57 protein-coding genes (1 of these 57 only partly in view) are annotated in these 54,078 nt (G+C 74.0%); 18 read left to right on the top strand and 39 right to left on the bottom strand.

The genetic code is table 11. The features are described 5' to 3' along the window. Positions 1-2,507 carry the 3' portion of a vitamin B12-dependent ribonucleotide reductase gene (locus Q7T67_RS03120; RefSeq protein ID WP_304785891.1) on the top strand. It extends 400 nt beyond the left edge of the window, so the window shows 2,507 of its 2,907 coding nt (coding positions 401-2,907); its start codon lies off the left edge, out of view; the stop codon is at positions 2,505-2,507. A 288-nt stretch (positions 2,508-2,795) separates the two neighbouring features. Here Q7T67_RS03120 and Q7T67_RS03115 read toward each other — a convergent pair whose 3' ends face one another. Both Q7T67_RS03115 and Q7T67_RS03110 read right to left on the bottom strand, forming a co-directional pair. Then, on the bottom strand, positions 2,796-3,050 hold the full coding sequence (locus Q7T67_RS03115; protein WP_304785889.1) for a DUF2630 family protein: 255 nt from the start codon (positions 3,048-3,050) through the stop codon (positions 2,796-2,798). Positions 3,051-3,320: 270 nt separating this feature from the next. Next, the gene (locus Q7T67_RS03110; protein ID WP_304785888.1) at positions 3,321-3,776 is read right to left on the bottom strand and encodes an Lrp/AsnC family transcriptional regulator; all 456 of its coding nucleotides are present in this window, start codon (positions 3,774-3,776) and stop codon (positions 3,321-3,323) included. Positions 3,777-3,883: 107 nt separating this feature from the next. On the opposite strand from Q7T67_RS03110, the gene ald reads away from it, so the two are divergent. After that, the gene (gene ald, locus Q7T67_RS03105) at positions 3,884-5,020 is read left to right on the top strand and encodes an alanine dehydrogenase (protein ID WP_304785887.1); all 1,137 of its coding nucleotides are present in this window, start codon (positions 3,884-3,886) and stop codon (positions 5,018-5,020) included. Positions 5,021-5,261: 241 nt separating this feature from the next. On the opposite strand, the gene Q7T67_RS03100 is transcribed toward ald, so the two are convergent. Genes Q7T67_RS03100 through Q7T67_RS03050 form a run of 11 tightly spaced genes read right to left on the bottom strand, consistent with a single transcriptional unit; the run spans position 5,262 to position 15,297 of the window. Continuing rightward, positions 5,262-5,693 (bottom strand): (2Fe-2S)-binding protein, encoded by a 432-nt coding sequence (locus tag Q7T67_RS03100; RefSeq protein WP_304785885.1) that lies wholly within the window; start codon positions 5,691-5,693, stop codon positions 5,262-5,264. Positions 5,694-5,702: 9 nt separating this feature from the next. After that, on the bottom strand, positions 5,703-6,647 hold the full coding sequence (locus tag Q7T67_RS03095; protein ID WP_304785883.1) for a dihydrodipicolinate synthase family protein: 945 nt from the start codon (positions 6,645-6,647) through the stop codon (positions 5,703-5,705). A gap of 10 nt (positions 6,648-6,657) precedes the next feature. Continuing rightward, on the bottom strand, positions 6,658-8,043 hold the full coding sequence (locus Q7T67_RS03090) for an FAD-binding oxidoreductase (protein WP_304785881.1): 1,386 nt from the start codon (positions 8,041-8,043) through the stop codon (positions 6,658-6,660). Beyond that, positions 8,036-9,517 carry an NAD(P)/FAD-dependent oxidoreductase gene (locus Q7T67_RS03085; RefSeq protein ID WP_304785880.1) on the bottom strand — a complete coding sequence of 494 codons (1,482 nt, stop codon included), beginning with the start codon at positions 9,515-9,517 and terminating at the stop codon, positions 8,036-8,038. The genes Q7T67_RS03090 and Q7T67_RS03085 overlap by 8 nt, the downstream gene beginning before the upstream one ends. A gap of 13 nt (positions 9,518-9,530) precedes the next feature. Next, positions 9,531-10,406, bottom strand: coding sequence for an ABC transporter substrate-binding protein (locus Q7T67_RS03080; RefSeq protein ID WP_304785879.1), 876 nt, complete (start codon positions 10,404-10,406; stop codon positions 9,531-9,533). A gap of 41 nt (positions 10,407-10,447) precedes the next feature. Then, complete coding sequence (locus Q7T67_RS03075; RefSeq protein WP_304785878.1) at positions 10,448-11,233, bottom strand: amino acid ABC transporter permease; 786 nt, start codon at positions 11,231-11,233, stop codon at positions 10,448-10,450. After that, positions 11,233-12,063, bottom strand: a complete 831-nt coding sequence (locus Q7T67_RS03070) for an amino acid ABC transporter ATP-binding protein (protein ID WP_370695349.1) — start codon at positions 12,061-12,063, stop codon at positions 11,233-11,235. Before Q7T67_RS03070 ends, Q7T67_RS03075 begins: the two co-directional genes overlap by 1 nt. A gap of 52 nt (positions 12,064-12,115) precedes the next feature. Next, positions 12,116-12,865, bottom strand: coding sequence for an SDR family NAD(P)-dependent oxidoreductase (locus tag Q7T67_RS03065; protein WP_304785874.1), 750 nt, complete (start codon positions 12,863-12,865; stop codon positions 12,116-12,118). After that, positions 12,855-13,634: an SDR family NAD(P)-dependent oxidoreductase gene (locus Q7T67_RS03060; RefSeq protein WP_304785872.1), complete on the bottom strand. Its 780-nt coding sequence runs from the start codon at positions 13,632-13,634 to the stop codon at positions 12,855-12,857. The genes Q7T67_RS03065 and Q7T67_RS03060 overlap by 11 nt, the downstream gene beginning before the upstream one ends. Then, complete coding sequence (locus tag Q7T67_RS03055) at positions 13,631-14,407, bottom strand: SDR family NAD(P)-dependent oxidoreductase (protein WP_304785870.1); 777 nt, start codon at positions 14,405-14,407, stop codon at positions 13,631-13,633. Before Q7T67_RS03055 ends, Q7T67_RS03060 begins: the two co-directional genes overlap by 4 nt. After that, a complete protein-coding gene (locus Q7T67_RS03050; protein WP_304785868.1) occupies positions 14,404-15,297 on the bottom strand; it encodes a TIGR03619 family F420-dependent LLM class oxidoreductase in 894 nt (297 codons plus the stop codon). The genes Q7T67_RS03055 and Q7T67_RS03050 overlap by 4 nt, the downstream gene beginning before the upstream one ends. Before the next feature lie 168 nt (positions 15,298-15,465). Here Q7T67_RS03050 and Q7T67_RS03045 point away from each other — a divergent pair, with 168 nt between their 5' ends. Beyond that, complete coding sequence (locus Q7T67_RS03045) at positions 15,466-16,422, top strand: VOC family protein (RefSeq protein ID WP_304785866.1); 957 nt, start codon at positions 15,466-15,468, stop codon at positions 16,420-16,422. A gap of 76 nt (positions 16,423-16,498) precedes the next feature. Here Q7T67_RS03045 and Q7T67_RS03040 read toward each other — a convergent pair whose 3' ends face one another. The 7 genes from Q7T67_RS03040 to Q7T67_RS03010 form a co-directional block, all read right to left on the bottom strand. Then, positions 16,499-18,001: an APC family permease gene (locus tag Q7T67_RS03040; RefSeq protein WP_304785864.1), complete on the bottom strand. Its 1,503-nt coding sequence runs from the start codon at positions 17,999-18,001 to the stop codon at positions 16,499-16,501. A gap of 263 nt (positions 18,002-18,264) precedes the next feature. Beyond that, positions 18,265-19,101: an IclR family transcriptional regulator C-terminal domain-containing protein gene (locus Q7T67_RS03035; protein ID WP_304785862.1), complete on the bottom strand. Its 837-nt coding sequence runs from the start codon at positions 19,099-19,101 to the stop codon at positions 18,265-18,267. A gap of 37 nt (positions 19,102-19,138) precedes the next feature. Then, positions 19,139-20,068 carry a 3-hydroxyacyl-CoA dehydrogenase gene (locus Q7T67_RS03030; protein ID WP_370695350.1) on the bottom strand — a complete coding sequence of 310 codons (930 nt, stop codon included), beginning with the start codon at positions 20,066-20,068 and terminating at the stop codon, positions 19,139-19,141. Positions 20,069-20,148: 80 nt separating this feature from the next. Next, positions 20,149-21,687 carry an aminomethyl-transferring glycine dehydrogenase subunit GcvPB gene (gene gcvPB / locus Q7T67_RS03025; protein ID WP_304785860.1) on the bottom strand — a complete coding sequence of 513 codons (1,539 nt, stop codon included), beginning with the start codon at positions 21,685-21,687 and terminating at the stop codon, positions 20,149-20,151. Beyond that, entirely contained in the window at positions 21,684-23,177 is a 1,494-nt protein-coding gene (gene gcvPA / locus Q7T67_RS03020) for an aminomethyl-transferring glycine dehydrogenase subunit GcvPA (RefSeq protein WP_304785859.1), read from the bottom strand. Before gcvPA ends, gcvPB begins: the two co-directional genes overlap by 4 nt. A 29-nt stretch (positions 23,178-23,206) precedes the next feature. After that, on the bottom strand, positions 23,207-24,436 hold the full coding sequence (locus Q7T67_RS03015) for an ATP-NAD kinase family protein (protein WP_304785858.1): 1,230 nt from the start codon (positions 24,434-24,436) through the stop codon (positions 23,207-23,209). Positions 24,437-24,457: 21 nt separating this feature from the next. After that, positions 24,458-25,849 carry an aminotransferase gene (locus tag Q7T67_RS03010; RefSeq protein WP_370695348.1) on the bottom strand — a complete coding sequence of 464 codons (1,392 nt, stop codon included), beginning with the start codon at positions 25,847-25,849 and terminating at the stop codon, positions 24,458-24,460. Positions 25,850-25,999: 150 nt separating this feature from the next. Here Q7T67_RS03010 and Q7T67_RS03005 point away from each other — a divergent pair, with 150 nt between their 5' ends. Further along, on the top strand, positions 26,000-27,478 hold the full coding sequence (locus Q7T67_RS03005; RefSeq protein WP_304785856.1) for an NAD-dependent succinate-semialdehyde dehydrogenase: 1,479 nt from the start codon (positions 26,000-26,002) through the stop codon (positions 27,476-27,478). Positions 27,479-27,570: 92 nt separating this feature from the next. Here Q7T67_RS03005 and Q7T67_RS03000 read toward each other — a convergent pair whose 3' ends face one another. Next, on the bottom strand, positions 27,571-28,338 hold the full coding sequence (locus tag Q7T67_RS03000) for a sulfite exporter TauE/SafE family protein (RefSeq protein ID WP_304785855.1): 768 nt from the start codon (positions 28,336-28,338) through the stop codon (positions 27,571-27,573). Positions 28,339-28,479: 141 nt separating this feature from the next. Between Q7T67_RS03000 and Q7T67_RS02995 the strand changes: the two genes are divergently transcribed. Both Q7T67_RS02995 and Q7T67_RS02990 read left to right on the top strand, forming a co-directional pair. Beyond that, complete coding sequence (locus Q7T67_RS02995) at positions 28,480-28,884, top strand: TIGR03618 family F420-dependent PPOX class oxidoreductase (protein WP_304785854.1); 405 nt, start codon at positions 28,480-28,482, stop codon at positions 28,882-28,884. A 52-nt stretch (positions 28,885-28,936) separates the two neighbouring features. After that, positions 28,937-29,308, top strand: a complete 372-nt coding sequence (locus Q7T67_RS02990) for a PGPGW domain-containing protein (RefSeq protein ID WP_304785852.1) — start codon at positions 28,937-28,939, stop codon at positions 29,306-29,308. A gap of 85 nt (positions 29,309-29,393) precedes the next feature. On the opposite strand, the gene Q7T67_RS02985 is transcribed toward Q7T67_RS02990, so the two are convergent. Further along, entirely contained in the window at positions 29,394-29,789 is a 396-nt protein-coding gene (locus Q7T67_RS02985) for a DUF2237 family protein (RefSeq protein WP_304785850.1), read from the bottom strand. A 357-nt stretch (positions 29,790-30,146) separates the two neighbouring features. On the opposite strand from Q7T67_RS02985, the gene Q7T67_RS02980 reads away from it, so the two are divergent. The 3 genes from Q7T67_RS02980 (at position 30,147) to Q7T67_RS02970 (ending at position 32,251) form a co-directional block, all read left to right on the top strand. After that, a complete protein-coding gene (locus Q7T67_RS02980; RefSeq protein WP_304785848.1) occupies positions 30,147-30,914 on the top strand; it encodes a sigma-70 family RNA polymerase sigma factor in 768 nt (255 codons plus the stop codon). A gap of 175 nt (positions 30,915-31,089) precedes the next feature. Beyond that, positions 31,090-31,956, top strand: coding sequence for a sensor domain-containing diguanylate cyclase (locus Q7T67_RS02975; protein ID WP_304785846.1), 867 nt, complete (start codon positions 31,090-31,092; stop codon positions 31,954-31,956). A 91-nt stretch (positions 31,957-32,047) separates the two neighbouring features. After that, complete coding sequence (locus Q7T67_RS02970; protein WP_304785845.1) at positions 32,048-32,251, top strand: hypothetical protein; 204 nt, start codon at positions 32,048-32,050, stop codon at positions 32,249-32,251. Between the two features lie 30 nt (positions 32,252-32,281). Here the strand turns inward: Q7T67_RS02970 and Q7T67_RS02965 are convergent, their stop codons facing one another. From Q7T67_RS02965 to Q7T67_RS02955, 3 genes are all read right to left on the bottom strand, one after another. After that, positions 32,282-32,713 (bottom strand): SRPBCC family protein, encoded by a 432-nt coding sequence (locus Q7T67_RS02965; RefSeq protein WP_304785844.1) that lies wholly within the window; start codon positions 32,711-32,713, stop codon positions 32,282-32,284. A 44-nt stretch (positions 32,714-32,757) separates the two neighbouring features. Then, positions 32,758-34,407: an ATP-dependent DNA helicase RecQ gene (locus tag Q7T67_RS02960; RefSeq protein ID WP_304785843.1), complete on the bottom strand. Its 1,650-nt coding sequence runs from the start codon at positions 34,405-34,407 to the stop codon at positions 32,758-32,760. A 62-nt stretch (positions 34,408-34,469) separates the two neighbouring features. After that, positions 34,470-34,691 carry a hypothetical protein gene (locus tag Q7T67_RS02955; RefSeq protein WP_304785842.1) on the bottom strand — a complete coding sequence of 74 codons (222 nt, stop codon included), beginning with the start codon at positions 34,689-34,691 and terminating at the stop codon, positions 34,470-34,472. A gap of 152 nt (positions 34,692-34,843) precedes the next feature. Between Q7T67_RS02955 and Q7T67_RS02950 the strand changes: the two genes are divergently transcribed. Continuing rightward, positions 34,844-35,536 carry an SDR family oxidoreductase gene (locus tag Q7T67_RS02950; RefSeq protein WP_304785841.1) on the top strand — a complete coding sequence of 231 codons (693 nt, stop codon included), beginning with the start codon at positions 34,844-34,846 and terminating at the stop codon, positions 35,534-35,536. 49 nt (positions 35,537-35,585) lie between these two features. Here the strand turns inward: Q7T67_RS02950 and Q7T67_RS02945 are convergent, their stop codons facing one another. Beyond that, complete coding sequence (locus tag Q7T67_RS02945) at positions 35,586-35,948, bottom strand: plastocyanin/azurin family copper-binding protein (protein WP_304785840.1); 363 nt, start codon at positions 35,946-35,948, stop codon at positions 35,586-35,588. A gap of 228 nt (positions 35,949-36,176) precedes the next feature. After that, positions 36,177-36,488 (bottom strand): hypothetical protein, encoded by a 312-nt coding sequence (locus tag Q7T67_RS02940; RefSeq protein ID WP_304785839.1) that lies wholly within the window; start codon positions 36,486-36,488, stop codon positions 36,177-36,179. Between the two features lie 134 nt (positions 36,489-36,622). Here Q7T67_RS02940 and Q7T67_RS02935 point away from each other — a divergent pair, with 134 nt between their 5' ends. Next, positions 36,623-36,967: a hypothetical protein gene (locus tag Q7T67_RS02935; RefSeq protein WP_304785838.1), complete on the top strand. Its 345-nt coding sequence runs from the start codon at positions 36,623-36,625 to the stop codon at positions 36,965-36,967. 79 nt (positions 36,968-37,046) lie between these two features. Here Q7T67_RS02935 and Q7T67_RS02930 read toward each other — a convergent pair whose 3' ends face one another. From Q7T67_RS02930 to Q7T67_RS02910, 5 genes are all read right to left on the bottom strand, one after another. Continuing rightward, positions 37,047-37,427, bottom strand: coding sequence for a TraR/DksA C4-type zinc finger protein (locus Q7T67_RS02930; RefSeq protein ID WP_304785837.1), 381 nt, complete (start codon positions 37,425-37,427; stop codon positions 37,047-37,049). A gap of 157 nt (positions 37,428-37,584) precedes the next feature. Next, positions 37,585-38,838 carry an acyl-CoA desaturase gene (locus tag Q7T67_RS02925; RefSeq protein ID WP_304785836.1) on the bottom strand — a complete coding sequence of 418 codons (1,254 nt, stop codon included), beginning with the start codon at positions 38,836-38,838 and terminating at the stop codon, positions 37,585-37,587. A gap of 157 nt (positions 38,839-38,995) precedes the next feature. Then, a complete protein-coding gene (locus Q7T67_RS02920) occupies positions 38,996-40,096 on the bottom strand; it encodes a ferredoxin reductase (protein WP_304785835.1) in 1,101 nt (366 codons plus the stop codon). A 235-nt stretch (positions 40,097-40,331) separates the two neighbouring features. Then, positions 40,332-41,426, bottom strand: coding sequence for a DNA glycosylase AlkZ-like family protein (locus Q7T67_RS02915; RefSeq protein ID WP_304785834.1), 1,095 nt, complete (start codon positions 41,424-41,426; stop codon positions 40,332-40,334). Next, on the bottom strand, positions 41,423-42,427 hold the full coding sequence (locus Q7T67_RS02910) for a YafY family protein (protein WP_304785833.1): 1,005 nt from the start codon (positions 42,425-42,427) through the stop codon (positions 41,423-41,425). Before Q7T67_RS02910 ends, Q7T67_RS02915 begins: the two co-directional genes overlap by 4 nt. A gap of 116 nt (positions 42,428-42,543) precedes the next feature. On the opposite strand from Q7T67_RS02910, the gene Q7T67_RS02905 reads away from it, so the two are divergent. Then, the gene (locus Q7T67_RS02905) at positions 42,544-43,269 is read left to right on the top strand and encodes an acyl-ACP thioesterase domain-containing protein (protein ID WP_304785832.1); all 726 of its coding nucleotides are present in this window, start codon (positions 42,544-42,546) and stop codon (positions 43,267-43,269) included. Here the strand turns inward: Q7T67_RS02905 and Q7T67_RS02900 are convergent. Beyond that, positions 43,211-44,251, bottom strand: coding sequence for an arsenic resistance protein (locus Q7T67_RS02900; RefSeq protein WP_304785831.1), 1,041 nt, complete (start codon positions 44,249-44,251; stop codon positions 43,211-43,213). The two genes, Q7T67_RS02905 and Q7T67_RS02900, sit on opposite strands and share 59 nt — an antisense overlap. 60 nt (positions 44,252-44,311) lie before the next feature. On the opposite strand from Q7T67_RS02900, the gene Q7T67_RS02895 reads away from it, so the two are divergent. From Q7T67_RS02895 to Q7T67_RS02880, 4 genes are all read left to right on the top strand, one after another. Further along, complete coding sequence (locus Q7T67_RS02895; RefSeq protein ID WP_304785830.1) at positions 44,312-44,956, top strand: DsbA family oxidoreductase; 645 nt, start codon at positions 44,312-44,314, stop codon at positions 44,954-44,956. Positions 44,957-45,028: 72 nt separating this feature from the next. Next, entirely contained in the window at positions 45,029-45,298 is a 270-nt protein-coding gene (locus Q7T67_RS02890; RefSeq protein WP_304785829.1) for a glutathione S-transferase N-terminal domain-containing protein, read from the top strand. A gap of 75 nt (positions 45,299-45,373) precedes the next feature. After that, the gene (locus Q7T67_RS02885; protein WP_304785828.1) at positions 45,374-46,180 is read left to right on the top strand and encodes an alpha/beta fold hydrolase; all 807 of its coding nucleotides are present in this window, start codon (positions 45,374-45,376) and stop codon (positions 46,178-46,180) included. 82 nt (positions 46,181-46,262) lie between these two features. Continuing rightward, positions 46,263-46,892, top strand: a complete 630-nt coding sequence (locus tag Q7T67_RS02880; protein ID WP_304785827.1) for an NAD(P)-dependent oxidoreductase — start codon at positions 46,263-46,265, stop codon at positions 46,890-46,892. A gap of 74 nt (positions 46,893-46,966) precedes the next feature. On the opposite strand, the gene Q7T67_RS02875 is transcribed toward Q7T67_RS02880, so the two are convergent. Further along, positions 46,967-47,731: a 1-acyl-sn-glycerol-3-phosphate acyltransferase gene (locus tag Q7T67_RS02875; protein WP_304785826.1), complete on the bottom strand. Its 765-nt coding sequence runs from the start codon at positions 47,729-47,731 to the stop codon at positions 46,967-46,969. A 157-nt stretch (positions 47,732-47,888) separates the two neighbouring features. Continuing rightward, positions 47,889-49,388, bottom strand: a complete 1,500-nt coding sequence (locus tag Q7T67_RS02870; protein ID WP_304785825.1) for an MFS transporter — start codon at positions 49,386-49,388, stop codon at positions 47,889-47,891. A 148-nt stretch (positions 49,389-49,536) separates the two neighbouring features. On the opposite strand from Q7T67_RS02870, the gene Q7T67_RS02865 reads away from it, so the two are divergent. Beyond that, entirely contained in the window at positions 49,537-50,220 is a 684-nt protein-coding gene (locus tag Q7T67_RS02865; RefSeq protein WP_304785824.1) for a TetR/AcrR family transcriptional regulator, read from the top strand. A gap of 219 nt (positions 50,221-50,439) precedes the next feature. Here Q7T67_RS02865 and Q7T67_RS02860 read toward each other — a convergent pair whose 3' ends face one another. Further along, the gene (locus Q7T67_RS02860) at positions 50,440-50,976 is read right to left on the bottom strand and encodes a hypothetical protein (RefSeq protein ID WP_304785823.1); all 537 of its coding nucleotides are present in this window, start codon (positions 50,974-50,976) and stop codon (positions 50,440-50,442) included. 81 nt (positions 50,977-51,057) lie between these two features. Next, entirely contained in the window at positions 51,058-51,324 is a 267-nt protein-coding gene (locus Q7T67_RS02855) for a hypothetical protein (RefSeq protein ID WP_304785822.1), read from the bottom strand. 104 nt (positions 51,325-51,428) lie between these two features. Here Q7T67_RS02855 and Q7T67_RS02850 point away from each other — a divergent pair, with 104 nt between their 5' ends. Further along, entirely contained in the window at positions 51,429-52,178 is a 750-nt protein-coding gene (locus Q7T67_RS02850) for a hypothetical protein (RefSeq protein WP_304785821.1), read from the top strand. A gap of 317 nt (positions 52,179-52,495) precedes the next feature. Here Q7T67_RS02850 and Q7T67_RS02845 read toward each other — a convergent pair whose 3' ends face one another. Continuing rightward, complete coding sequence (locus Q7T67_RS02845; protein WP_304785820.1) at positions 52,496-53,485, bottom strand: aldo/keto reductase; 990 nt, start codon at positions 53,483-53,485, stop codon at positions 52,496-52,498. Beyond that, positions 53,482-53,922, bottom strand: a complete 441-nt coding sequence (locus Q7T67_RS02840; RefSeq protein ID WP_304785819.1) for a MerR family transcriptional regulator — start codon at positions 53,920-53,922, stop codon at positions 53,482-53,484. Before Q7T67_RS02840 ends, Q7T67_RS02845 begins: the two co-directional genes overlap by 4 nt. Positions 53,923-54,078 lie beyond the last annotated feature (156 nt).

Genomic DNA, 54,078 nt, shown 5'->3' with positions numbered 1-54,078 from the left:
TCAACTCGCCGGTCTGGTTCAACGTCGGGTTCGAGGAGTCGCCGCAGTGCTCGGCGTGCTTCATCCTCTCCGTCGACGACTCGATGGACTCGATCCTGGAGTGGAACACCAAGGAGGGCCGCATCTTCCGCGGTGGCTCCGGCTCCGGCATCAACCTGTCGAACATCCGCGGCTCGATGGAGCCGCTGTCCAAGGGCGGCACCGCCTCGGGCCCCGTCTCGTTCATGCGCGGCGCGGACTCCTGGGCCGGCACGATCAAGTCCGGCGGCAAGACCCGTCGCGCGGCCAAGATGGTCGTCCTCGACGTCGACCACCCGGACATCCTCGAGTTCGTGCAGTGCAAGGCGAAGGAGGAGGACAAGGCCGAGGCCCTGGCGAAGGCCGGCTTCGACATGTCCATCGACGGTGACGGTTTCACCTCGATCCAGTACCAGAACGCGAACAACTCGGTCCGCGTCTCCGACGACTTCATGCAGGCCGTCGTCGACGACCAGGAGTGGCAGACGACGCCCCGCAACAAGGAGGCCGCCGACGTCGAGACGCCGAGCTTCCGCGCGCGCACGCTCATGAACGAGATCGCGCAGGCCGCCTGGCGCTGCGCCGATCCGGGCATGCAGTACGACACGACGATCAACCGCTGGCACACGTCGCCGAACTCCGGCCGCATCAACGCGTCGAACCCGTGCTCGGAGTACATGCACGTCGACGACTCGGCCTGCAACCTCGCGTCGATCAACCTCATGAAGTTCCGCCGGACGGACGGCACGTTCGACGTCCCGACGTTCGAGCACACCGTCGACGTCCTCCTGCTCGCGCAGGAGATCATCGTCGGGCCGTCGAGCTACCCGACCGAGAAGATCGGCGAGAACGCCCGCCGCTTCCGCCAGCTCGGCCTGGGCTACGCCAACCTCGGCGCCCTCCTGATGTCCAAGGGCATGCCGTACGACTCCGACCACGGCCGCGCCACCGCCGCCGCGATCACCGCCCTGATGACCGGCCGCGCGTACCGCCGCTCCGCGGAGATCTCCGCGGCCATCGGCCCGTTCGAGGCCTACGCCGAGAACCGCGAGCCGCACAACGCGGTCATGCGGATGCACCGCGACGCGTCCTACGAGATCGACGACGTCGACGCCGGCGACGTGCCGCTGCTCAAGGCCGCCCAGCGCTCCTGGGAGGAGGCCGTCGAGCTCGGCGAGCAGCACGGCTACCGCAACGCGCAGGCCACCGTCCTGGCGCCGACCGGCACGATCTCCTTCCTCATGGACTGCGACACGACCGGCATCGAGCCGGACTTCTCGCTCGTCAAGTACAAGGAGCTCGTCGGCGGCGGCAACATGGTCATCGTCAACCGCACGGTGCCGCTGGCGCTGAAGGAGCTCGGCTACTCGCCCGAGCAGGTCGACCAGATCATCGCCTTCACCAACGAGCACGGCACGATCGTCGGCGCCCCGGGCCTCAAGGACGAGCACCTCTCGGTGTTCGACGTGGCCGTCGGCGCCCGCGCGATCACGCACATGGGCCACATCAAGATGATGGGCGCCACGCAGCCGTTCCTCTCGGGCGCGATCTCGAAGACGGTCAACATGCCCAAGACCGCCACGGTCGAGGACATCGCCGAGGCCTACACCGAGGCCTGGCGCCTGGGCGTCAAGGCGCTGGCCATCTACCGCGACGGCTCCAAGACCGCGCAGGCCCTGCGCACGGACGCGCAGGACGACGACGTCGTCGCCCAGGAGCAGGTCGACGAGATCGTCGCCAAGGCCGTCGGCGTCGCCGTCGCCGAGGCCGAGACCCGCCTGCGCGCCGAGCTCGGCCCGCAGCGCCGTCGCATGCCGCGCGAGCGCCAGTCGATCACGCACAAGTTCTCGATCGGCGGCCACGAGGGCTACATCACCGCCGGCAAGTACGAGGACGGGTCCGTCGGCGAGATCTTCCTCACCGACATCGGCAAGGAGGGCTCCGCCGTCCGCGGCATGATGAACTCCTTCGCCACCTCGGTGTCGATCGCGCTGCAGTACGGCGTGCCGCTCGAGACGCTCGTGCGCAAGTTCGCGTACATGCGCTTCGAGCCGGAGGGGATCACGACCAACCCCGAGATCCCGTTCGCCAAGTCCATGCCGGACTACTTCATGCGCTGGCTCGCCAGCCGCTTCCTGGACGCCGACATCCAGGAGGAGCTCGGCATCCGGACCGACGCCGTGCGCCACCGCCAGAACGCGCAGGACGTCATCTCCGGCGGCGGCGACACCGCCCGCCCGGCGAGCATCGTGCCGACGGCCACCGGCACGCCGGTGACCGGCTCGGCCGGCACGGCGACGCCGCCCGCCGGCAAGCAGGCGCCGCTGAACGCCGCGACGGACACCCCGCCGGTCGTCCCCGCGCGCGTCCAGGCCAAGGGTCCGGACATCGAGCTGGGCCCGGTCTGCGGCGACTGCGGCGGCATGATGCAGCGCACCGGCGCGTGCTACACGTGCTCCAGCTGCGGCAACAACACGGGTTGCGGCTGAGCCGACGCCCCCGGTGACGCGACGTCGCGTCACCACGGTCCGGCGCCCGAGCGGCGACGGACCCGAGCAGGACCACGACGGGCGCCGAGAGGCGCCCGTCGCGCGTCCGGGCCGACGCGCCCCTCGGTTCCGGCGCGCCCGCTCGTCGCGGTTGCGGGCCCGGGCCCGGGCCGCGACGGCCACGCGTCCTGGGTCGCGGCTTCCGCGCGCGGGCCGAGCCCGGCCCGCGACGGCTACGCGTCCTGGGTTGCGGCGTCCGCGCGCGGCCCAGGCCCTGACCGCGACGGGCTACTGCCAGTAGCGCTCGATGGTCTCCGGCGAGCGTGGCGCGGCGCCCTCGGGGTCCTCGCCGGCCTCGGCGAGCGCCCGACGCTGGCGCAGGTAGTCCCAGAGGACCTCGAGGTCGACGCGGATCTCCTCGATCCGCGCGGCGTCCTGCGCGAGCGTCGGATCGGGCTCCGGCTCCCCCTCGCGCTCGCGCAGGCGGTGCTGCTCCTGCTCGAGCGTCTCGATCTGGTTCTGGATCTCTGCGTCGGTGGGCATGGACCGAGGGTCGCAGACCCGCACCACGGGGCGGTCGCGACTGGGTCCGCAACGCCGCGAGTCCCTCGTCGGGGCTCGTCGGGGACCTGCACCACCCGTCGAGCCTGCCGTTCCCCGGTCGACTTCGGCACCGGAGGCACGGCAGACGTGCGCGTACCGCCAACCTGCCCGGAGCGGTAGACGACCTCGGCGTCCCGAGCATGTTCCGACGATCTCGCCGAGGGCCGGGGCAGTGCCCACGAGCGCCGCCACGAGCGCCGGCGCTCGTGGTCAGCCCACCGCCTGCCGCCCCGGCGGCGGGTCCAGGCGGTCGGTCCGGAGCGCGCGCATCACGACGCGCGTCTCGGTCTGCGCCACGCCCGCACCGGTGCGGATCGCGCGGACCGTGCGGTCGAGGTCCTCCGCGTCGCGGCAGGCCAGGCGCAGGACGTAGTCGAAGCGGCCGGTGACGAAGACGACCTCGCGGACGCCCGGCAGACGGGCGGCGCGGCGCTCGAACTCCTCGGGCTCGGCGGCGGGGAGCAGGCGGACGTCGAGGATCGCGTCGAAGCCGCGGCCCAGGCTCTCCAGGTCGACCTGGGCGCGGTAGCCACGGATGACGCCGGCGCGCTCGAGGCGCCGGACGCGGTCGGCCGCACCGTTGGCGCTGAGGCCGACGGCGGCGCCGAGGCTGGCGTACGACGCCCTGCCGTTCTCGACGAGGAGACCGAGGATTCGGAGGTCCACGTCGTCCGGGGCTGCGGGTTTCACGGAGTTCGTCCCATTCGCTGGCGTTCTGTGGAGGGTCCCCGAGGATGGGGGCAATCGCAACCCGCATCACCCCAGGAGCACCCATGAGGATCGGCGTCCCCACCGAGATCAAGACCGAGGAGCACCGCGTGGCGCTCACGCCCGCGGGCGTCCGCGAGCTCGTCGAGCACGGCCACGAGGTCGTCGTGCAGCGGGGCGCGGGCGTCGGCTCCGCGATCCCCGACCCCGCCTACGTCGAGCAGGGCGCGACGATCGTCGACGACGCCGCGGCCGTCTTCGCGGGCGCGGACATGATCGTCAAGGTCAAGGAGCCACAGGCCTCCGAGGTCGCGCTCCTGGAGCCCCGCCACACGCTCTTCACGTACCTGCACCTGGCCCCCGCGCCCGAGCTGACGCAGGGCCTGATGGACTCCGGCGCCACCTGCATCGCCTACGAGACGGTCACCGACGACCGCGGCGGCCTGCCACTGCTGGCGCCGATGAGCGAGGTCGCGGGCAAGATCGCCACGCAGGCCGGCGCCTTCGCGCTGCAGAAGGCCGCCGGCGGCCGCGGCATCCTCCTGGGCGGCGTCCCGGGCGTCCGTTCGGGACTGGTCGTCGTCATCGGCGGCGGCGTCGTCGGCGTCAACGCGGCGCTGGTCGCCAAGGGCATGGGCGCCGACGTGCTGGTGCTGGACCGCAACATCGACCGCCTGCGCGAGCTCGACCTGCTGCTCGGCGACGGCGCCTCGAGCGTCCACTCCTCCACGCTCGCGATCGAGGAGCTCCTCCCCCAGGCCGACCTCGTCGTCGGCGCGGTCCTCGTGCACGGCGCGAAGGCCCCGCACGTCATCACCCGCCAGCAGCTCGGTCTGATGAAGCCCGGCGCGGTGCTCGTCGACGTCTCCATCGACCAGGGCGGCTGCTTCGAGACTTCCCGCCCGACGACCCACACCGAGCCGACCTACGAGGTCGACGGCGTGACGCACTACTGCGTCGCCAACATGCCCGGAGCGGTCCCCGTCACGTCGACTCGCGCGCTGACCAACGCGACGATGCCCCACGTCGTCCGGCTGGCCGACCTCGGCGCCGTCGAGGCGCTGCGCGCCGACCGCCACCTGCTTGCCGGCCTGAACGTCGCCGGCGGCAAGGTCACCTACGCCCCGGTCGCGCTGGACCAGGGCCGCGAGGCCGTCGACCCGCTCGTCGCTCTCGACGCGCTGTCGACCGCCGCGGCCTAGCGGCTCCGCCCCGCGGGGGCCGGTCGCGATCACGACGCTCCGAGCGTCGGGCCCGCGACCAGGCCCCGCGGCTGGGGTGCCCCGGGCCGACGTGGTCGTGCTTCCGCCGCCCACGGCGATGGAATCGCGACCAGGTCCCGCGGATGGGGCGCGCCCGACCGACGTGGTCTCGATCACGACGCCCACGGCGAAGGACCCGCGACCAGGCCCGCCGGCGCGGGTGCACCGCACCGCGCGGGCCTCAGACCGCGGCCGGCCCGAAGCCGGCCTGGTGCTCGACGGTCATGCCGTCGGTCACCCAGGCCATGCAGGTGCGCGTGTTGGGCACGCCGTCGACCACGGCCAGGCAGTCGAAGCAGACGCCCATGCCGCAGAAGACGCCACGGGGGTCGCCGCCGCGGGTGCGGCGCAGGGCCGCGGGGCCCTCGGCGATCAGGACCGCGGCGACGCTCTCACCCAGGTGGGCGCGGACCGACCGGCCGTCGATCGTGATCGAGACCTCGGGCCCGCGGTCCAGCGCGGCACCCAGGGCCGGGCGGGCCGCGAAGCCCGCGACCCCGCCCGAGCGCGCGCGACGGTCCGATCCGGTGCCGGAGCGGCCGGCGCCGGACGCACCGCGGGACGGCGACGCGGCCGCCCCACCCCGCCGGTTCTGCCTGACCGAGAAGCCCACGATCCGGTCCTACGCCGCGGCGTCGGCGGTCTGCAGCAGACCCTCGTCGACGAGCACGGCGCGCATGGCGTCGAGGGCCTCGGGGTCGGTCACGGGCAGACGCGGGCGGCGGACCTCGCCGGTCGGCTGGCCGAGCATGCCCATCAGGACCTTCAGCTGGGACTGGTACGCGCCCCAGTGGCCGGCCCAGCCGCCCGGCAGCCAGAGCTTCGGGAACAGGCGGTCCGAGCGCCTGGCGTGCTCGAGCGGACCCTCGGTCTCGCCGCGCCAGTGCGCCTCCCAGAACTCCGGGTCGGGCCGGCCGAACAGCGAGCCGCCGCCGATGGTGCCGTCGCCGCCGGTCTCGCGGAGGACGTCGAACCCGCGCTCGGTCATGAACGGGCCGAAGACGCGGATGCGGCCGATCACGGCGCGCACCGTCGCGTAGAACTGCTCGGCGTCCGGGGTCGAGTCCTTCAGCGCGACGACGTTCTCGACGTCCGCCAGGCGAGAGGCCAGCTCGGTGCCGATGTCGACGCTCGTGCCGTGCGGCCAGTTGTAGACGACGATCGGACCGTCGACCAGCGCCGAGAGGTCCTCGTAGAACTGGACGATCTCGTCCGGGAAGGGCTTGGCGTACGGCGGCGGGGTCACCGCGACGGCCGAGGCGCCGTGGCCGAAGGCGTGGTTGGCGAGCTCGGCCGCGGCGACCGCGGTGTAGGCGGTGCAGCCGACGAACACGGTCAGGCGGCCGGCGGCCTGCGACAGCGCGGTCTCGGCGACGAGGCGCCGCTCGTCGTCGGTCTGCGCGAACCACTCGCCGCAGGTGCCGTTGACCATGATCCCGTGCATGCCCTGGTCGACGTAGTGGTCGACGAGGTCGCGGATCGCCTGCGTATCGACGGAGCCGTCGGCGGCGAAGGGGGTGATGAAGGCGGGGAAGTAGCCCTGGAAGTCGACGCTGTCGCGGTCCATTGCAGGCTCCTTACGGGGTGGTGGTGGACGGGGCGACCGACGGGGCGCGGTGCATCGCGCGGTCCACGTCGTAGTCGCCGGGGAAGGGATCGTGGTCGCCGGGGGCGGTCATCCGCTCCGCGAGCTGCCGCGCCAGGAGGGGGGAGAGCGTGAAACCCGTCGAGGCGATGCAGGCGTGGTAGCCGGGCACCAGCGACGACTCGCCGACGACGGGCGAGAGGTCGTCGGTGAAGACGATGACCCCCGACCACGTGCGGACGACGCGGACGTCGGCCAGGAGCGGCATGACGCGCAGGGCGACGGCGGTGTTGCCCGCGGCGCTCTCCCAGGCGGTCGGGTAGCGCCGGGGCGGCGGTGCCGCCGGCGTGGGCCAGCCGCCACCGATGATGAAGGTGTCGGCGGAGGACTGCTTCAGCGTCAGGCGACGGCCGATGTGCTGGACCATCGGCTCGAGGACGCGGGCGCGCGGCTCGGTGACGTTGACGTGCAGGCCCTCGCGGCGGACGGGCAGCTTCAGGCCGGCCAGGCGGCCGAGCTCGCCGGCCCACGCGCCGGCGCAGTTGACGATCCGCCTCGCCCGGACGACGCCGTCGGACGTGCGGACCGTGAACGGCAGCGTGGCGCCGGGCTCGTGCTCCAGGCCCAGGACGGCGGCGTGCGTCCGGATGCGGGCGCCGTGCTCCGAGGCGCGCAGGGCGTAGAGCGGCGCGGAGATCAGCGGGTTCGCGTGGCCCTCCTGCGGGCACCAGGACGCGCCGGCGAGGTCGGGCGCGAGGTACGGCGCGCGGCGGCGCAGCTCGTCGCCGTGGACGACCTCCGTGACGATGCCGGCCTGCTGCTCGAGCTCGCGCTTGTCGTGGAGGACCTGCAGCTGCTCCGCGGTCTCGGCGACCATCCAGCCGCCGGTGATGTGGACCCCGAGGTCGGCGTCGAGCTCCTGGTCCAGCGTGCGCCACATCTCGTAGGCCTCGAGGTTCAGCGCGGCCTCCGTCAGCAGCCGGTCCGTGTCCGCCGCGGCCGAGCCGGTGGCCGGCAGCTGGTGGATCGCCAGCTGGATGTGGAACGAGCCGGCGTTCGTGCCCGACGCCTCGCGGTTGAGGTCCGCGCGGTCGAGCAGCAGGACCTCGGTCCCCGCCTTGGCGAGGTAGTACGCCAGCGCGGTGCCGGCGATGCCGCCGCCGACGACCACGACGTCGGTCTCGGCCGGCAGCGGCTCGCTCGTGCGGTCGCGCGAGAGCCACGTCGGCAGGACCTGCCCCTCGGCGAGGCCGTGGTCCTCCCCCGCGGCGACCGGCACCCCGGCGTCGGCCGCGGCCCCGGCGACGCCGTGCCCGGCCGTCCGCGGCTCCTCGTGCGTCCCCGTCCCGTCCGGCGCCCCGGCCCCGTGCTCAGACATCCGACAGCTCCCCGGCCGGCACGTCCGCATCGGCGTCGGTGCGGGTGAAGAGGGTCTTCCCGGTCACGGTCTCGTCGGCGATGCTCGCGATCGACGTCGGCCGGGCCGGCATGCGCGGCGTGGCGAACGACGCGGCGGTCATCGGCACGCCGTGGCGGCGGGAGATCATCGCCGCGACCTGCCGCTGGCAGTTGCGGCCCTGACAGAAGCCCATGCCCGCGCGGGTCATGCCCTTCACGACGTTGATGTCGGCCGTCGTCTCCACGATGGCGTCCAGTTGCGAGCGGCGGACCTCCTCGCAGCGACAGACGACGGTGTCCGCGTCCGGCAGGTCGTAGACGCCGGGCCCGACGTGGTGCATGCGGTTCAGGGCGCGGCCGAGATCGCGGCGCTGGCCGACCCGCCGCAGCGGTCCGCGGACCGCCGCAGCGGCGTGGTCGGCGGGGAGCGCACCGAGGTCCAGCGCGGCGGTCAGGCCGGCGATGCGGCCCTCCTCCACCGCGACGGCGGCGCCCTCGACGCCCGTCCCGTCACCGGCGGCGAAGACGTCGTCGACCGTGGTGCGCATCCCGTCGTCGACGCGGACGACCGGTCCGCCGAGGTGCTCGTCGTAGCCGAGCTCGCAGCCGGCCAGGCGCAGGAGCTCCATCGACGGGATGAAGCCGTAGCCGACGCAGAGCGTGTCGACCTCGACGGTCTGCTCCGTGCCCCGCACGACGTTCCACTCGCGGTCGACGGCGGCGTGGACGACCCGCTCGACGCGGTCGGTCCCCTCGGCGCGCACGACGATCCGGCCGTAGCGCAGCGGGATGCGGTGCTTCAGCAGGCCGGTGCGGTAGCGGTAGGCGTCGGTCAGGAGGGTGCGGTTGCCGCGGCGGGCGCGGGCGATCGCGAGGACGTCGGCGGCCCGCGGGAAGGGGCCGGCGTCGAGGACCTCGACGATGTTCGCGCCGTAGCCGGCCAGCTGGGCCGGGAACGCGAGGGCGACGGGGCCGGCGCCGGCGAAGAGGATGCGCTCGCCCGGCAGCACCCGCTGCGTCTTGATGATCGTCTGCATGCCGCCGGCGGTCATGACGCCCGGCAGGGTCCAGCCGGGGAAGACGACGGGGCGGTCGTGCGCGCCGGGGCAGAGGATGAGCTTGGAGGCCCGCACCGCGCGGGCGGGGGCGCCGTCCTCCACGAGGACGACGCGGTCCTGCTCGATGGCCACGACGCTCGTGCGCAGGTGCACGGTCGCGCCGGTGGCCCGGAGCGCGTCGATGGCCTCGCGGCCGTCGCGGTAGTCCTGACCCATGGCCTCCGGGTCGCGGACGACGAACCCCGGGCCGGGCTGCTTCCAGATCTGCCCGCCCAGGGTCACGCGCTCGTCGACGAGCGCGACCTCGAGCCCCGCCTCCGCCGCGGCGCGGGCCGCGGCCAGACCGGCCGGGCCCCCGCCGACGACGAGGACGTCGTGGTGCTCTTCGTCGCGCATCGTCACCTCGGGATCAGCAGCCGGACGGCATGTCGGGGAACTCCGTGACCTGGAAGTTCTTCTTGTAGATCGTGGCGAGCGTGCCGTCGTTCTGCGCCTTGCAGAGGAACGTGTCCAGGCGCTTGACCAGCGCGGAGTTGCCCTTCTGCACGCCGTAGGAGCCGTACTGGACGTCGAGCGGCTTCGGGAAGGCGGCCTTCTGGACCTGGTCCGGGTTGGCCTTCTCGTACCGCGCGAGGATGTAGTCCTCCAGCACGCTGGCCTTCGCGCGCTTCGTCGCGACCTGCAGCAGGGCGGCGTTCTGCTCGGAGAAGCCGGTGACCTTGGCCTTCGGGAACGTCTTCTTCGCCAGCGTCTCGCCGGTGGAGCCCTGCAGCGCCGTGAACGTCGTGTCCGACGTGTTGAACGCGTCGATCGTGCCCGGGGTCGTGTCGCCCTTGGCCGTCGCGACGACCAGGGCGTACGGGACGTACCCGCGGCTGAAGTCGATGGCGTTCTTGCGCTCCGGGGTCGGCGACAGGCCGACGGAGACGAGGTCGAACTTCTTCGCCTGCAGGCCCGGGATCAGGCCGTTGAAGTCGAGGTTCTCGATCTTCAGCTTCAGGCCGAGGTCCTTGGCCAGCGCGTTGAGGAGGTCGACGTCGTAGCCGGCGGGCTTGCCGTCCTTGAGGTACATCTCCGGCTCGAACTGGAGGTTCATGCCGACGGTCAGCGTGCCCGGCGTGTTCAGGCCGAGGTCCGCGGTCGCGCCGGAGCCCGCCGCGTTGGCGGAGCCCGAGTCGTCCTCGGAGGAGGAGCCGCAGGCGGCGAGGGTCAGGGCCGCGCCGATCGTGGCAGCGGTCATCGTGGCCCGGCGGACGCGCCGACGAAGCCGTGAGTTCTGGGTCATGGTGGGTCCTTGGGTGGGGTGGGACGCGGGTGAGCCGGAGCTCACGTCGCGGTGCTCGGCCGCACGGGCGGCTGGGCGTCGATGAGGGCTTGGATCCGGCGCTGCTTGCGGCCGCGGAGACCGCGGGAGAGCGCGCCGTTCGGCGGGGTGTCGAGCGTGCGCTCGGCGAGCCGGAAGAGGAAGTCGAGGACGAACGCCACGAAGACGTAGAGCGCGGCCGCGGCGGTGTAGAGGACGAAGGGCTGGAACGTCTCGGCCACCAGGTTCTGGGTGACGCGGACGACCTCGAGCAGACCGATGACCGTGAAGGTCGACGTGTCCTTGACCATGCCGATGAACATGTTGCCGACGTTCGGGAGGGCGATCTTCGTCGCCTGCGGCAGGGTGATCGAGAAGAAGATGCGCACCGGCTTCATGCCCAGCGCGAGGCCGGCCTCCTTCTGGCCCTTCGGGATGGCGTTCAGCGCCGAGCGGAAGATCTCCGCCAGGAACGCGCTGTAGAGCAGCGAGAGCGCGATGACGCCGGCCTGGAAGACCGAGAAGGAGATGTCGAGGACGAGCGCCAGGCCGAAGTAGACCCAGATGACGCTGACCAGCGCCGGGACGCCGCGGAAGACGTTGATGTAGATCGCGGCGATCCACGAGAAGGGCGCGCGGCCCATGCGGACGAGCGCCAGGCCCATGCCCAGGACCATCGAGATGATCAGGGCGACGAACGACACCTCGAGGGCGGTCAGCAGCCCGTTGAGCAGCATCGACCGGTTGTCCCAGACGATGCCCCAGTCGTACTGGGACGCGGCGGTGGGGAGGGAGAGGAGGGTGGACATCAGAGGACCGCCGAGATGAACTTCTGGGTGCGGGGGTTGTGGCACTCGTCGAAGAAGCCGCGGGGGCCGGTCTCGACCACCACGCCGTCCTCCATGAACACGTTGAGGTCGCCGATCTCGCGGGCGAAGCCGAGCTCGTGGGTGACGATCACCATCGTCATGCCGAGCTCCGCGACCTCGCGCATCGTCGAGAGGACCTCGCCGACGAGCTCGGGGTCCAGCGCCGAGGTCGGCTCGTCGAAGAGCAGGACCTCGGGGTCGAGCGTCAGCGCGCGGGCGATCGCCACGCGCTGCTGCTGACCACCGGAGAGCTGGCCGGGGAAGTGGGCGGCGCGGGGCAGCAGTCCCACGCGACGCAGGGCGTCGGCGGAGCGCTGCTCGGCCTCGTCGCGCTTGACGCCGCGCACGGAGCGCAGCGGCAGGCAGACGTTCTCCAGCGCCGTGAGGTGCGGGAAGAGGTTGAACGACTGGAAGACCATGCCGACGGAGCGGCGCAGGTCCAGCGGCTTGCCCTTCTTGACGTCGCCCTCGCCGGGGAGGCCCGGGCCGTACTCGACGCCGGCGACCTTCAGCGACCCGGAGGTCGGCGGCTCGAGCAGGTTGATGCTCCGCAGGACGGTCGACTTGCCCGAGCCGGAGGGCCCGAAGACGACGACGTGCTCGCCCTTGTGGACCTGCAGGTCGATGCCCTTGAGGACCTCGAGGTCGCCGAAGGACTTGCGGATCTGGCGGAGCTCGACGACGGGCGGGCCGGAGGGGCGGTGCGCGGGGGCGCCGGCGCTCTCGGGGCTGTCGTGCTGGGTGGGAGGCACGGTGGTGGCTGCTCTCATTCGGGGAGGTCCGAAGGGTCGGTGGGTGGGAGGCGCGGGCCGGTGGGCCGGCTCACGCCAGCCAGCCGCCGTCGACGACGAGGACGTGGCCGGTGACGTACGACGCGGCGTCGGAGGACAGGTAGGCGACGGCGTCGCCGATCTCCTCCGGACGACCGAGCCGTCCGACGGGGATCTTCGACTCCGCCAGCGAGGCGAAGCCCTCCGCGGTGAGGAGGGGCCGGGTCAGCTCGGTCTCGAGCGTCCCCGGTGCCACGCCGTTGACGCGGACGCCGGACCTGGCGACCTCCTTCGCCGCCGCCTGGGTGATCATCCTGACCGCCGCCTTCGACGTGTCGTAGACGGTCATGTCGGTGGTCGACGCGGTGAAGGACGAGGTCGAGCAGACGTTGACGACGCTGCCCGTCCCCCGCGGGACCATGGCGCGCAGCGCCGCCTGGACGAGGAAGAAGGTACCGCGGACGTTGACGTTCATCAGCCGGTCGTAGGTCGCCGGGGTGACCTCGCCGATCGGGGCCGAGAACGCGAGCGCGGCGTTGTTGACGACCGTGCTGAGCGGGGTCTCGGCGTCGACGGCGGCCAGCACGGCGGCGGCGGCCTCGACGTCCGCGACGTCGATCGCGACGCTGCTCGCCGACAGGCCGGCGTCCCGGAGCTCGGCCGCGGTGGCGGCGGCGAGCTCCTCCTGCAGATCGGCGATGACGACGTGGTCGCCGCGGCGGGCCAGGACGGTCGCGATGCCCCGGCCGATGCCGCGGGCACCGCCGGTCACCAGGGCGGTGGGGCGCGGGTCAGCGCACATAGGAGGCTCCGTTGAGGTCGATGGTGCCGCCGGTGAGGCTCGGGGCCGCATCGGTGGCGAGGAAGGCGATGAGGTCGGCGACCTCGGAGGGCTCGACGCGGCGGCCCATCGCCAGGCCGGCGTCGACGGCGTCGGAGCCGCCCCGGCCGGCGTCGGACGTGGCGGCCATCTCCGTGCGCACGACGCCGGGCGCGACGACGTGGACGCGGATCCCGTCGCGGGCGTGGTTGCGGGCGACGGTCTGGGCGAGGCTGCGGATCGCGGCCTTCGAGGCGGCGTAGGCGGTGAGCTCCGGCAGGCGCGAGCCCTGCTGCGCCGCCCAGCTGGACAGCACGACGATCGTGCCGCCGCCGTGCGCGATGAAGTGGGCGACGGCCTCGCGGATCAGCGCGGCCGGCTCGAGGACGTTGACGCGCATCGCCTGCTCCCAGCCGGCGTCCCAGGCCCGGTCGTCGCCGTCCATCGGCGTCTGCGGCAGCGCGGCGGCGTTGACGACGAGGACGTCGACCCGGCCCCGCCAGGCGACGGCCTCGCGCCACAGGTCGCGGGCGGCGCCCGGTCGCTCCATGTCGGCCTGCAGGAGCGTCAGCCGGTCGGCCGGGACGGCGGCCAGGGCGGCCGCGGCGTCCTCCTGCGACGTGCGCCAGTGGGCGGCGACGTGGGCGCCGGCCGCACCGAGGGCGGTGGCGGTCGCGGCGCCGATGCCGCGCGAGGCGCCCGTCACGAGGACCGTCCGGCCCTGCAGGGCGTCGGGGTGCAGGACGCTCATGCGCCGAGTCCGCCGTCGACGGGGAGCAGGTGCCCGGAGATGCCGCCGGCCAGGTCCGAGGCGAGGAAGAGGATCGCGTCGGCGACCTCGGCCTGGGTCGCGATCCGACCCAGGGCGGTCCCGCGGCCGGCGGCCGCGACGGCCTCGTCGACCGAGAGGCCGGTCGTGTCGGTGCGGGACGCCATGCGGGCGCGCAGCGCCTCGGTGGCGATCGGCCCCGGGGCCACCGCGTTGACGCGCACGCCCGCGGGGCCCAGGGAGAGCGCGGCGGAGCGGACGATGCCGACGACCGCGTGCTTGCTCGCCGCGTAGCTCGTGAGGTTGCCGTCGCCGCGCCAGGAGTTCAGGGACGCGACGGCGACGACGGACGCGCCGGCGCTCAGGTGCGGGGCGACGTGCTTGAGCGTCGCGGCGACGCCGCGGGCGTTGACGGCCAGGACGCGGTCGAAGTCGTCGAGGTCGGTCTCGGCGGTCGACGTCCACGCGGGGACGATGCCCGCGGCGGCGACGACCGTGTCGAGGCCGCCGAGCAGGTCGACCGCCGCGGCGACGGCGGCCGCCACCGACGGCTCGTCGCAGACGTCGACGGGCAGGGCGCTCCAGCCCGTCGGCAGCTCGGCGGCGTCCAGGCCCTCCTGCAGGTCGAGCACGACGCCGGTCGCGCCGGCGGCGGCGAAGCGGTGCGCGACCGCGGCACCGATGCCGCGGGCGCCGCCGGTGACGAGCGCGCGTCGGCCGTCCAGGACGGCGGGGATGGCGGGCGTGGCCGTCATGCGGAGACGGTCACCGCGTGGCGGAGGAGGTCGTGGTCGGCCCGCGGGTCGCCGTCGTCGCGGACGACGTCGACGATGATCTCGCCGACGCCGGCGGCGACGAGCTCGGGCAGGTGCTCCGCGACGAGGTCGCAGCGGCCCGCGGAGCCGACGATGCGCAGCACGATCCGCTGCGCCTCGGGGTCCTTGCCCGCCTCGGTGGCGGCAGCACGCATGGTCTCCCGCGCCGCGCGGATCTCGGACGGGTCCAGGGCGTCGGCGTCCTGCTGGGCCAGCCAGCCGTCGCCGATGCGCCCGGCGCGCTTCAGCGCGATCGGCGAGTGGCCGCCGATCAGCAGCGGCACGGGGCGCTCCAGGGCCGGCAGGACGAGGGTGTCGGCGGCCAGCTCGTAGCGCTCCGTGGCGTGCGCGGCCGGGGTGCCGGTCCAGCACTCGCGCATCAGGCCGATCCACTCGGCCATCCGTCCGCCGCGCTTCTCGAAGGGCACGTTCAGCGCGTCGAACTCCTCCTTCAGCCAGCCGGCGCCGACCCCGAGGGTCAGGCGGCCGCCCGAGAGCAGGTCGATCGTCGCGGCCTGCTTGGCGAGCATCACCGGGTTGCGCAGCGGCAGGACGAGGACGGCCGTGCCCAGCGTGGCGCGCTTCGTCGCCGCCGCCATCATGGCCAGCGCGATGATCGCCTCGAAGTACGGGGAGTCGGTGGCCCACGTCGCCTTGCCGTCCGCGGCGAAGGGGTAGTGCGACTCGATCGTGCGGGGCAGGACGACGTGGTCGGAGACCCAGAGCGACTCGAAGCCGGCGTCCTCCAGCGCGGTGGCGGTGGCGGCGATCCCGGCCTCCATGGGCACGGGCCCGGAGTTGGGGACCTTGGCGCCGATGCGCAGGGTCATCGCGACACCCGGCCGGAGACGAGGGCGACGTGGAGTACTCGATCCATTGCGGCGAATCTATGTGACCACGCTCCGCTCGTCAAGCGCACAGTTGTACGCAATGCGAGCACCAGCGTTTGGACACGTGCGCATTGCGTTCACATGCGCGACATGCGAGCATCGCGCACCATGCCCACCTCGCGCACGCACGGGACGCTGATCGGCGTCGACCACATCGGCGTCGGCGTCTCCGACATGGAGCGCTCGCTCGCGTTCTACGGTCGCGTCGGCTTCACCGAGATCGCCTTCGACCACGACGGCCCGCTGCCCGGGCTGGAGGACGTCGCGGGCACCGGGGACGTCTCCGCACGCGTCGTCCTGCTGCGCAGCTCGAACGCGACCGAGCTCGGCCCCGCGTCCATCAAGCTCGTGCACCGCACGGACCGCACCCCGCCCCCGACCCCCGAGGGCCTGGCGTGGGGCGAGCCGGGCATCTGCGAGGTCTGCCTGCACGTCAAGGACCAGCCGGCCATGTACCGGCGGATGCTCGACGAGGTCGGCGCCACCAGCCTGATGGAGCCCGACGAGTCGCTCGTGCCGCCCCTGGACACCCGCTGCTCCATGTCCTACGTCGCCGATCCCGACGGCGCGAAGATCGAGATGATCGACTGGGCCGACCTGCAGCAGGGCTGGCCGGCCGAGCCCGGCTTCCAGGGTGTCAACCACGTCGCCTTCGGCGTGGCCGACATCGAGCGCTCGCGCGACTTCTACCGCGAGCTCGGCTTCACCGGCCAGCTGTTCGAGACCGACGGCGTCCTGGAGTCGATGGACCACTGGTACGCGCCGCGCACCCCGCCGAGCCAGCGCATGATGCTGCTGACCAACCCGCACGGCGGCGGCCTCGAGCCCGTCCAGCACACCCCGCCCTCCCCCGACATGCGCGGCGAGTGGGGGCACGTCGGCCCGTTCGAGTTCGCGATCGGCGCCCGCAACCTCGACCTGGCGCTCGCGCACCTGGACTCCCTGGGCGTCGCGCTGCGCGGCGAGCCGCAGGAGATCGACCTCGGCGGCGGCGCCACCTGGCGCTACGCGTACTTCCAGGACCCCGACGGTCTCTACGTCTGCGTCACCGAGGTGCGGGCGTAGCCCGGGCGCCGGCCGTCCGCCCGGACGGCCGGCGCCCCTGGGGGCCCGCGCGGCCTCCGGGCCGCGCGGCCGGGCCCTACGCCGGGTCGTCGACGAAGACGTGCTCCGTCGCGCGGACCCGATCGGGGTGCACGCGCCACTGGTACGCGGTGTAGACGACGCCCGCCACGACCCACCCGAGGGTGAGGTAGCCCGCGATCTCGAGCGGGTGCGGGAGCGGCGAGACGAACTTGAAGATGCCCGAGCCGATCCCCACCGCGGCCATCAGCACCGGGATCATCACGAGGATCGCCAGGACCGGGACGAGCACGTGCAGCAGCGGGTTGAACCCCGCGGGGCGCGTCCGGACGAAGAAGACCAGGCACGCCAGGCCGACCAGCATGTAGAGCAGGATCGCCATCGCCGACTCGATGGTCCCGAGGAACGCGAAGCCCCCCAGCGGCGTCCCGACCGCGAGACCCACCACGACGGTGACGACGGCGGAGAGGCCCATCAGCGCACCGAGCGCGACGGTCGGGGTCCCGGTGACCGGGTCCACCCGCGCGAAGACCTTCGGCAGGAGCTCGATGCGCGCCATCGCGAAGATGTGCCGCGTCCCGGCGTTCGTCGCGCCGTTGGCGCTCGCGACGCACGAGTTCAGGATCATCACGAGCAGCACGTACCAGCCGCCGTGCCAGACGTCCTTCGCCAGGCCGATCCACGCGTCGCCGCCGTTGGACGCCGGGAACTCGTCGAACCTGGCGGCGCCGAAGTAGGCCGTCGCGGCGTAGGTGCAGAAGAGGATGAAGCCGCCGAGGATCAGCGGCGCGAGGACGGCGACCCGCGCCACGCTCCTCCGGGGGTCCTTGGCCTCCTCCGCCATCGGCACGACGTTCTCGAAGCCGACGAACGCGAAGATCGCGAAGACCATCCCGCCGACGATGCCCGACGTCCCCGCGAAGCCCTCGACGTTCGTGTGGTCCGTCGTGAAGACGGAGAGGGTGTTGCCGTCGCCGGCCTTCACGACGAGCCAGACCGCGAGGACGCCGAGGACGAGGAACTCGACGGCTCCGAGGACGACGCCGACCGTGGTGCTGACGCTCGCGCCGGACCGGCCCACCCGGTAGACGAGCGCCAGGCAGAGCAGCGCCGCGACGATCCATCCGCCGGTGACCGGCGTGCCGATCAGGTCGTGGAGCGTGGTCGACACGAAGTGGCCGAACGGCAGGAACAACGTCGAGGGGAAGACGAGCCAGATGCTCAGGTAGAGCCACGCGACCATCGTGCCGACGGCGGGGTGCAGCCCGTTGGACACGTAGGTGTAGAACCCGCCGGCGGACGGGAAGTGCTTCGCCATCTGCCCGATCGTGGTCCCGACGAGGAGGATGCCGACGGTCGCGAGGACGATCGAGAGGCTGAGCGCCCCGCCGGCGAAGCCCGCCCCGACGATGACGGCGAGCGTGACGCCGAGGCCCGGTCCGGCCGAGGCCAGGGCCTGGAAGAGGACCTCGACGAAGCCGAGGGTCCCTGGACGGAGCTCCGGCCCCGCGGGGCCGGCCGGGCCGGTGGGGACGGGACGGGGTGCTGCTTCGGTGGTCATGGTGTCGCTCCGGGTAGGTGCTCGCATAGCGCACAAGAAAACGCTATGCGCACGCTACCCCGGGGGCTCGGCAGGACGCAAGAGCGTGGCGGGCCGGTCGAGCAGGTCGCGAGCGGCAGCGCGCCACACCGCACGCTGTGCGTGCGAGCGACCCCCGATCCCGGACGCGGAGCGGCCACCGGCGACGGGGTGCCGTGCTCCGCACGTCCTCGTCGTCGAGGACGCCGCGTCCGCCGGTCGGGGCCGCGCCCAGGGCGGAGCCGTCAGACCCGCGGGCCGACGCTGCGCCGGACGGAGCCCGAGAGGCCCGTCCGGATCTGCTCGGCGGTGCGCTGCAGCGCCGGGACCAGGTCGCGCATGTCCTGCGCCGAGCGGCGCCCGACGTGCGTGGAGAGGTTGACCGCGGCGACCACGCGGTCGGACCGGTCGTACACCGGGGCGGCGACGGCGATCAGGCCCTCCTCGAGCTCCTGGTCGACCATCGCGTAGCCGTCGTCCCGGACCCGCAGGAGCTCGGTGCGCAGCGCAGCGGGGTCGGTGATCGTCCTCGGCTGCAGCGCCGTCATCTCGACGTGCTGCAGGTACCGCTCCAGGGCGTCGTCGGGCAGGCCGGCGAGGAGGACGCGGCCCATCGCGGTGGCGTAGGCGGGCATCCGCGCGCCGACGTTGACGGAGATCGTCATGAGCGCGGGGCCGGGGACCCGGACGACGTAGACGACGTCGCCGCCGTCGAGGATCGAGCCCTCGCTGGCCTCCTCGACCTCGGTGACGAGCCGCTCGAGGTGCGGCAGCGCGACCTCGGGGAACGACAGCGCGGAGAGGTACGAGTAGCCCAGCTCGAGCACCCGCGGGGTCAGCTCGTAGTACCGGCCGTCCGTGGCGACGTAGCCGAGGTCGATGAGCGTCAGCAGGAACCGCCGGGCGGCGGCGCGCGTGAGCCCGGTGCGGGCCGCGATCTCCGTCACCGTCAGGGACGGCGTGTCGGCGGAGAAGACGCGGATGATCGCCAGTCCGCGCTCGAGGGACTGGACGAAGTCGCGCGAGCGGCCGGGCGCACCCTCCGGCTCGGCTGCCGCGACGTCTGGCCCGGCTGCGGTCACGCGCGCAACCGTACCGGTCCGCATGGATGGCCGGGCGTCACTGCGCACGGCGCAGACCCCGCTCCGGCCGTGCGGCCTGCAGCGCCATCAGCGCCCGGTCGCGCCAGGCGACCCGCTCGTCCCAGGTGGTGCCGTCCATCGCCGCGGCGCGCTGCGCGGCGACGTCGGCGACGAGCTCGGGGGTCCACGGATCGTCCTGCCCGCGCTCCGCGCCCTGCCGGGCGTACGAGGGGCCCATGCGCTCCGCGTGCGCCGCGATCCCGCCGCGGGTGTTCAGGTCGACGGTCTCGAACGGCCCGATCACCGACCACCGCCGGCCGAGCCCGTCGCGGACGACGCGGTCGACGTCCTCGACGGAGGCCACGCCGTCGCGGACGAGGCAGTAGGCCTCGCGCAGCAGCGCGCCCTGCAGGCGGTTGAAGACGAAGCCCTCGACCTCGCGGCGGACGACCACGGGGGACATCCCCGCCGAGGCCATCAGCGCGTGCGCGCGGTCGACCACGGCGTCGTCGGTGAACGGCGCGGGGACGAGCTCGACGACGGGCAACAGGTACGGCGGGTTGCCCGGGTGGGCGACGAGGCAGCGCGCCCGGCCGGGCAGGTCGTCGGCGAAGGCGGACGCGGGCAGGAACGACGACGAGGACGCCAGGACCACGTCCGGGCCGGTGCGCGCGTCGAGGTCGCCGAAGATCCGGCGCTTGAGGTCGCGGTCCTCCGGCGCGCACTCCTGCACGTGGACCGCGCCCCGCAGCGCGTCGTCGAGGTCGGCCTCGCGCCGCACCCGCCCGGCCACGGCCGCGGGGTCCTCGTCGAGCAGCCCGTGGGCGACGAGCTCGGCCAGGCGCTCGTCGAGCTCACCGGCCGACGCGGCCAGACGCGCGGGATCGGGGTCGTGCAGCGCGACGGATCGACCGGCGCGCGCGAACACGAGCGCCCAGGCCACGCCGATCGAGCCGGCGCCGACGATCGCGACGCCGCCGGGTGAGCGGCCGTCGCCCTCCGCGTCGCCGTCCTCCTGCGCGGCGACCCGGGAGGCCTCCGCGTCGCTCACGCCGACGCCCGCTTGCGCACGTGCGCCCGCCAGGTCGTCGCCCACCGCTCCGGATCGTCGACGCCGCCGGCCTGGACCTGCGCGATCGCGTGGTTGTGCGGCGCCGTCCGGACCGTCTCGGGGTCCTCGTAGGCCTCGCGGACGACCTCGGCGAGCACGTCGATCCAGGTGTCGATGTCCTCCTTCGACCAGGTCTCGCCGGCCTCGGGGGTGATCGGCTCGGGGATCAGCCACGGCTCGTGGGCCAGCCACGGGGCATCGACGCCGAAGTCGACCATGCGGTTCTGGATGTCGTGCACGTCGATGCCGGTGTCGGCGTGCACCTGCTCCAGGCTGTAGCGCGTCATCTCCAGCCGGTGCTGCGTCAGGTGCGGGTGCGACTTGCTCACGCCGCGGATCTGCAGGAGCCGGGTCTCCATGTAGTTGTTGGCGATGACGGAGAGGTCGGCGGCCTGGCGGATCCCCTCGGCTCCCAGCGCCCGGACCCACGAGTAGGCCTTGACGACGACGGGGACGTTGCCCCAGTACTCGCGCACGCGGCCGATCGAGCGCTCGTCGCCCTCGTCCAGCCCGTAGACGCCGTCGTGCAGGTCGACCAGCGGCCGCGGCAGGAACGGCACGAGCTCGGGCTGGCAGCCGTACGCGCCGACGGCCGGGCCGCCGCCGCCCTTGGGCCCGGCGAAGGTCTTGTGCAGCATGTACATGCACGCGTCGAACCCGAGCTCGCGGGCCCGGATCCGGCTCATCACGCCGTTGAAGTTCGCGTGGTCGTAGAAGCAGAGCCCGCCCGCCTCGTGCACGATCCGGACCCACTCCTTCATCTCCGGGTTGTAGACGCCCATGTCGTCGGGGTTGCCGACCATCAGGGCGGCGGTCCGGTCGGAGACCGCGGCCTTCAGCGACTCGAGCGTCGGGTAGCCGTCGGGGCCCAACGGCAGGGTGACCACGTCGAAGCCCGCCGCGGCGGCGGTCGCCGGGGAGCACGGGTGCGTCTGGATCGTGGTGATGACCTCGGTCCGCCGGGCCAGCTCACCGCGGGATGCGTGGTAGGCGCGGGTGATGCAGGCGTGCGTGTAGGCCGCGTCCGCGCCGCCGCCGGGCTGGAAGACGAAGCGGTCCATGCCCGAGAGCTCCTGCAGGATGCCCTCGAACGCGTGGACGATCTCGAGGATCCCCTGGAGCGTCGAGGGGTCCTGCTGCGGGTGCACCTCGGCGAGCTCGGGCCGGGCGACGACCCGCTCGTTGACGCGCGGGTTGTACTTCATCGTGCACGTGCCGAAGAGGTTGATCCCCATCATCCCGAGCGTCATCTGGGAGAGGTGGTTGTAGTGGCGCTGGACCTCGAACTCCGAGAGCTCGGGCAGCGCCGGCGGGGTGGTGCGGCGGACGCCGGGCGGCAGCAGCGCGTCGACGTCGGCGGCGACGTCGTCCTCCACCTGCGGCGCGTAGATCCCGCGCCGGCCGGGGCGCCCGAGCTCCAGGACGACGGGCTCGTCCCAGTCGGCGGACCGGTACCTCGGCAGCGAGGGGCTCATGCGAGGACCTCCGTCAGGGCGTCGACGAGTCGGTCGACGTCCTCCTGGGCGTGGACCTCGGTGAAGCAGTAGAGCGCGCGCTGGCGGGCCGGCGCGACCGGCGAGCCGGAGGGGGTCGAGGTGGGCGCCGGGGCGTCCTCACGAACCTCGTCGGTCACGGCGAACCCCAGGTCGGGCTCCCCGGCCGGCAGGTCGTCGGGCAGCGCCGCGCCGCCGAAGATCCCGCGCTCCAGGAGCGCCGCGTTGACCTCGGCCACGGTCCGGCCGGTGTCGGTGACGTCCACGACGAGCTCCTTGAAGACGTGCGGGTGGGCGATCGACACCCCGGGGATCGCGCCGATGCGCCGCGCCGCGTGGTTCGCGCGCTGGATCAGCAGCTCGCCGAGCTCGCGGAAGCCCTCCGGCCCCATGAGCGACATGTAGACCGCGTTGACCACGGCCCACAGGTAGACGGAGTTGCCGGTCCAGTCGTTGCCGTCCTCGCGCCGTCCGTAGGAGCTCTGCTCGAAGAGCGCCATCGCGAAGCCGTGCTCGCCCGGCGTCAGCGTCGGGGCGATCGAGACCTGCAACGTCGGGTACTGCCGGGCGTACCGCTCGTCGTCCCGGGTGGCGATGAAGCCGCCCGTGCCGCCGCCGCAGTTCATGTGGATGCCCAGCGGCTGCGTCGAGCCGACCACGACGTCGGCCCCGTAGGACGGCGGCGGGGCCAGCAGGCCGAGCGACAGCGGGTCGACGCCGACGATCGTCTCCGCCCCGGCCGCGCGGGCGCGGGCGGAGATCTCGGCGCCGCGCGCCTCGATCGCCCCGTGCGAGGACGGGTTCTCGAAGTAGACCGCCGCGGTGCGCTCCGAGAGCCGGAGGTCGAGGTCGTCGAGGTCCAGGCCGCCCGTCGCCGGGTCGACCGCGACGGGGACGACGAGGATCGCCGAGCGCATCTCGGGCGGCTGGCAGTACGTGCGCAGGACGGCGAGGCGCTCGCGGTCGAGGTTCGCCGGGACGAGGACCTCGGAGCGGCCGGTCATCCGGGCCGTCATCCGCACCGCGTGGCCCAGGGCGCAGCCCCAGGAGTAGACGGGCAGGCCGACGAAGTCGAGGTCGACGAGCTCGCCGAGCTGCGAGGCGAACTCGAACCACGCCTGGTTGCGGCCGTGGTCGGACGCCGGGGTCCCCCACTCCGACGTGACGAACTCGGTGCGGCCGGCGATCTCGTCGCAGATCGCGGGGACGTGGTGCTGCCAGACGCCGCCGCCGAGGAAGCTCAGCGACCGCTCGGCGTCGCCGTTCTTGGCCAGGGTCCGGCGCAGGTGCCGCTCGAGCTCGGCCTCGGAGCGCAGCGCGGGCGGCAGGGTCAGCCCACCGGTGAGGCGGTGGTCCTCCGGGATCTGCTCGAACAGCTCCTCGGCGTCGGCGACCCCGATGGCGTCGAGCAGCTCCTGGCGGAGCGCCGGCGCGGAGTTGGCCATGTACGGGTGGGCGGAGCTCGGGGACACGACGGGCCTCGGGGTCGGGGACTTCGGGGTCACGGGGCGACCGCCATGACGACGGTCTCGCGCGCGGACACGCGGACGGGCAGGTGGCCGGAGAGCCGGCGGTCGAGCTCGGCGTCGCCGGTGTCGACGCGCAGGGCGCCCGGGGAGAGCGCGGCGAGCTTGTCGCGACCGGCGACCACCCGCAGCGCGCCCGGGCCGAGCCGGCGCAGGACGGCGGGCGAGAGCTGCTGGTTGCCGCGGCCGAGCAGCGCGCCCTGACCGCCGACGACGCCGAGCAGCAGGACCGCGCTCGGCGCGTCGTCCAGCAGCGCGAGCAGGCCGCGCTCGTCGAGGTCCCGGCCGACGTCCTCGCCGTCGCGGACCGCGTCGACGCCCAGCAGCGTGGACGGCAGGCCCAGGCCCCGGAGCGCGCGGCCGGCGGTGGTGCCCGGCCCGACGAGGACCAGGGTCCCGGGGGCCACGTCGTCCATCGTGCGCGCGCAGGCGGCGTCGAGCTCGGCGTCGACGCGGCGCGCCGTCCCGCCCTTGGCCGCGAGCACCCGCGCGCGGTCGCGCGGCACGCGGACCCGCCCGTGCAGGCGCGTGGCGATCCGGTCCTCGCGCACGGCGACCTCGTCGATGTCGGCGACGTCCGCGTCGACCAGGCGGTCGGGGGACGGGTCGGCCAGCCATGCCGCGGTGGCCTCCCCCGCCGCCTCGGGCGAGGAGGCGAAGACGCCGGAGTGCATCTTCACGCCGGTCGGGATGCCGAGCACCGGGACGCGGTCGCCGACGACGTCGTGGACGTCGCACGCCGTGCCGTCGCCGCCGGCGAAGAGCAGCAGGTCGACCCCGGCCCGCACGAGCTCGCGGGCGGCCGCTCGCGTGTCGGCGGCGGTCGTCGGCGGCAGCCCCTGGCCGGGCGCGCACGACGACGGGACCGTCCCGGACCACGCGATGGCCGTCGCGGACAGGCCGACGGCCGCGGCCTGGTCGGCCCCCATCGCCCCGGGGGCCGCGAGGACCTCGAGACCCGTGACGCCCGCGAGCCGGCGGAGCGCCCGGATCGTGCGGACCGACGCCTGCGGCACGGCCCCGGCCCAGAGCGCGCGCCGCTGCACGGCGGCGCCGTCGCTGCCCTTCAGCCCCACGCGTCCGCCGACCCCGGCGACCGGGTTGACGATCAGCCCCAGCCGGGGGCGGCGCCCGTCGCCGGACGCCGGGTGCGCGACGCCCGGTGCGGGGCGGTCGGCGTCCTGCTCGCGGTCCGGTCCGGGCACGCGGGGCGCGGTCCTTCCCGCCTAGACCCGCTCGCGGACGAGCTCGTCCGCGACCTGGTCGAGCGCGGCGCGGGTGCCGGCGACCATCTCGCCGATCTCCTCCTCCGTCACCACGAACGGCGGGGAGAACGAGATCGTGTCGGCCGCGGGCAGCGCCCGGGTGACGATGCCGCGGTCGAGGCTGGCGCGGGTGACCCGTGCGCCGACCTTCAGGGCCGGGTCGAAGCGGGTCATCGGATCGCGGTCGGCCACGAACTCGACGGCGGCGACGAGTCCCATGCCGCGGACCTCGCCGACGTTGGGGTGGTCGGCGAACGCGTCGCGCAGCGCGGCGCGCAGCTGGTCGCCGCGGGCGTGGACCGCGTCCATCAGGCCGTCGCGCTCGATCAGCTCGAGGTTCGCCAGCGCCGCGGCCGCGGCGAGCGGGTGGGCGCTGTAGGTGTAGCCGTGCTGGAAGACCCCGGCCGGGTCGCCGGAGAGCACGTCCCAGACCTTGTCGGACACGATGACGCCCGAGAGCGGGACGTAGGCGGAGGTGATGCCCTTGGCGACGGTCACGAGGTCGGGCTCCATGCCCAGCAGGTCGCTGCCGAAGGAGCCTCCCAGACGCCCGAAGCCGGAGACGACCTCGTCGGCGATCAGGAGGATGTCGTACTTCTTCAGGACGGCCTGGATCGCGGCCCAGTAGCCGTCGGGCGGGACGATGACGCCGCCCGCCGCCTGCACCGGCTCGCCGATGAACGCGGCGACGGTGTCGGGACCCTCGGCGAGGATCAGCTCCTCGAGCTCGTCGGCCAGGCGCTGGGAGAACTGCGCGTCGGTCTCGCCCGCGTTCTTGCCCCAGAGCCGGTGCGGCGCGGAGGTGTGCTTGATCCGCGGCAGCGGCAGGTCGAAGGCGGCGTGCATCGCGGGCAGGCCCGTGAGGCTGGCCGACGCGATCGTGACGCCGTGGTACCCGCGCTCGCGGGCGATGATCTTCTTCTTCTCCGGACGGCCCAGGAGGTTGTTGTACATCCAGACGATCTTCAGCTGGGTGTCGTTGGCGTCCGACCCGCTGTTGCCGTAGAAGATCTTCGACATCCGCGGCCCGGCCATGCCGATGACCTTCTCGGCCAGGAGCGCCGGCGGCTCGGTCGCCATGGACGAGAAGCCGTGGAAGTACGGCAGCGTCACGGCCTGCTCGCGGATCGCGTCGGCGATCTCGACGCGGCCGTACCCGGCGTTGACGCACCACAGCCCGGCCATCGCGTCGAGGTACTCGCGGCCGTCGTCGGCGGTCAGTCGCGAGCCGCTGCCCGAGACCATCATCGCCATGGACCCGTTGCGCTCGTGCGCGCCGAGGTCGCTGAAGGGGTGGAAGACGTAGCGGCGGTCGGCGTCGCTGGAGGCGGTAGGGGTCACTGGTGCTCGCATTGCGTTCAGGTGCTCGGAGGACGCACAGTAGGGGATCGTGTGACGGCTGTCCAGCCGTTTTGCGCGGATTGCGATCAGTTGTGCGTTATGCGAGCATCGCCGGAGTTCTTGCGATGCGCCCGCGCGTCGCGTCCGACCACCGGAGCACGCATGACCACCGCCGCCTTCCCCACCGCGCTCGCCGACCCGGCCCTCCTGCGCTCGGACCTCTACCTCGACGGCGGCTGGACGCCGGCGGAGGGCGACCGACGCCTGGCCGTCACGGACCCGGCGACGGGCCGCGAGATCGCGTCGGTGGCCGACGCCACGCGCACCGACGCCGTCCGGGCGATCGACGCGGCCGCCGCGGCGTTCCCGGCGTGGGCGGCGCGCACCGCGAAGGACCGCTCGATCCTCATGCGCCGCTGGTTCGACCTGATCGTCGAGCACGCCGACGACCTCGCGTCGATCATCACCGCCGAGCAGGGCAAGCCGCTGGCCGAGGCCAAGGGCGAGATCCTCTACGGCGCCACGTTCGTCGAGTGGTACGCCGAGGAGGGCAAGCGCGCCTACGGCGACGTCATCCCGACCAACGTGCCCGGCCGGCAGCTGCTCGCCGTCCGCGAGCCGATCGGCGTGTGCGCCGCGATCACGCCGTGGAACTTCCCGATGGCCATGATCGCCCGCAAGGTCGCCCCCGCCCTGGCCGCCGGCTGCACCATCGTCGTCAAGCCCGCCCCGTCCACGCCGCTCTCCGCGCTGGCGATGGCCGAGCTGGCCGACCGCGCGGGGATCCCCGCGGGCGTCCTGACCGTCGTCCCCGGACCGGCCGACGAGGTCGGCACGGAGCTGACGGAGAACGCGCACGTGCGCAAGCTGACCTTCACGGGCTCCACCGCGGTGGGCAAGCACCTGATCCGCGCGACGTCGGACACCGTGAAGAAGCTGTCGCTCGAGCTCGGCGGCAACGCGCCCCTGATCGTCTTCGACGACGCCGACCTCGACGCCGCCGTCAAGGGCGCCATGGACTCGAAGTTCCGCAACGCCGGTCAGACCTGCGTGTGCGCGAACCGCATCCTCGTCCAGGACGGGATCCACGACGCCTTCGTGGAGCGCTTCGCGGCGGCCGTCGACGCGCTCGCCGTGGGCAACGGGTTCGACGCGGGCTCCGAGCAGGGGCCGCTGATCGACGCCAAGGCGGTCGCGAAGGTGCAGGAGCACGTCAACGACGCGGTCGAGCACGGCGCCACCGTCGTCTGCGGCGGCGGCCCGCACGACCTCGGCGGCACGTTCTTCGAGCCGACGGTCCTCGTCGGCGCGACCGCGGGGATGCGGATCGCCACGGAGGAGACGTTCGGCCCCGTCGCCCCGGTCTTCCGCTTCACGGACGAGGCCGACGCCGTCGCGCTGGCCAACGCCACGGAGTCCGGGCTCGCGGCCTACTTCTTCTCCAAGGACGCCGCGCGCATCGCGCGCGTGGGGCGCGCGCTGGAGTTCGGCGTCGTCGGCGTCAACACCGGCCTGATCTCCTACGAGGGAGCGCCGTTCGGCGGCGTCAAGCAGTCGGGCCTGGGCCGCGAGGGCTCGCGCCACGGCCTCGACGACTTCCTCGAGCTGAAGTACCTCTGCATCGACGGCCTGGGCGCCTGACGCGCGGGCCGGGGGCCGCGTCCGGTGCCGGACACCGGATCGCGGCGCGCAGGTCCGTCGCCCGTTCCCGGCCTCGGCCCTCGGCCCGTCGCTCAGCGCAGGGCGAGCCAGGCCGCCACGGCGACGCCGATCGCCACGACGGCCAGACGGAGCAGCCGCTCGTCGATGACTCGCGCCAGGCGTGCCCCGAGGTAGCCGCCGACGAGTCCGGTCGGCGCGGCGACGAGCACCGCGGCCCACTCGACCGGGCCGAACAGCCCGAAGGCCAGCACGCCCACGGAGCAGTCGACGAGCGAGAGCGCGGACTTGTCGGCGTTGAGGTGCCGCAGGTCGTCGCGCCGGGTGACGCTGAGCGCGGCGAGCAGCACCACGCCCATCGCGCCGCCGAAGTAGCCGCCGTAGATCCCCGCGACCCCGAGCGCCGGCACCGCCCCGCGGCCACCGGGCACGCCGTCGTCGCCCGCGGCGTCGGCGGCCCGTCGGTCGACCCACGCGGTGATGCGGGGCCCGAGGGCCAGCAGGACCGACGCCGCCAGCACGAGGACCGGGACGACCACGTCGAACGCCGACCCGGGCAGGACCAGGAGCAGCAGGCAGCCGAGCGCCGAGCCCGTCGCGCCGGCGAGGGCGAGCGGCAGGAGCGGTCGCATCCGGCCGCGCAGGAGGGGCCGGTGGCCGAGCACGCCGCCCGCCGTGCCGGGCCACGACGCGACCGTGTTGGTCACGTTGGCCACCAGCGGCGAGAGCCCGGTGGCCAGCAGCACCGGGAACAGCACGAGGGACCCGCCGCCGGCCAGGGCGTTGATGCCCCCGGCGACGAAGCCCGCGACGGCGATGAGGACGAGGTCGCCGGCCGACACCGCCCGAGTGTACGCAGAGCGATGTGATGTGCGCTATGCGTGCAGATCGGTGGTCCGTCTGCGCGCGACCCCGGGGCGCCGCGCTGCGGGGACCACGTCCGGGCCCGTCCCCGGCGCCGCACGGGCGGGGATGATGGGCGCATGCCCACCGGTCCCGACGCCCTGACCGCCGACGCCCTCGCGTTCCTGACCGAGCGCCACCTCGGGACCTACACCAGCATGCGGGGCGACGGGACCCCGCACGTGACGGCCGTCGGCTTCACGTGGGACCCCGAGCGCGGTCTGGCGCGGGTGATCACGGGCGGTGGCAGCCAGAAGGCCCGCAACGCGCGCGACGGCACGCTCGCCGCGGTGTGCCAGCTCGACGGGCCGCGGTGGCTGACGCTCGAGGGCGTCGCCCGGGCCACGGACGACCCCGAGCGCGTCGCCGAGGCCGTGGCCCGCTACGCCGGCCGGTACCGGCAGCCGCGCGTGAACCCGGAGCGCGTCGCGATCGAGATCGAGGTCACCCGGGTCCTCGGCTCCCGGCGGCTGTTCGGCGGCTGACGCGCCCAGCCCGCTCCGTGGCGCGCGCCCCCGGACCGGGTAGAACATCCCCGTGTCCGAGCCGAAGACCGAGCGCCCCCAACCCCGGATCCTGCGCCGGCTGGAGGCGCGGCGCGAGGCCTACCGCGACAAGGGCGCGGCCTACCGCCTGGCCTGGGTGGTCGCCGGCGTCATCGTCGTGCTCGCCGGGATCGCGATGGTCGTCTTCCCGGGCCCCGCCGTCGTCGTCATCCCGTTGGGCCTCGCGATGCTGTCGTTCGAGTTCGCATGGGCCCAGCGCCTGCTGGACCGGGGCGTCGACGGCGGGCTCGAGGTGAAGGACCGGATCGTCCACGCCGACCGGCGGATCCAGGTCCTCGGGGCCGTCGCGGTGGTCTGCGGCGTCGCCGCGGCGCTGTTCGTCGCGATCGCCGTCCTGACCTGACCCCGGACCCACCGATCCTCGGCGCGTCCCGACGCGCCGGCGATCGAGGATCCGGGCCGAGCGGGCCGGGACGGACGCCGGGCGCTCAGGTCCCGAACGGCCCGGCGTCGGGCGGGACGTCGACCGCGTGGGCGCGCAGCGCCTCGAGCGGCACGTCGTCGAGCACCCGCTCGTGGGTGGCGGCCAGGACGACGAAGGCCGCGGCCCCGTCCTCGTGCGCCCGGAGCCAGTTGCGCGCGGTCACGCACCACCGGTCCCCCGGCCGCAGCCCCGGGAAGCGGAACCCCGGCATCGGGGTGGAGAGGTCGTTGCCGATCGAGCGCTGGTGCTCGAGGAACTCCGCCGTCACGACCGCGCAGATGGTGTGGCGGCCCTGGTCCTGCGGGCCGGTGCGACAGCAGCCGTCGCGGAAGAACCCCGTGAGCGGGTCGGTCCCGCACTCCTGGAGCGGGTCGCCCAGGACGTTCCGCTCGTCGAACACCGGCCCAGTATCGCCCCCGCGGGCCTCGGCGGCGTCCGGCGGTCCGCGTCGGGACCGACGTCGTGCGGCGGTCACGAAAAAGATGTTTCCGACCCGTGACCGCGGGTACGTGCATCGGCCTCTCAGTTGACTCCGGGTCCGCGAGCAGTAGGGTGGGACCGAGGTCAGATGGCGTAGAGCACCGTCGGCGGCGCTCGCTCGGAACACTCGGGCGATGGTCGTGGCGGCGCACGTGGGGAGCACCCCCGCGGCGGACGATCCCCACCAGACGCGTCAGTGGCGCACGGAGCCACCGCTCCGCGTGAGCCGGGCGTACCGCTGTCGACGCACCCGTCCCCTGGGGTGCGGAGGAACGCCGTGTCCCAGTCCTACGAGCAGCGCGATCTGCTCGACATCGCCCTCATCCGGCTGTACCGCACGACCCGCGACCCGCGGCGTCTCGACAAGCTCGTCGAGCGCTTCACGCCGTTGGTCCGCTCCGTCGTCCGGCAGTACATCGGGCGCGGCGAGTCCGCCGACGACCTGCTGCAGGTCGGGATGCTCGCGCTCGTCAAGGCTCTCGAGCGCTTCGACGCATCCGGTGGCGGCAGCTTCGGCGCGTACGCGCGCCCGACGATCGCCGGCGAGATCAAGCGCCACTTCCGCGATCACACGTGGGCCGTCAAGGTCCCCCGCTCGATGCAGGAGCTCCAGGCCAAGGTCGCCCGGGCCAAGGCCGTCGAGCCCGGCATCTCGCAGGTGACCATCGCGGAGCAGCTCGGCTGCTCCGTCGAGGACGTCTTCGAGGCCGAGATCGCCCACGACGCCTACCGCGCCAAGTCCCTGGACTTCACGATGCCCGGCGACGGCGAGGGTGCCTCGCCGCTGGACACCATGGGGACCCGCGAGGGGGGCTACGAGGACGTCACGCTGCGCGACGAGGTCGCCGACGCCCTCTCCGTCCTGGGGCCCCGCGACCGCGAGGTCGTCGAGCTGCGCTTCTTCGACGAGCAGCTGCAGCGCGAGATCGGCCGCGACATCGGGGTCTCGCAGATGCAGGTCTCCCGCATCCTCAACCGCGCGATGGACCGCATGCGCGACCACCTCGAGGACAAGCCGACCGACGACCCGTCGGTCGCCGCCTGACCCGTCGGGGCGGGCGATCGTCGTCGCCGCCGGGCGTCCCCGATCGATCCTCGCGGGCCCACGGGTCCTGGCCGGGTGACCGATACCGGCGGAGCCGCGCGGTCGGTCGCGTACCATTCGCGGGCGTGTCCCCCGTCCATGCCCTCACGACCCGCCTCCCGCGGTTGGAGAACGGATGAAGACCGGACCCTCTGAGACGACCCGTCTCCCCACGCTCCTGGCCGCCGTCGTCGGCGCCCTGGACGCCGTCGACGACCACGTCGCCGTGCTCGACACCGACGGCCGCATCCTGCACGTCAACGTCGCGTGGCAGCGCTTCGCGCTCGACAACGGCGCGGAGGACCTGAACTGGATCGGGACGAACTACGTCGCGGCCAGCACCCCCTCGGGCGACGACCCGCTCGAGGACCCGATCAACAAGGGCATCCGCAGCGTCCTCGACGGCACGCGGGCGACCTTCACCCTCGAGTACGACTGCCACGCCCCGGACGAGCTCCGGTGGTTCCGCCTGCGCGTCCGCTCGCTCGAGGTCCCGGGCGTCGGTGCCGTCGTGACCCACACGGACGTCACGACCCGGCGCATGCACGAGCGGACGCTCGAGCGTCTCTCGACGAAGGACGAGCTCACCGGCCTGGCCAACCGCGCCAGCCTGCAGCAGGGCGTCGCCCACATGCTCGAGGAGTCGCGCGCCGTCGGCGTGGTCGTGGTCTCGATGGAGGACGTCTCCGACCCCGGCATGACGCTGCCCGACCCCGTCGTCGCGCGTGCGGCGGCGCTGCTGAGCGAGCTCTTCCCCTCCCCCGCGATCACCGCCCGCTACGGCCAGCACCAGCTCGTCGTCGCCATCGCCGGTCTGGGCGCCGATCAGCTGGCCGAGGCCAACGAGATCGTCGACATCACCATGGAGACCGGCATGAACGCCGTGGCGAACCTGCGGACGACCGTGGCGGCCCAGATCGTCACCGGCGAGGCCGCCGACGCCTCCGTCCTGGACGACCTGGTCGCCCAGGGCCGCAGCGACGCGGCTCCCGAGCAGGGCTAGAGCACCCGGCGCGGTCGGCCGGCCCTTGCGTCGGTCCGGCCGCTCCGTTAGAACCCGGAGGGGACAACCGGAAGACCACCCGAGGAGTCCCATGGCCGTCCACCTCACGCCCGAAGAGCTCGCCGACGCGGTCGGCGTCAAGCGGGTCGACATCATCGCCACCTGCATCCAGCTCGGCGTCCCCGTCTACCAGGGCCGCATCGACCGGACGCTGTTCCAGGCGGCCGTCGAGGGCAGCCGCATGGACTTCGACGGCGTCCTCGAGGACCACGACCCCAACTGGCAGCTGCACTAGCGGGAGCCGCGCCCGGCGGGCCGGGCGACCTCAGGCGTTGACGTGGTCCGTCAGGCCCTTCTTCGCCTTCGCGCCGATCCGCTTGAGGCCCAGCGACATCAGCGGGTCGAAGAGGGCCAGCGGGCCCTTGAGCTTGATCGTCGCGTCGTAGGTCACCTCGCAGCCCGCCGGGGTGGGCTCGACGACGATGACGTCGATCGACACCAGCCAGGCGTTCGTGCCCCGCAGGACGACCCGCCGGGGGTGCTCGATCTCCTCGATCGCGTAGTCGATGGTGATGTCCGGTCCCGTCGTGTCCTGCACGACGCGGAAGCGGCAGCCGACCTCGCCCTTCTTCCCGCCCGTGTGGGTGCACGACGCCACGCCCGGGTCCCACTGCGCGACGGACGTGAAGTCGGCGAGATCCTCGAACACCTCGCGCGCGGGGCGGTTGGAGCGGACGGTTCCGACGTAGCGAGCCATGAGGAGGGTACGTACCCGCCCGACGGGCGGACGACGCGGCCGGGTCAGTCGTCGGCGACCAGCAGCTCGCGCTCGACGACGAGGTCGACCCCGAGGGTGCGGTACCCGGCGTCCTGGAACAGCACCGTCATCCGCTCGGCGCCGTAGCGCTGGACGACGCCCGGGCCCCAGTCCGCGTGGCGCACCGCCGCCCCCACCGGGAACGGCCGACCGTCCTGCGCCTCGTCCGAGACGTCGGAGACCCCGGACGCGCAGTTGTCGCAGCCGTCGCACGGCCCGGCGAACGCCTCGCCGAAGTACGAGAGCAGCACCTCGCGGCGACAGTCGTGGGTCTCGGCGTAGGTGCGGACCATCGCGATCCGCGACTCTTCGTACGCATGGCGGTGCCGGCCGGCCCGCTCGGCCTCCTGGACGGCGTCCTGCAGGTCGTCCGGGCCGCGGAGCGGCGCGACGTACCCGTCGGGTCGCAGCTGCACCGCCCCGGCGTCCTCCAACCGACTGACCGCGGTGGTCACCTTGGACGCGGTCAGGTCCAGCTCGTCGGCCAGCAGCACCGGGTCCACCGGGTCCCCGTAGGCCGTGACGACCGCCGCGACGCGCTCGATCTGGTCGGCGTCCACCTGACCCGCGCCGGCCTGGAACCGGCGCAGGCCGAGGTCCTGCTGCCGGTAGAAGAGCACGACGGTGGCGGGGTCCCCGTCGCGGCCGGCCCGGCCGACCTCCTGCAGGTAGGCGTCCAGCGACGACGACGGGGCCTGGTGCAGGACGAAGCGCACGTCCGGCTTGTCGACGCCCATGCCGAACGCGATCGTCGCGACGACCACGCGGATCCGGCCGGCCACGAACGCGTCGAGCACCTCCTCGCGCTCGTCCGCCGGCATGCCGCCGTGGTAGTGCCGGGCGTCGACGTCCCGGTCGCGCAGGGCCGCGGCCGTCTCCTCGGCCGCCCGGCGCGTGGCGACGTAGACGAGCCCGTCGCCCTCGGTCTCCACGACCGCGTCGAGGAGCGCCGCGTCCTTGGCGCTCTCCTCCTCGAAGCGTCGGACCTCCAGCCAGAGCTCGGGGCGGTCGAACTCGCCGACGACGATCTCGGGGTCGTCCATCCGCAGGCGGGAGATGATCTCGTCGCGCACCGGCGGCGCGGCCGTCGCCGTCAGCGCGAGCGCCGGGAGCGGGTGGGCCCCGTCGCCCGACAGCGCGTGGCGGGCGGCGCCGAGCCGCAGGTAGTCGGGCCGGAAGTCGTGACCCCACTCCGAGATGCAGTGCGCCTCGTCGACGACCAGCAGCGCCGGGCGGATCTCGGCCAGGTCCGCGAGCACCTCGGGGTTCGCGAGCTGCTCGGGCGAGAGCAGCACGAAGCGCGAGCTGCCGGCCCCGAGGCCGTCGAGCGCCTCGCGGCGCGCGCGGCGGCCCATCTGCGAGTTCAGCGCGACGGCCAGGTCGTCGTCGCCGGTGGCGGCGTGCAGGCCCGCGACCTGGTCCTGCTGCAGCGCGATCAGCGGTGAGACGACGACCGTCGGGCCGTCGAGCTGCAGCCCCGCGAGCTGGTAGATCGCCGACTTGCCGGAGCCCGTGGCCATCACGGCGAGCACGTCGCGCCCGGCGAGGACGGCCTCGACCGCGGTCCGCTGCTCGGGACGCAGCGCGTCGATCCCGAGGGCGTCGCGGGCGAGGGCGTCCAGGGCGTCGGGCACGGCGGGTCCCTACCCCCGGCAAAATGCCGTCATGCGCGACCGCCGGCGGTCGTCCGTCCGGGTCAGCCTGCGGGGGGCGCCGCACCGTGCGGGGTCGGGCGGGGCGGACCGGCGGGCCGACCCCGACGGGCGGCCTCCAGGACGCACGCCGCACGGAACGGGGCCGCGTCGTCGGACGGACCGGGCGCCGGACCGAGCGTGCCGAGGATGTCGAAGAGGGAGCGCGGCGCACGGACGTCGCGGGTGACGGGCCGGGGGTGGAGGGCTCCGGGAGTCTGGGTCATGCCGTCAGTCTGCGCGGCGCGCCCCGCCCCCACCATGGGGATCTGCCCCGGTCCGTCCCCCACCCGTCCCGGGTGCGGCGGACCGACGGGGCCGGGGTCGCCCGTGCCCCGCCTTCAAGGGCCGCTGATGCGCGTCCGTTAGCGTCGGGGCCATGGACGTCGTCATCGTCGGAGGACACGGGCAGATCGCGCGGAAGCTGGGTGCGCTCCTGGCGCAGCGCGGCGACACCGCACGAGGGGTGATCCGCAACGCGGCCCACGCGGACGAGCTGCGCGCCGACGGGATCGATCCCGTCGTGGTCGACCTCGAGGCGGACGAGACCACCGGGCAGTCGCTGGCCGGCGCGTTCCGCGGGGCCACCGCGGCGGTCTTCGCCGCCGGCTCCGGTCCCGGCCAGCCCGCCGAGCGCAAGTGGTCCGTCGACCACGGCGGCGTCGTGAAGACCATCGACGCCTGCCGCCACGCCGGGATCGACCGCATCGTCATCGTCTCCGCCATCGGCATCGACGGCGAGATCGAGGGCGACGACGTCTACGCCGAATACCAGCGCGCGAAGGCCCAGGCCGACGCCGACACCCGCGCCAGCGGCCTGCACTACACGATCGTCCGTCCCGCGATGCTCACCGACGAGGACGGCCACGGCCGCATCCACGCCGCCCGGCACGTCGAGCGCGGCCCGATCCCGCGCGCCGACGTCGCCGCCACGCTGCTCGCCGTCCTCGACGACCCGTCGACGGTCGGCCGCACCTTCGAGGTCGTCGGCGGCCCGGACGAGATCGCGGTGGCCGTCGCCGGCCTCAACGGGCTCCCCGACACGCTCGACGCGCAGTCCTCGGAGGGCTGAGGGCCGGACGCCGGGCCGGGCCTCCCCGGGGGGGCCCGGCGCGACCTGCCTACTTGACGACGACGGTCAGCTTCATCGCGTTGGCGTGGATCGAGCAGTCGATCCTGTAGGTGCCCTTCGTCCTGAACTTCTGGGTGGCGGAGCCCCGCGCCATCGCGTCGGAGATGACCGGGCTCATCCGGACCCCACGGGGCTTGCGGAGCAGCGAGACGTCGTGCTCCGCCTTGCCCTTCCAGACGAACTTGACGGTGGTGTTCCGCTTGATCGTCAGCTTGGCGGGACTGAACTGGAAGTCCTCGACCTTGACGATCTTCGTGGTCGCGGCCTGCGAGCCGGAGACCGCGAGCGCGGCGACGATGCCCACGGTGGCGGTCAGGGCGGTCGCGGAGGCGATCAGGGGACGGACGGTCATGCGGGCTCCTCGGGATGGAGGGCGCGCGACGGGCCTGCCGTGCGTCCTGTTCGAAGTACGACGGAGGGCCGCCCGTGGACGCGTCCGCGACTCGGCGGCACGGGCCCCCGAGCGGCGACGCGCCCGACGGGCTGCGACGCGCCGCGTCGGAAGGGCCCGGCACGTCGGGCCCCGGAGGGCCGCGCCGCGGCCGGAGGACGCGCCGCGTCGGGTCGCGCCGGTCGTGCCCTAGGCCTGCGCCGGCGCGTCGTCCTCGTCGTCGAGCGGCTGCAGCTGCTCCAGGAGCTCCGGGAGCACGTCGAGGAAGATCTCGACCTGGTCGTCGGGGACCTCGATCAGGACGCCCTCGAAGTGCGAGTGGTCGCCGTGCTCACGGATCTTCGGCGAGATCGTCGCGCCGGCGATCACGAAGAACGGGCTGTAGGAGAAGTAGGGCAGGCCCTCGAACTCCTCCGGCTCGAGGCCCGTGGCCTCGAGGATCTTCAGGAAGCGGTCCTCGAACGAGGCCCCCTCGAGCGTGATGGACGCCATCTCGGTCATGCCGGGAGTCTGGCAGGGCGGGACCCGGGCCCGGGTGCGCGGGGTGGTCCGTCACGGACCCGCGACGGATCACCGCCCATCCGGCGCGGACCCGGCACGGCCCCGGGCGGTCGCATCCGGCATCCTCCGCGGGGATGGATCCCGACGCCCTCCGCGAGCTCCTGGCCGCGCACCCCGCCGTCGCGATCCAGCCGTTCGGCACCCGGCGCGGCGTGCTCTGCGTCCGCGCGGGCGACGCGGCCCGCCTGGTCGCCGACGCCGGGCACGAGGTGTCCGAGGCCGAGCTGGAGTCCGCCATGTCGGTGCTCGGCGGTGAGCGCCTGCGGCTCGTCGATCCTGCCGCGGCCCCGACCGGACCCACGCGCTTCAAGGGCGGACGCGGCCGGACGAAGCCGGCCGGACCGCGCAGACCGCGGAAGGGCCCGCCCCTCGAGGACCTCGACGTCTACGAGCTGCCCGCCGGGATCTTCGGCGGCTGACGCCGGACTTCGGGCCCCGCGGCCCGGGGCCGGTCCGGCGCTCGGCCGGCGGCCCCGGAGGGACGCTCGGCCGACCGCGTCAGCGGCGCAGCTTCGCGGCGTCCTCGAGGCACAGGACGCTTTCCGGCATCGCCCGCAGGCGCTTCGGCGCGATCGGGCGTCCGCACGCGTCGCAGAGGCCGTAGGTGCCGTCGTCGAGCTTCTCGAGCGCACGGCTGACCCGCGCCTCCTCGAGCTCGAGGCTCGCACCGACGCCGACCTCGGTCAGGCGACCGACGGCCTCCAGGGTGCCGTCGCCGATCCGCTTGCCGAAGCTCAGCGTCGAGCCCCGCTCGGGGGCGGCGGCCATCACCCCGATGCGGGAACGCAGGTCGTCCGCGCGGGCCTGGAGCGCCGTCCGGACCTCGTCGAGGTCCGGCGCGGGAACGGTGGCGTCGGCGGTGGAGCTGCGGCGGACCATCCTGCTCCCCTACCCCGACCACCGGTCGTCACTCGCCACGGTCCCGGCCGGTGGGCGCCTCGCGACGCGCGCAGCGCACCCGGACCGTCGGGTGTGCGCCCGCCCGGCGGCGGGCCCACACCCGGGACGGCCGCGCTCGGCGGCCGCCCCCTATCGCCTACGGGAAGGCGGGGATCGGGCCGTCGACGGCCTGCACCGTGCGCTCGGCGCGCGGCTGCTCCGGCGGTGCGACGTACGGCGGCGACTTCGGGGTCTCCTTGCCGCCCGGGAACGCCAGGCGCAGGATCGTGCGCTGCACCATCAGCCACTGCTGCCAGAAGGGGCCCGTGTTGTAGGGCAGCTCGTACTGCTCGCAGAGCGCCTTGACCTTCGGCGCGATCTCCTTGTAGCGCGAGCTCGGCATGTCCGGGAAGAGGTGGTGCTCGACCTGGTAGCTGAGGTTGCCGCTCATCAGGTGGAACGTGTCCGAGCCCTCGATGTTGGCGGCGCCGAGGAGCTGGCGGACGTACCAGCCGCCGCGGGTCTCGTCGGCGATCTCCTCCTCGGTGAACGTGTAGGCCTGGTCCGGGAAGTGACCGCAGAAGATGATCGCGTTGGACCACACGTTGCGGACGATGTTGGCGGTGAAGTTCGCCTTCAGCGTCTTCTTCCAGTGCTTGCCCGAGAGCGCCGGGAAGAGGATGTAGTCCTTCAGGACCTGACGGCCGCCCTTCTTGCCGATCCCCTTCAGGTCGTTCATCAGGTCGGACTTCTTCTTCGTGCCCTTCTTGATCGCCTCGAGGTCCATGTCGTGGATCGCGACGCCCCACTCGAAGAACAGCATCACGAGGATGTTGATCAGCGGCTGGGCGAGGAACTCGGGGGACCAGCGCTGCTTGGGGTCCACGCGCATGAACTCGTAGCCGACGTCCTTGTCGAGCCCGATGACGTTCGTGTACGTGTGGTGCACGTAGTTGTGGGAGTGCTTCCACGACGCGGCGGTCGAGGCGGTGTCCCAGTCCCACGTCGAGCTGTGGATCTGGGGATCGTTCATCCAGTCCCACTGGCCGTGCATGACGTTGTGGCCGATCTCCATGTTCTCGAGGATCTTGGCCACGGAGAGGCCGGCCGTCCCGAGCAGCCACGCCGGCGGGTACCGCGAGGCCATGAGCACGATCCGCGAGAGCGCCGTCAGGCGACGGTGGAACTCGATGATCGAGCGGATGTAGTTCGCGTCGCGGTCGCCGAGGTCGCCCTTGACCTCGTCGTGGATCTTCTGGAACTCCGCGCCGATCTCCTCGATCTGCTCGGAGGAGAGGCGGAACAGCGGGTTGAACGCGTTCGGGTCGCCGTCGCGACGGGACGGACCGGCCTTCTCGTCGTCCATGGTGCCGGGGATGGAGGCCGTGCTGGCTCCTGTGGGAGGCGTCATGCGGTGGTGTCCTGTTCTTCGGGTGGCACGGGGCCTGGAAGGTGGGGTGGCCCTGGGGCCTGGAAGGGGTGCGGCCGCGAGGGCCGGGAAGGCGGTGGGGCGTGCGCCCCGCCGGCCCGCGGGCCGACGGGACCGCGCGGGACCGGGGTGCTGCGGGTCAGAGCTCGACGACCACGTGGCCTTCGGGCGCGTTGACGCAGGTGCGGATCGTCTCGCCCTGCTCGCCGTGGACCTCACCGGAGCGCAGGTCGCGGACCTGGCCCTCGCGGAGGACGCCGACGCAGGTGTGGCAGATGCCCATGCGACAGCCGTAGGGGAGGTTGGCACCGGCCTCCTCGCCGCCGACGAGGATCGAGATGCCCTGCTCGCAGGTCGCCTCCTTGTCCGTGACGACGAAGGAGACGGTGCCGCCCGAGCCGACCTCGGCGTCGCCGGTGCCGATGACGGGCTGGAAGCGCTCCGTCGACAGGTGCTCCTCGAGCCCCTCGGACTCCCAGTGCGCGACGAAGTCGTCGATCATCTCGCGCGGACCGGAGAGGAACGCCTCGCGCTCGCGCCAGTCCGGGCAGAGCTCGTCGAGGTTCTCGACCTTCAGGCGGCCGTCCTCGGCGCTCAGCTGCTCGTGCAGGTGGTAGCCGTCCTGGTCGCCGTCGAGCTCGCGCAGCTGCGGGCCGAAGATGAAGTCCTCCGTCGTGCGCGTGCCGTGCAGGTGGACGACGTCGTCCAGCGCGCCACGGCGGCGGAGCTCCCGCAGCATGCTCCAGATCGGGGTGATGCCCGAGCCGGCGCTGATCATCAGGAACTTGGGCGGCAGGGGGTCCGGCAGGCCGAACTCGCCCTCGACGTTGCCGAGGAAGACGACCGTGCCGGGACCGCAGCTCTCCGTGAACCAGGGCGACATCTTGCCCTCGGACACGTGCTTGATGGTCACGGACACGAGGCCCTCGGGGTGCTCGGGGTCCGAGGTCAGCGAGTAGGCGCGCCAGTGGCGGATGCCGTCGATCTCGGCGCCGATGCGCAGGTACTGGCCGGGCCGGTGACCGGGCCACGGGTGGGTCGGCTTGACGACGACCGTGGCGGCGTCGTCGGTCTCGGACCGGACGCGGACGACGGTGCCCGTCGCCTCGCGCGTCGACCAGCGCGGATCCAGCAGCGCGATGTAGTCGTCGGGGAGCAACGGCGTGGTCATCGCCCCCGCCAGGTCGAGTGCTTTACGTCGCCAACGCGAGACCCGTGGTGCTGCTGCCTTCTCGACCATGTGTGCGATGACTCCTACCCTCGGTCGGGACGCCCTACGCATCCCGCGGTGATCGAACTTACGCGGCTCGGTGCACAAGTGTCAAACGGCATGGTTCGGGCGTCCGCCGATGGCCCCCGCCGACCGGCCGGAAGGGCTCCCCGGACCGTCAGCGACCGTCCTCCAGCGGGGGGAGGTCGGCATCCCCGGGGTCGGCCGGGGCGGGACGCCGCCGCCCCTCCCGGCGGGCCCCGGGTCAGCCGAGCACGACCCGGTCGCACCCGCGGAGCCGCGCGAGCGCCTCCGGGGCGTCGCCGAGGTCGATCGTCCGTCCGCTCCAGTCGACGGAGAGCTCGAGCGTGCGGCCCTTCTTCCGCGCCCGCCACAGCCCGGCGAGCCGGCCGTCCACCAGCACGACCCCGGGCCGGCCGACCGCGGGGAAGAGCGCCTTGCGCAGCGCGGGGTCCGGGGCGAGCGCCGCACGGTCGGGTCCCGCGACGTACGGGTCGTGGCCGTGCAGGAGCCGCACGCCCGTGGCGGCCGGCGGATCGAGCAGGCGGTCGAGGTCGGCGGCGAGGACCCAGCGCCGGGCGCCCTCCTGCCGGACGGCCACCAGCTCGTCCTCGACGGAGGCGAACATCCGCCGAGCGTGCGCCGGGGCGGTCTGCGCCCACGAGGCCAGCGCGCTGTGGGTCGACGGGCCGTAGGCGCGCAGGAACCGGCGGACGAGCTCGCGCCGCGCCTCCGAGGGGTCGCCGGTCCCGACGGTCGTGCCCGCGGCCGGCGCCCAGACGGCCCGCCCGGGCATCTCGGTGACGCCGAGCGGGCCCAGCGCCCGCCAGAGACCGGGCCGGACGTGGTGGCTCGCGCACCCGCGGCACCACGGCAGGAGGCCGTCGGGCAGCCGCTCGCGGAGCGCCTGGTGGAACGCGTCGCGGTCCAGCGGGCCGTCCGCGAGGCCCTCGCGCGCGGCGGACGCGACCAGGTCGAGGGCCTCCCCCACGCCGTACCCGGCGGCCTGCACCTCCTTCGCGACCGCGGACCCCACGAGGGCGCGCAGCTCGTCGTCCTCCTCCGGCACGAGCGCCGTCGTGAACACCGCGACGTCCGCGCGGGGGACGACGTACGGCGCCCCGCGCATCGCGTTGACGGTCACCAGTGCGTCCCACACCGGGTGGTCGTCCTGCACCTCACCGGCCCGGGCGTGCAGGGCGACGGCGGCGTGACCGGGCGGGTACTCCTGCAGGCCGCAGGCGGCGACCGCCGTCAGCGGGTCGGTGTGCTCGTGCAGGTGGTGACCCGCGATCCGGAACGCGAGGGCCTGCGCATCGGTGACCCGCACGTCGCTCATCGGGAGGCCCCGTCGTCCGCGGCCGGTGCCGCCGCGTCGTCGGTCGCCCGTGCCGCGGCACCGAAGCGCACGGCGAGCGCGCGGACCTCCTCGGCGAACTCCGGCGGCTCGAGGACGGTGAAGTCGACGCCGATCGACGCCACCTGCACGGCCAGACCGCCCATCCACCCCGCGGCGACCTCCAGCAGGCAGCAGTGCTCGTCGATCTCGGTGAGGGTGCCGAAATACCCGGGCACCCTGGGCTGCAACGCCGTCTTGGAGCCGTGCAGCCGCACGCGCGCCCGGTACCGGCCGCGCGTGGCGGAGACCTGCCGCATGACGTAGGCGGCGAGGTCCGCGTCGGGCGGCTCGCGGCGCGGGCAGCGCCGGCCCTGGGCCAGCCGCGAGGTGATGCGGTCGACGCGGAAGGTGCGCCAGTCCTCCCGGGTCTGGTCGAACGCCACCAGGTACCAGCGCCCGTACAGGTGGACCATCCGGTGGGGCTCGACGACGCGACGGCTGCGGACCCCGTCGTGCGTCCCGTAGCCGAACCGCAGCTCGACGCGGTCCCGGCACGCCCCGGCGATCGTCGACAGCGCCTCGGCGTCGACCTCGGGCCCGGAGCCGGGGACCGGCACCGTGTAGGCGTGCACCGCCCCGACCCGCCGGCGCAGCGCCGGCGGCAGGACCTGGTCGAGCTTGGCCAGCGCGCGGAGGGACGACTCCTCGATGCCGACCACGCTGCTGCCGCTCGCCGCGGTGCGCAGGCCGACGGCCACCGCGACGGCCTCGTCGTCGTCCAGGAGCAGCGGCGGCAGCTCGCTGCCCGCGCCGAGCCGGTAGCCGCCCGCGACGCCCGGTGCGGCGTTGACCGGGTAGCCGAGCGACCGCAGCTTCTCGACGTCCCGGCGCACCGTGCGGGGCGTGATCTCCAGCTCGTCCGCCAGCTGCCCGCCCGTCCAGTCGCGGTGCATCTGCAGCAGCGACAGCAGACGCAGCAGCCGGGCCGAGGTCTCGAGCATGCGCGGAGTCTGCCGTCGATCACGGACAGGACGTGTCCGCGATGCGGCGGGCGGCGCGGCGCCGGGTGGGCCGGTGCGGCCCCGGCCCGCCGGTCCGCCGTCGTACGCTGCCCCCGATGGAGCTCGAGGCCCTCGTCCCCTTCCCGACCGCCGGCCGCGTCCACGGGCTGACCCAGCGGGTCGGGCCGGCGTCGACCACCGTCGCCGGTCGGGCGCGCCTCGACGCGATCGCGGACTGGCTGCAGCAGGTGGCCTACGACGACGTCGTCGACTCGGGGATCGACCTCGAGGTCGTCTGGGTGCTGCGGAAGACGCAGCTGCGGGTCGTGCGCTTCCCGGTCTTCGGCGAGCGGCTGGCGATGCGGACGGCCTGCAGCGGCCTGGGGCCGCTGGTCGCCGAGCGGCGCACGACCCTGGAGGGCGACGCGGGCGGGCTCGTCGAGGCCGCCGCGATCTGGGTGCCGCTGCACCGCGAGACCCTCCTGCCGCACCGCTCCGAGGCGTTCCTCGAGATCTACGGCCCCTCGGCCGCCGGCCGCCGGGTCCGCGCGCGGCTGCGCCACCAGGGTCCGCCGGAGGACGCCCCCGTGGTCCCGTGGACCTTCGTGGCCGCCGACCTCGACGTCGCCGGCCACGTGAACAACGCGGCGACCTGGCGCGCGCTGGAGGAGGGCCTGGCCGGCCTGGGTCCCGCCGACGGCCCGCTGGCGGTCGACCTCGAGCACCACGCGCCCGCGTTCGCGGGCCCCGCCGAGGTCCGCGGCGCCGGCGACGTCCGGTGGATCACCGCACCGGACGGCCGCGTCCTGGTCTCCGCCGCGTTCGACCGCCGGGTCGGCTGAGCGCGGAGGCGGCCGGCAGCAGCCGCGGGGCGAGGCGGACGAGGGCGACCATGCCGAGGACCTCGACGAGCGTCTGCGTGACGACGACCGCACCCGTCAGCGCGTACTCGTCGCCCAGCGCCAGCGCGAGGGGCAGGACGACGAGCGAGTTGCGGGTCGCGCCGCTGAACATCAGCGCCCGCCCGGCCGGGGCGTCCAGGCGCAGCCGCCGCGCCAGCACCACACCGACGCCGACCATGACCACCAGGAACGCGACGTAGAGCGGGACCACACCGATCACCCGGCCGGCGTCGTCGCGGACGCGCGGGACCTGCGACGCGACGACGACCAGCAGCGTCAGCGCCATCAGCACCACCGGGGTCAGGTCGGCGATGCCCTTCACGCGGCCCCCGACGGCCGACCGGGCGGCCCAGCGCTCCGTCGCCCAGGCGAGCGCCAGCGGCAGCGCGATGAGCAGCAGGAACGCCTCGACGAACGGCCCGGGCCGCACGACCTCCGCCAGCCCGGGGCCCAGGAACAGCCACAGGTACGCGGGGAGCAGCAGGGTCTGGGCCAGCATCAGCAGCGGCGCGGCGGCCAGGAGCCGGCGGTCGCTGCCCCCGGCCAGGCGCGTGAACACGACGACGTAGTCGATGCACGGCGTCAGCAGCACCATCAGGACGCCGAGCTCGACGACGGTGCCGCCCGGCGCCAGGCGGCTGAGCCCGAACGCGACGACCGGCACGACCACGAAGTTCAGGCCCAGCACCGCGGCGAGGAACCGCCGGTCGGCGAAGGCCCGACGCAGCGCCGTGAACGGCACCTGCAGGAACGTGACGTAGAGCAGCGCGCCGAGGACCGGGTAGATCAGCGTCTCGAACGCGCGCCCGGCCCCCGGCGCGGCCAGGCCGACGAGGCCGCCGACCAGGACGGCGACGAGGTGGACCGGGACCTGGCGGTCCTCCAGGCGGCCGACGGCCGCCCTGATCCGTGGGCCACGCACCCGACGAGCGTATGCCCCCGCCCCACCGGGCCCGCGGACGGGCGGCGTATCGTGCGGGGCATGAAGGTCGAGATCTGGTCCGACGTCGCGTGCCCCTTCTGCTACATCGGGAAGCGGTCGTTCGAGGACGCGCTGTCGCGGTTCGAGCACCGCGACGAGGTCGACGTGCAGTGGCGCAGCTTCCAGCTCGACCCGACGATGCCCGCCGCCGTCGAGGGCGGGCTGGACGCGCTCCTGGCCCGCAAGTACGGCCGGACCCCGGAGGAGGCGAGGGCGATGAACGACCGCGTCACCGGCATGGCGTCGGAGGTCGGCCTGGAGTACCGGCTGGACCGCGCCCGCCCGGGCAACACGCGCGACGCGCACCGGCTGCTGCACCTCGCCCGCACCCACGGCCTGCAGGACCCGCTCAACGAACGGCTGCTCCAGGCCTACTTCGTCGAGGGCGAGCTGCTGAGCGACCACCCGACCCTCGTGCGCCTGGGCGCCGAGGTCGGGCTGGACCGCGACGAGGTCGAACGCATGCTCGCCGGGGACGAGTACGCCGACGCGGTCGAGGGCGAGGGCGACGAGGCCCACGACCTGGGCCTGGGCGGCGTCCCCGCGTTCGTGCTGGACCGTCGGCTGCTCGTCTCGGGCGCCCAGCCCGCGGAGTCGCTGCTCCAGGCCCTGCAGCAGGCGTGGGAGCAGCAGCCGGCCGCCTGACCGACGTCGCCGACCGCCGGGGTGCGGGCCGGACGCCGGTGCGGGGTCGACACGGCGGGTACGGTGACCCGCATGGCCAAAGTGAAGCTCCACCGCTGCAACTACACGTTCCTGCACACCAACCTCGACGCCTGCTGGGTCGTGCAGAAGGAGCTCGACGCCCAGGGCATCGACTACGAGATCGTCAAGCAGGGCTGGGGCAAGGGCAAGCGCCCGAAGGTCGAGGCGATCTCCGGCCAGAGCAAGCTGCCGGTCCTCGAGCTTGCCGACGGCGAGGTGTACCGCGCGGAGTCCAAGGAGATGGCCGCGCGCGTGCGCTCCGGTCAGCTGCCGACGGGCTGACCGACCGGCGGGTCGACGCGTCCGCGCGCGGCCCGCGCCCGTACTCGTCACGACGTCCCCCACGGAACGAGCACCATGTCCAGCACGCAGACCGCCCCCACCCTCCCGTTCAAGCGCGGGGGCTCCGGCTCGCCACTCCTGATGATCCACGGCCTCGGGGGCAACCGGGACTCGTTCGACCCGATCCTCCCCGCGCTGCAGGCCGAGCACGACGTGATCAGTCCCGACCTGCCGGGCCACGGCGAGGCGCCCGAGCTCGCAGGCGCGGTCACCGTCGACGCGATCGCCGACCGCCTCGAGGCGTTCCTCGACGCGCACGACCTCGACGGGGTCGATGTCGTCGGCTCGTCGCTCGGTGCGCGCCTGGTGCTCGAACTGGCCCGGCGCGGTCGCGTCGGCACCGCGATCGCGCTCGACCCGGGCGGGTTCTGGAGCACGCGCCAGCGGTCGCTCTTCGGGGTCTCCGTCGCCGCGTCGTTCAAGCTCGTCGTCGGCCTGCAGAAGGCGTTGCCCACGCTGACCGGCAACCCCGTGACGCGGACGGCGCTGCTCGCCCAGTTCTCGGCCCGGCCGTGGGCGCTGCCGCAGGAGCTGGTCGCGAAGGAGCTGCGGCAGTTCGCGGCCTCCCCCGGCTTCACCGACACGCTCGACGCGCTGTGGCACGGCCCGCTGCAGGCCGGTCTGCCCGCCGGCCAGGCGCGCGGACCGATCCACCTGGTCTGGGGCCGGCAGGACCGCGTCACGTTCGCGAGCCAGGCGCCCCGTGCGCAGGCCGCGTTCCCCGACGCCGACCTCACGTGGATCGAGAAGTGCGGGCACTTCCCGCACTGGGACCAGCCCGACGAGACGACGCGGCTGGTCCTGGGATGGACCCGGTCGTGAGGACCTGCGGGGGCGCGATCGTCGGTCGCCGCCTGCGCGGCGACCGCGTCGGCCGGCGGTCGCACCTGCGGGCGGCGCGCCGATGAGGATCGCGGTCTTCGGCTCGACCGGCGCCGTCGGCCGGCTCGTCGTCCGCGCGGCCCTCGCGGAGGGCCACGAGGTCGTCGCGCACGCCCGCTCGCCCCAGAAGCTCGGCGTGCACCACCCGGCGCTCCGGGTGATCGGCAGCTCGCTGACGGACGACGTCGACGTGGCCCGGGCGGTGGCCGGTGCGGACGCCGTGATCAGCGCGCTCGGACCGAGCCCGCTGCAGCGGGGCACGCCGATCGGCGAGGGGACCGAGCGGATCGTCGCGGCGATGCGTCACGCCGGCGTCGACCGCCTCGTCGCCATCGCCACCCCGACGGCGCCGGACCCGGCGGACGGACGGGACCTGCGCATGGCCGCGATCGTCCGCACCGTGCGGATCGTCGCGCCCGGACCGCGCCGCGACGTCCTGCGCACCGCCGACGCGGTCCGCTCGTCCGGCCTGCGGTGGACGCTGGCGCGCCTGCCGATGCTGCGCGGGGGCGACGCCCGCCCCGTGCGGACGGGACCGGTCGGGGAGAGCGGCCTGCTCCTCACCCGAGCCGCGCTCGCGGCCTACCTGCTCGACGCGGCGACGAGCGACCGCGACGTGCACGCCGCGCCGGTGGTCAGCGACGCGGGCTGACGGTCGCGGCCGCGCGCCGCGACCAGGCGGTCGCCGGCGTCACCTCGCCCGCGAGCGTCCCGCCCCGGAGTGCCTCAGGACGACGCGGTCTCGCGGTCGGTGGCGGCGACCTCGTCCGCCGCGCCGGGCGCCTCGGCCGCCTGGCGCTCCTGGGCGAGGCGGTACTTCTCGGCGGTCTTGCGGCGGCCCGGTATCGCGATCGGTGCACGCTCGCGGATCTCCGCGACGACGCGGACCATGAAGTCGCCGGGCTCCTCCGTCGCTCCGAGCTGCCCCTCGCGGGGCGGGAAGAACGCGACGCGGATCCGCGGACGGAGCGGGAAGCGCACGATGTCGACGGTGCCCTCGACGGTCACGCAGACGACCGTCGCGTCCGGCACGGCACGGGCCAGTCGTCCGGCGCCGCTGCGGGGCCGCAGGTAGCCGCCACGGGAGATCGTGCCCTCGGGGAAGACGCCGATGCAGGCACCGGCGGCCAGCTCCTCGATCGCGGTGTCGAGCGCGTGCGCGTCGTTCTGGCCGCGGCGGACCGGGATCTGCCCCATGCCGTTCATCACGAACGCGAGCGGCTTCGTCTTCCAGAGCGTCGACTTGGCGAGTGCGCGGATCTGCCGCTTCGGCAGGCCGGCGATGCCGATGGCGACCGGGTCCCAGTTGCTGTCGTGGTTGCCGATGATCAGGACCGGGCCGTCACCGGGCACGTGCTCGAGGCCCTCGACCTCGAGCCGACCCCACAGGCGGACGACCGGCGAGGTCGCGGCCATCGCCGCCCGGTACATCGGGGTCATCCGCTCACGGACGGTCGGCGATCTGCGGGGCGGGACGTCAGCGGGAGCCACCGGCCCATCATGGCAAGCCGCATCGCTCCGGAACGGCCGAGGGCCGCGATCGCTCGCGGCCCCCGGGGCCCCCGCGGCCGGCGTCGTGGTGCGCCGACCGGGGCGGCGACACCGGCCGCCGCCCACGGGGCGGGGCGGGTGGCGCCCCACCGCCGCGTCAGTGCGCGAGGACCGGCGCGCCCGTCGGGTCGTCGGCGAGCCGGCTGACGCCGGAGCGCAGGAGCAGGCCGGTCGCGACGGCACCGACCGCCAGGATCGCGGAGGCGATCCAGAACGCGGTGACGTACCCGTGCATCGCGGACTCCGCCGCGAGCTGCGCGCCCTGGAAGCGATCCGCGTTGTCGGTGGCGTAGCCGGAGACCGCGCTGGCGAACAGGGTCGAGAGCAGCGCGGTGCCGATGGAGCCGCCGACCTGCTGGGTCGTGTTGACCATCGCCGAGGCGACGCCCGCGTCCCGGGCGTCGACGCCGAGCGTGGCGATCGCCATGGCGGAGGCGAAGACGCAGCCCATGCCCACACCCATGATCACGAGGCCCGGGAGGACGCCGCTGACGTAGCTCGAGTCGGTGCCCAGCTGCGCGAAGACGGCCATCGCGACCGCCGCGGCGGCCATGCCGCCGGCGACGAGCGGGCGCGGCCCGACCCGCGGCAGGATCTGCGTCGAGACCAGGCCGATCGTGCCCATGATCGCGAAGTTCATCGGCAGGAACGCGAGGCCCGTCTGCACCGGCGAGAAGCCGAGGGTGCGCTGCAGGTAGTAGGTCAGGAACAGGAAGATCCCGAACATCCCCATGCTCACGATGCCGAAGGCGAGGTACGCGCCGCCGCGGTTGCGGTCGAGGACCACGCGCATCGGCAGCAGCGGGTTGGACACGCGCAGCTGGATCAGCACGAACGCGACGAGCAGGACGACCGCCGCGGCGAGCATGACGACGGTGACGACGTCGCCCCAGCCGTTGGTCTCGGCGTTCGAGAAGCCGTAGACGAGGGCGAACAGGCCGCCCGTGACCGCGACGGTGCCGGGGATGTCGAGCTTCGGACGCCGGCCCGCGCCGTGCTGCGTGCCGCTGTGCAGCAGGGAGAACGCGCCCAGCGCGGCGGGGATCGCGAAGAACAGGTTCACGTAGAGGCACCAGCGCCAGGACAGGTACTCCGTGAGGACGCCGCCGAGCAGCAGCCCGACGCCGCCGCCGACGCCGGCGATCGCGCCGAAGACGCCGAACGCCTTGTTGCGCTCGGAGGGGTCGGTGAAGGTCGTCGTCAGCAGCGAGAGCGCCGCGGGGGCCAGCAGCGCGCCGAAGAGGCCCTGCAGGGCGCGGGCGACGACGAGGACGCCGAAGCTGCTCGCCGCACCACCGATGGCGGAGGCGACCGCGAAGCCCAGGAGCCCGACGATGAAGACGTGCTTACGGCCGATCAGGTCACCGATCTTGCCGCCGAGCAGGAGCAGCGAGCCGAACGCCAGGGCGTAGGCCGTGATGACCCACTGGCGGTTGTCGTCGGAGAAGCCGAGGTCGCTCTGCGCGGAGGGCAGCGCGATGTTCACGATCGTGGCGTCGAGGATCACCATCAGCTGGGCGATGCCGAGGACGCCGAGGATCAGCCAGCGGCGGGCGTGGTGTGGATCGACCGGGGTCTCGGCCGGGGTGGAAGACATGCGAGGTCCTTCTTGGGCGGGTGCGCGGACCGTCGGCCGGTCGCGCTTCGTCGGAGACCGTAGCAAACAAACGGAGGCGTCTCCTCCATATGGAGTGTGAGCCTCCGCATAGAGCACTCTGCGTACTCCGCTGCGCTACGGTGGTGTCATGGAGACCGCCGCCGAGGAGCCCGTCGTCCGCCCCCTGCGGCGCGACGCCGAGCGCAACCGGCGGCGCATCCTCGACGCCGCGGCCGAGGTCTTCGCCGACCGGGGTCTGGGCGCGAGCCTCGACGAGATCGCCCAGCACGCCGAGGTCGGGGTGGGCACGGTCTACCGGCGCTTCCCCAACAAGGAGGCGCTGATCGACGCGCTCTTCGACGACCAGATCGACGGGATCGTCGGGCTCGCCGAGGAGGGTCTGGCGATCGAGGACCCGTGGACGGGGCTGCAGCACTTCCTCGAGGCCGCGCTGGAGCGCCAGGCCAAGAACCGAGGGCTGAAGGAGCTGCTGCTCGGCAACCGGATGGCGCAGTCGTCGGGGTGCGCCGTCGAGGGTCGCGAGCGGATCGAGCCGGTCGTGCGCCGGCTCGTGGAGCGCGCCCAGGCCGACGGCAGCCTCCGGCCCGACGCCGCGGTCACCGACATGCCGCTGATCCAGCTGATGGTCGGCGCGCTGGTCGACTACACGCGCGGCGTCGACCCCGAGGTCTGGCGGCGGCTCTTCACGATCGTCCTGGACGGCCTCCGGGCGCAGCCGGACGTCCGCACCCCGCTGCCGGCGCCGCCGCTGGACGCCGACGGCCTCGCCGCGGCGATGGCCGGCTTCAGCCCGCAGCCCGCCCGGGACTGAGGGCCCGCGGGGCCCACTCCGAGGACGTCGGGCGGCGGCGGGGGCGTGACGGGCGGCTCGCGTGACGGGCGGTGGGCGCGGCGGGCGGCTGGAGCGACGGGCGGCTCGCGTGACGGGCGGCGGGCGACGCGGGCGGCTGGAGCGGCGGGCGGCCCGCGTGACGGGCGGTGGGAGAGCCGACCCACGCGCAGGCGCCGGCCGACGGACGGGGCCCGGACCTCAGGGCCGCCAGACGCGGAACCGGTCGACCTGGATCTGACGCTGCCCCAGGCTGCCCTCGAAGACCGGGCCCGCACCCGTGACGTACTCGCCCTTCCGCGGATCGCGCTCGGGTCGCAGCGACGGACGGACGTCGAAGACCGTGATGCCCGGTCCGGTGACGTCGCCCCCGACCGCGACGACGTGCAGATCGCCGTCCCCGTCGGGATCGAGCGACTGGATCGCCAGGACCCGGCCGCGGACCGCCGCGCAGCCCAGGGCGGAGGGGGTCGTCGTCGGGCAGGTCGCCGTCCAGCCGCGGGGCGGGGCGGACGTCGAGGCGACCCCGGGGCTCGCGTCCGACCCGCCGTCGGCCGAGGGGGTCGCGGCCGTGGTGGCCGGCGCCGCGCCCGTCCCCGTCGGGCGCGCGTCGTCCTGCGCGGCGCGGCGCTCCGTCGCGGTCGAGGGTGCCCGCGACGTCTCCTCGCCGCCGTCGCCGCAGCCGACGGCGGCGAGGGCCAGGGCGAGGCCGACGAGGGCCAGCGGGCGGCGGGGCACGCCCGGATCGTCCCGGATCCGGCGGGGTGGTGCGCCCGGGCGGCCGTCACGGCGCCCTCGCCGCCAGGGTGGACCCGAGGGTCACCGGCCCACCCGCGCGCGGTGCGGGGCCATGACCGCGATCCGGACGACCGACGGAACGCCCTGCCCGGTCGGCCGCTGCAGGCGCACCAGGTAGGAGTCGGCGCGGGCCGCCGGGAGCACGGCGGTGCGCCGGGTCCGGTGCGTGCGGACCACCGTGCGGCGCGTGACGCGGATCCGTCGGACCGCACCGGGCCCCGGGGGTGCACCCGTGGGCGCCGCGTGCGGCTGGGGGATCGCGATGGGCCGGGTCGTCGTTGCGAACATGGGAGCAGGCTCCCGCTCGCCGGTGGGAACCACCCGGGGGAACCCTGGGAGGACGCTGGGCGGCCCCGGGTGACGAACGCCGCCGGGACCGGGATGATCCCCGCATGACCCCGAACCCCGTGGCCCAGCCGGCCATCGTCCCCACGGCCGTCGTCGGGCGGGCGATCGAGATCTTCCGCGCGCACGCCGCGGTGCTCTTCCCGGTCGCCCTGATCTTCGCCCTGATCCAGGCGATGGTCACCATCGCGCTGGCCGACACGAGCGCCGCGGCGATCGCCCTCGGGGTGTCGCTGGTCACGTCGGTGTTCTTCCAGGGCATGGTCGTCACGTTCGTCCGCGACGTCGAGGCGGGTCTGCCCCCGGGCACCGAACCGTCCGTCGGCACGCTCTTCCGCTCGGTCTCGCCCGTCGCGGGCCCGCTGCTGCTCGTGTCCCTGCTGGCGGGCCTCGGCATCGGCGTCGGCTTCGTCCTGCTGATCGTCCCGGGCCTGATCCTGCTGACGATCTGGGCGGTCGTCGCGCCCGTCGTGGTGCTCGAGCGCACCGGCGTCCTCGCCTCCTTCGGCCGCAGCCAGGAGCTCGTCCGCGGCTCGGGCTGGCCCGTCTTCGGCACGCTGGTGCTGATGGTCCTGCTGCTGATCGCCACGGCGATCGTCGGAGGTCTCGCGATCGCGGGGATCGGCGAGGCCGCGGGCAACTTCGTCCAGGTGCTGATCAGCGCCGTCACGTCGACGATCTACGTGCTGACGACGGCCACCCTGTACTTCCGGCTGCGCGAGGCGCGTGAGGCCGGCCCCGCGGAGCCCGTCGCCACGGTCCCCGACGACGACCCCCGCTGGACCCAGCAGGACTGAGCCCCTCAGAGGTCCGTGCCGGCCTCGCGCGAGGCCGGGCCCGCGTCACCCCGCCGCCGGAAGCGGCGGCACCGGCCCGGACGGCGTCCTGGCACGGGCCTCCACGCCCTCGGAGGTCCGTGCCGGCGTCGCGCGAGGCGGGGCCTGCGTCACCCCGCCGCCGGAAGCGGCCGCACCGGCCCGGACGGGGTCCTGGCACGGGCCTCCACGCCCTCGGAGGTCCGTGCCGGCGTCGCGCGGCGCCGGTCTGCCGTCACCCCGCCGTCGGACGCGGCGGCACCGGCCCAGACGGCGTCCTGGCACGGGCCTCCCCCGATTCAGCGGTCGATGGTCGACATGTCCGGGTAGCGGTCGCCGGCCGCGGAGCCGGCGTCGTCCAGCAGCCGCAGGTCGTCGGCCGACAGGCTGATCCCCACGGAGCCGGCGTTGTCCTCGAGGTACGTGCGGCGCTTCGTGCCCGGGATCGGCACGACGTCGTCGCCCTGCGCGAGGACCCAGGCCAGGGCGATCTGCGCGGCGGTCGACTCGTGCTCGGCGGCGAGGCGGTCGACGATCTCCACGATCGCGATGTTCTGCTCGAGGTGCTCGCCCTGCAGCCGCGGCTGGAAGCGGCGGAAGTCCCCGTCCTCGAGGTCGTCGAGGGTGCGGATCTTGCCCGTCAGGAAGCCGCGGCCGAGCGGGCTGTACGGCACGAAGCCGATGCCGAGCTCGCGCAGGAGCGGCAGGATCTCGACGTCGGGCTCGCGCTCCCAGATCGAGTACTCCGTCTGCAGCGCGGTGATGGGGTGCACCGCGTGCGCGCGGCGGATCGTGTCCGGCGCGGCCTCCGACAGGCCGAGGTGACGGACCTTGCCGGCCTGGACGAGCTCCGCCATGGCGCCGACGGTCTCCTCGATCGGCACGGTCTGGTCGACCCGGTGCTGGTAGTAGAGGTCGATGTGGTCCAGGCCCAGGCGCTTCAGCGACGCGTCGCAGGCGGAGCGCACGTACTCGGGCGACCCGTCGATGCCGCGGAAGCCGGCGTTCTCGGGATCGCGGACGTTGCCGAACTTCGTCGCCAGGACGACCTGGTCGCGGCGGTCGGCGATCGCCCGGCCGACGAGCTCCTCGTTCTTGAACGGGCCGTACATGTCGGCGGTGTCGAGGAAGGTGACGCCGAGCTCGAGCGCGCGGTGGATCGTCGCGATCGACTCGGTGTCGTCGGTGGCGCCGTAGAACTCCGACATGCCCATGCAGCCCAGGCCGAGGCGCGAGACGGTGAGGGCGGCGGAGCCGGATCCCAGGGTGGTGGTGGGGATGGTGCTCATGGTGCGGGGGTCCCTTCGGCGGTGCGCTCGACGGCGCAGTCGCGGTAGACGTCGATCTTGTGCTCGATGGCCCGCAGGTTGGCGCGGGTCTCCTCGAGCTGCTGCAGCACGCGGGTCCGGTGGTCCTCGAGCAGGGCGAGGCGCTCCGCCTCGTTGCCGCGACCGGCCCGGACGAGCGCGGCGTACTCCCGCACCGCCCGGATCGGCATGCCGGTGCCGCGCAGCTTCGTGACGAGACGGATCCAGTACAGGTCGTCCGCGTCGTAGCGGCGATGGCTCGATGCGGCGCGGTCCACGGGATGCAGCAGCAGGCCCGCGCGCTCGTAGTACCGCAGGGTGTCGGGCGAGAGCCCGGTCTCCCGGGCCGCTCCGGCGATGGAGTGCGTCGCGAGGTCGGGCGACCGGGGCGGTGCGGCGGTGCTGGGTGCGGTGGCCATCGAGACCCACGGTAGGACCTGGAGCGCGCTCCAGGTCAAGGACGGGTGATGCGCGGGTCGTCCCGTCGGCGCGGAGGGCCCGGCCAGCGGGAGGACGGCCCACGTGCGGTCCGCCGGCGGGCGCGCGGCCCTGGCCGGCGGCGGGCGCGCGGCCCG

Origin of the sequence: Patulibacter sp. (genome assembly GCF_030655195.1) — a bacterium.
Classification (GTDB): domain Bacteria; phylum Actinomycetota; class Thermoleophilia; order Solirubrobacterales; family Solirubrobacteraceae; genus Patulibacter.
This window is presented reverse-complemented; position numbering and strand designations above follow the sequence as displayed.

Bases quoted from the DNA above. Each gene is read 5' to 3' on its own strand.
- Q7T67_RS03115 (WP_304785889.1), bottom strand. From the start codon at position 3,050: ATGCCCACCGACGCAGAGATCCAGAACCAGATCGAGACGCTCGAGCAG.
- ald (WP_304785887.1), top strand. From the start codon at position 3,884: ATGAGGATCGGCGTCCCCACCGAGATCAAGACCGAGGAGCACCGCGTG.
- Q7T67_RS03095 (WP_304785883.1), bottom strand. From the start codon at position 6,647: ATGGACCGCGACAGCGTCGACTTCCAGGGCTACTTCCCCGCCTTCATC.
- Q7T67_RS03090 (WP_304785881.1), bottom strand. From the start codon at position 8,043: ATGTCTGAGCACGGGGCCGGGGCGCCGGACGGGACGGGGACGCACGAG.
- Q7T67_RS03085 (WP_304785880.1), bottom strand. From the start codon at position 9,517: ATGCGCGACGAAGAGCACCACGACGTCCTCGTCGTCGGCGGGGGCCCG.
- Q7T67_RS03080 (WP_304785879.1), bottom strand. From the start codon at position 10,406: ATGACCCAGAACTCACGGCTTCGTCGGCGCGTCCGCCGGGCCACGATG.
- Q7T67_RS03075 (WP_304785878.1), bottom strand. From the start codon at position 11,233: ATGTCCACCCTCCTCTCCCTCCCCACCGCCGCGTCCCAGTACGACTGG.
- Q7T67_RS03070 (WP_370695349.1), bottom strand. From the start codon at position 12,063: ATGAGAGCAGCCACCACCGTGCCTCCCACCCAGCACGACAGCCCCGAG.
- Q7T67_RS03065 (WP_304785874.1), bottom strand. From the start codon at position 12,865: ATGTGCGCTGACCCGCGCCCCACCGCCCTGGTGACCGGCGGTGCCCGC.
- Q7T67_RS03060 (WP_304785872.1), bottom strand. From the start codon at position 13,634: ATGAGCGTCCTGCACCCCGACGCCCTGCAGGGCCGGACGGTCCTCGTG.
- Q7T67_RS03055 (WP_304785870.1), bottom strand. From the start codon at position 14,407: ATGACGGCCACGCCCGCCATCCCCGCCGTCCTGGACGGCCGACGCGCG.
- Q7T67_RS03050 (WP_304785868.1), bottom strand. From the start codon at position 15,297: ATGACCCTGCGCATCGGCGCCAAGGTCCCCAACTCCGGGCCCGTGCCC.
- Q7T67_RS03045 (WP_304785866.1), top strand. From the start codon at position 15,466: ATGCCCACCTCGCGCACGCACGGGACGCTGATCGGCGTCGACCACATC.
- Q7T67_RS03040 (WP_304785864.1), bottom strand. From the start codon at position 18,001: ATGACCACCGAAGCAGCACCCCGTCCCGTCCCCACCGGCCCGGCCGGC.
- gcvPB (WP_304785860.1), bottom strand. From the start codon at position 21,687: ATGAGCCCCTCGCTGCCGAGGTACCGGTCCGCCGACTGGGACGAGCCC.
- Q7T67_RS03010 (WP_370695348.1), bottom strand. From the start codon at position 25,849: ATGCGAGCACCAGTGACCCCTACCGCCTCCAGCGACGCCGACCGCCGC.
- Q7T67_RS03005 (WP_304785856.1), top strand. From the start codon at position 26,000: ATGACCACCGCCGCCTTCCCCACCGCGCTCGCCGACCCGGCCCTCCTG.
- Q7T67_RS02995 (WP_304785854.1), top strand. From the start codon at position 28,480: ATGCCCACCGGTCCCGACGCCCTGACCGCCGACGCCCTCGCGTTCCTG.
- Q7T67_RS02975 (WP_304785846.1), top strand. From the start codon at position 31,090: ATGAAGACCGGACCCTCTGAGACGACCCGTCTCCCCACGCTCCTGGCC.
- Q7T67_RS02970 (WP_304785845.1), top strand. From the start codon at position 32,048: ATGGCCGTCCACCTCACGCCCGAAGAGCTCGCCGACGCGGTCGGCGTC.
- Q7T67_RS02965 (WP_304785844.1), bottom strand. From the start codon at position 32,713: ATGGCTCGCTACGTCGGAACCGTCCGCTCCAACCGCCCCGCGCGCGAG.
- Q7T67_RS02955 (WP_304785842.1), bottom strand. From the start codon at position 34,691: ATGACCCAGACTCCCGGAGCCCTCCACCCCCGGCCCGTCACCCGCGAC.
- Q7T67_RS02950 (WP_304785841.1), top strand. From the start codon at position 34,844: ATGGACGTCGTCATCGTCGGAGGACACGGGCAGATCGCGCGGAAGCTG.
- Q7T67_RS02945 (WP_304785840.1), bottom strand. From the start codon at position 35,948: ATGACCGTCCGTCCCCTGATCGCCTCCGCGACCGCCCTGACCGCCACC.
- Q7T67_RS02940 (WP_304785839.1), bottom strand. From the start codon at position 36,488: ATGACCGAGATGGCGTCCATCACGCTCGAGGGGGCCTCGTTCGAGGAC.
- Q7T67_RS02935 (WP_304785838.1), top strand. From the start codon at position 36,623: ATGGATCCCGACGCCCTCCGCGAGCTCCTGGCCGCGCACCCCGCCGTC.
- Q7T67_RS02930 (WP_304785837.1), bottom strand. From the start codon at position 37,427: ATGGTCCGCCGCAGCTCCACCGCCGACGCCACCGTTCCCGCGCCGGAC.
- Q7T67_RS02925 (WP_304785836.1), bottom strand. From the start codon at position 38,838: ATGACGCCTCCCACAGGAGCCAGCACGGCCTCCATCCCCGGCACCATG.
- Q7T67_RS02920 (WP_304785835.1), bottom strand. From the start codon at position 40,096: ATGGTCGAGAAGGCAGCAGCACCACGGGTCTCGCGTTGGCGACGTAAA.
- Q7T67_RS02915 (WP_304785834.1), bottom strand. From the start codon at position 41,426: ATGAGCGACGTGCGGGTCACCGATGCGCAGGCCCTCGCGTTCCGGATC.
- Q7T67_RS02910 (WP_304785833.1), bottom strand. From the start codon at position 42,427: ATGCTCGAGACCTCGGCCCGGCTGCTGCGTCTGCTGTCGCTGCTGCAG.
- Q7T67_RS02905 (WP_304785832.1), top strand. From the start codon at position 42,544: ATGGAGCTCGAGGCCCTCGTCCCCTTCCCGACCGCCGGCCGCGTCCAC.
- Q7T67_RS02895 (WP_304785830.1), top strand. From the start codon at position 44,312: ATGAAGGTCGAGATCTGGTCCGACGTCGCGTGCCCCTTCTGCTACATC.
- Q7T67_RS02890 (WP_304785829.1), top strand. From the start codon at position 45,029: ATGGCCAAAGTGAAGCTCCACCGCTGCAACTACACGTTCCTGCACACC.
- Q7T67_RS02885 (WP_304785828.1), top strand. From the start codon at position 45,374: ATGTCCAGCACGCAGACCGCCCCCACCCTCCCGTTCAAGCGCGGGGGC.
- Q7T67_RS02880 (WP_304785827.1), top strand. From the start codon at position 46,263: ATGAGGATCGCGGTCTTCGGCTCGACCGGCGCCGTCGGCCGGCTCGTC.
- Q7T67_RS02870 (WP_304785825.1), bottom strand. From the start codon at position 49,388: ATGTCTTCCACCCCGGCCGAGACCCCGGTCGATCCACACCACGCCCGC.
- Q7T67_RS02865 (WP_304785824.1), top strand. From the start codon at position 49,537: ATGGAGACCGCCGCCGAGGAGCCCGTCGTCCGCCCCCTGCGGCGCGAC.
- Q7T67_RS02855 (WP_304785822.1), bottom strand. From the start codon at position 51,324: ATGTTCGCAACGACGACCCGGCCCATCGCGATCCCCCAGCCGCACGCG.
- Q7T67_RS02850 (WP_304785821.1), top strand. From the start codon at position 51,429: ATGACCCCGAACCCCGTGGCCCAGCCGGCCATCGTCCCCACGGCCGTC.
- Q7T67_RS02845 (WP_304785820.1), bottom strand. From the start codon at position 53,485: ATGAGCACCATCCCCACCACCACCCTGGGATCCGGCTCCGCCGCCCTC.
- Q7T67_RS02840 (WP_304785819.1), bottom strand. From the start codon at position 53,922: ATGGCCACCGCACCCAGCACCGCCGCACCGCCCCGGTCGCCCGACCTC.